Raw genomic sequence first — 57,671 nt, 5'->3', positions numbered from 1 at the left:
GGTACGTGCTGGCACCCAATTTCCAAACGCTTGGGCTCAAGCTTCTGCAATCAGCATCAGTCAGGCATTGGGGCAAATAGAGAAACAAGACCTGAAATTGTTCATCGCTAAATGCATTAAAATCGGCATGATCATATCAATTGTAATCGCCCTAATCTTTTTGATTTTGAGCCAGAATATTCAGTATATTTACCCAGATATCGAGAATGAAGTGCAAATGGCTTTATTGCTCATAGCTCCGTTGTACATGATTCTACCGATAATCAGAGCCTACAATACTGTGACGGGAAATATTCTACGAGCTTTAGGAAATAGTAATCTAGTATTAAAAATTCACTTTATCACCCAGTGGGCGATTTCGCTGCCAATATGCGCACTTTTAATTCTACATTTCGAGGTTTCAGTGTTTTGGGCATTTGCAATGATACCCATAGAAGAACTTCTTAAAGTGCTTCCGTTTTACCGTTACAAGCAATTTTATATAAAGCGTTTAATTGCCCAATAAAAAAAGCGCCAGAGGCGCTTTTTTTAGTAATACCCGATGATGTTATTTACCAATAGTAAGGTTGGAAACAACATTTCTCACATCATCAGTATTTTCAGCAATAGTAACTGCTAACTCACGCTCAGCGTTTGAATCAAGCTCTCCGGTGAGGGTTACAATACCGTCTTCAACTTCAACTTCGATATCGGTACCGCTAACTTCTGACTCAAACAGTAGGCGTGTTTTCACTACCGATTCTACTTTAGAATCTTTTAAAGATTGCATAATTTGCGCTGTGTCAGAATCTTCTTCATCAGTGATAACTGTTAGCTGGTTATCAACGTCATCTACACCGTCTAGGGATAGCATAAGTTCTTCGGCCAGGGCTTTGTCTACATCGGTGTTAACTTTACCAGTTAAGACAATAACGCCATCTTTAACGTCAGTATTAATATCGAAAGAATCTAGATTGCCATTGAACAGTAAAGTAGTTTCAGCTTTACCATCAATCCATGCATCTTTTGCTTTATCTGACCATTCGTTTTCTGCGTTAGCACTCATTGAAGCAGTTGTTAAAGCAGCGGCTATAATTAGTGAACAAGTAGTACGTTTCATATCAGTCTCTCCTTTTTGTTTAGACACTTTTACTAATGCCAATTCAATGCCAACACGTAACCACTTGATTATTATGCTAATTTTAAAAATTAAATATTAACCTCGAAAAATGTCATGTAGTTTTGAAATACTCAAATGTAATTTCTACAGCATTAAAAGAAGTAAATTTGAAGGTGTTAATGGCATTGGAAACAGCGACGTTTAGTCTAAGTAGTATGGTTTATCATAAGGTTGAATAACCTTTAAGCCGTGAGTTCGGCAAAGGTTGAGGCATCTAACTATTGCCAGTAAATTTAAAGTGAATATTACTGACGATGAATGGACTGGCGGTCTGAATGACTTAATAAATCAAAACTCCACCAATCAGTTTGGTTAGGACTGCAATGATGTAGTTTTAAGTAAGTTTTTAACTTTGAGCACACTTTTAGTGAAATCTTCTGAGTCTTGCTCGGTATATTGAACATGTTCTTTTCCTTGCTCAATTGCCACTAATTGGCGCAGGATAATCGAATGAATATCAGGTTTATCAGTTATCGAGGCAATGCGGTATAAACTCTCGACTAATCGGATACTTACCGCCACAGAACTTACAGAATACTGGCGAATCTGATCAAACGCAGAATTAGCTACCCCCTCAAAATCATAGGGATTTCGGCGTAACCTCAAAATACCATCTTGATCGTAGTATTCCCCTGAATGTAATTCTTGTTTTGATATATTGCAAAGCACTACACATAACTTATCAACGCAAGTAATCGCCGTATAGGGATCATTAACCCCAGGAGACAGAGCACGCACGGCAATTTCTACCATTTGATGTATTGCATACTCGGGATCTTGAATCGGTGTTCGATTACTGCCGATGACACAACTTTGATTTACAAGGCTAGATAATCCATCTTGGATAGGTTTTAAACTTTTCAAAGTCGCTAGTTCAGCTCCTTCATTGATCAAATGACCAGGTCGCCATTTAAACTCAATAAAAAGATCATGTTTGCTGGCAATTTCCAGCAATTTATCATTACTCAACAGCTGTAAATAACCACTTTGCTCAGCGAGTATTGTCAAAGTATAAGAAAACGTTTTTCCCACCTCTTTACCTAATTTAGGTGTAGTCTCAGCACAGAATAGAGGCTCAAGGGAATGGTTAATTTCGTCGCAAAGCTCGTTAATGACGTTATCAGCTTGAATTGAGCGTGAAACATGATGAATAAAATAGATAAGGACAAAAACACTAAATAATGTCGCTAACAGACACCAAATAATAGCCAAACCCATTTTGATGCCCTGATTTGAATCTAAGCTCATGGAATAAATTAGCACCAGACAGTATGAAAATATTGATATAAAGGTTCCCAAGACCACTTGAGTCCCTCTGTCGTCCATAAAATTACGAATTAAGCGCGGACCGAATTGAGATGAAGCTAAGGTTAAGGTAACAATTGTTATAGAAAAGGCGATACTGGTAACCGTTATCATTGAAGCGGCGATGGTGTTGAGTAAGGAAAGCAAGGTGCTTTGCTCGGTTTCGTATAAAAAGGGAAGCCAATCTAACTTTCCCCAGGCTTGAGCATGATCAATCCAGACCATTAACCAAGCTGAAAAAATGGAAGTAATAACCATTAATAGTGGAACGAACCAGAAACTAGTTTTTATTGAATCAAAAAGCTTGTCTAGACTGGCTAGGTTTTTCATTAATAGTTCCTTTTATCAAACCAATTCCACTGTATTGTGAAAGCGTCAGCCTTGCCTTTAAGCTGCAAGGAAGGCTTATACGTCAGTTTATTTTTTCGATTTTTTCTTGGCAAAAAGCAGCATACTAATGACTAGTATAATCATAAATAAGCCAAAAGAAGCTAAGAACGTATAAATTGGGCTTCCACCAGCAAGTCCCGTTGATGTTACAAAAAAACCAACACTAACTACTAAAGCGATAATTATTAATTTAAAGTCCATAAGTCACCTCGTTTAAAGTACAAAAGGGCTCTAAGAGCCCTTTTAGTTTGCTTGGATGTTATTAATCTTGAGTAGATTAACAGTCTTGATCTTCAGCTTTTACGCCTTCTTTCACATCTTCACAAGCATCCTCAAGGGCGTTACCTGCATCGGTAACCATTTCATCAACACTTTCGCCAGCGTCCTCTGCAGGACCTTGCTCACATGCAGCTAGTGCAAATACTGAACCAGCAACTAATAGTATTTGAAGGGTATGTTTAAAATTTTTCATGTGTTTCTCCGTTACTTTAATATTGTTTTAAATCTAAATAAGTGGTGTTAGCAAAGTTCGCTAGACTTTCGGACCTTTGCCACGTAGTGCATTCGCTATTAGTGAAATCACAAGTAAAACTACGAATACAAAAAAGATAATTTTCGCGATTCCGGCTGCGGTACCAGCTATTCCACCAAAACCAAATACAGCTGCGATAATTGCTATAACTAAAAATGTTAGTGCCCAGCTCAACATAATATTCTCCTTTTGTTTGTGTTCGATATTTGTAATGCGTTTTACATGCCAACTAAAAATAAAAACATAAGATACTGATATATATAGACATAATACAATTCCGGATGATTTGAGTTAAATCGCCTTCGGGGTTTATTTGCAAAAAGTACACTAGCGATAGAAACTTTTTCACATTTGTTATGTGATGAATCTGTACTTAGTTGGGTTTGACTAAAATTAGTAAAGAGGAATGTCTGATAAAGCTAAAGTTTAGAAAAGAGGTGAGTAGATATAAGCCAAGCACAATTAACGTTAACTATGCTTGGCCACGCATTTTTGTTATTCGATGTCTGTAATGTTCACTATAGGATAGTAAGCTAGGTGGGACATTAACAAAAAGTTATCTCGCCAGTATTTGTGCTGCTTGTTTGGCAAAATAAGTTAATATACCGTTTGCTCCTGCCCGTTTAAATGCCAGTAAGGATTCCATGATAACCGCTTCTTCATTTAGCCAACCGTTATCAAATGCCGCTTTATGCATGGCATACTCACCACTGACTTGATAGGCAAAAGTAGGGACTTGAAAGGTATCTTTACAGCGTCGTACGATATCTAAGTAAGGCATACCAGGTTTAACCATAACCATATCCGCACCTTCTTTTAGATCAAGGCCAATTTCATGTAAAGCTTCGTCAGAGTTGGCGGGATCCATTTGGTAACTATGCTTATTTCCGCCCTTTATGTTACCGGCAGAACCGACAGCATCACGAAACGGGCCATAGTAATTAGAAGCGTATTTTGCTGAATAAGCCATGATGCAGGTATTGATGTAGCCATGCTCTTCTAACGCTTGACGAATGATACCAATACGTCCATCCATCATATCAGAAGGAGCAACTATATCTGCGCCTGCTTCAGCGTGGGATAACGCTTGTTTAACCAATACTTCACAGGTTTCATCATTTAATACATACCCAGTTTCATCGAGTAAGCCGTCTTGCCCATGGGAAGTAAATGGGTCAAGTGCCACATCCGTCAACACTGCAATATCTGGCGCATTCTGCTTAATTGCTCTAACCGCTCGCTGCGCTAAGCCTTGTGGATTAAATGCTTCACTCGCACATTCCGTCTTTATTTCCAGGGGCGTTACCGGAAAAATAGCAATGGCTGGTATGCCAAGCTCGACTAGCTCTTTGGCTTCCTCTACCAATAAGTCTATTGATAAACGCTCAACACCAGGCATAGATGGAACAGGCACTCGTTGTTGTGTTCCCTCGACAACAAACATAGGGTAAATGAGATCCTTCACTGATAAGGTATTCTCTGCCATCATCTCACGGGTAAATTCGTGTCTGCGCATTCTTCTCATACGATTAGCAGGAAACTTTTGTTCGAACATAAAAACCTCTACCTCTTTAATTTTTCAACTTTGCAAATTTCAAACGATATCACGGGGATGTAGATGTATACTTCTGACCCTATTTCGGCCATCACGTTTGGCTTGATACAAGGCTTTATCCGCACTTTCTAGTAGACTTTTTTCATCATCTACTCCGCTTACAACAGTAGAAGCAACACCAACACTAATAGTCACTTTAAGTTGTAGACCATCAACTTCAGTGACCGTATTTTCAATGATTTCTCTGAGCTTCTCACCTAAAGATCTAGCGCCATCGAAATCTGTATTGGGCAAAATAAGAGCAAACTCTTCGCCACCGTAACGACAAGCATCATCGGTGGTACGTTTTAAGTTCTGTTTCAGCACTTTTGCCACATGTTTAATGACCTCATCACCAGCAACGTGCCCATAAGTATCATTAACATTCTTAAAATGATCGATGTCTAACATAATCAACGATAAATCTGAGCGTTCACGTCGGCATCGACGAGCTTCGGCCTGGAATTTTTTATCAAAATGTTTGCGATTGCGGATCCCTGTAAGACTATCGGTTCGTGTTTGCTGCTCTAATTCATTATTTGTTTCGGATAATTCTCGTAAAGCAATTTCCAACTCAAGTGTTCGCTCTTGCACGCTGTATTCTAAACTCTCTTGTGCTTCTTCTTTTAACTTGAGGGCTTTTTCTTGGGCTTCTCTAGCCATTCGCTCTTCAAGTAAAGCAAGCTCTTGATTTTGATACTGCTCGTCGCGTTGAATGGTATATGAGATGACTAAAACAAAGGCCAACATAAAAGTTTCAATAGCCGCGCCTAGCATCACAAAATATTGTGCGGGTATATTGATATCGAGTAAATTCGAACTTTCTAGTCCAGCTAAAAAGCCCGCCACAATTAAAACAGACCATGCGAGTAGATATAAACGAGCAAGTTTGACACCACGCCACATTAGCAATAAAGACACAATAAAAACCAAGAGGGATGAAAAACACAAGGCCACGAGGAAATACATTATGTAGTAGTAATAGGGGACAATCAGACTGGCAAGTACCGATAAGGATATCCACCAAATGGCGTATTTTAATAATCTGTCTAGATTTTGACTATGTTTATACACTTCAAGTAATTGTCGGGTACAAACGCAAGCAAACAAAATAGTCAGAGTAGCGAAAATACCTACACTGCGGCTTTGTAACCATACCCAATCAGGCCAAAGGTATTTAAATCCAACACCATGCATAGTCGCTAAGGTTAAAGCCACAGACACCACATAAAAACTATAACTTAGGAAGCTTGGGTTTCTGGTGGAAACGTAGAAGAATAAATTACTAAGGGCCATTGCAACCATAAAGCCAAAAAATAGGCCTAAAAGTAAATTTTGCTCACCAGAATAAATTAAATATTGTTTTTCATCCCACACTCGCAAGGGTACTTTCAGTGTGCCAGTGGTTTCGACTTTAACAATTACTGATATTCTTTGCTCTGATTCGGGAACTGGGAAGAGTAACTTTTCACTTTCTATCTGACGATTGCTAAACGGGTAACTGTCCCCTTCATGGTATTCGGAAATTAATTTACCACTACTAAAAAACCAAATATCCACCTTGTCGAGCATGACATAGTCTACTTCTAGAATTTTAGGGGTATCACTTAAGTTATTCGGCAGGAAAAACTTAAACCAGTAAGGATGTTTACTCATGCCATACGCTAAAACCTCTGACGTTTCTTCACTCCATTGGGAGTTCTGATAATTGCGTAATTGCTCTATGCTGAGGGAGTTAGTGGTGTCTTCGAGATAAAGCGTACCTCTATTGATTTCTAACAAATAGTCGTTGGCAGAGCCAAGTTTTGCAATCGAAAAAATACTGATTAATCCCAGCAGAATAACTAATCCAATATACCAAGTCTTATGGATGCTCTGCTGGTTATTGTTAGTTTTCAAAATTTGCGCCTACTGCAAATAAATTCATAGTATTTTGCCAACAGCTTTGCTGCAAGTCTTGAAGTTTTTGATTGCGCAAATTCGCAATATATTCAGCAATATGAGGAATATTTGCTGGTTGATTATTGCGGGACTTGGCTTTTAAGGTTTTGGGAAATAAATAAGGAGAATCCGTTTCTAGTAACATTCTATCTGATGGTAACTCCAATACGGCTTCTCTTAGGGATTCACCGCGTTTAGGATCACAAACCCAGCCGGTCACACCAATGTAAAAACCCAACTCCAAGTAGGCTTCCATTTCCTTCAGATTGCCCGTAAAGCAATGAACCACGGCTCCAGCTAACTTAGAAGAATAGGTTTTTAATAGCGCGATTTGCTCAGAGAAAGCGTCTCGTTCATGTAAATAAACAGGTAACTGTAATTCACAAGCTAATTCTAGTTGCTGCTCAAATATCCGTAATTGAGTGGCTGGAGGGGAAAAGTTACGATTGAAATCAAGCCCACATTCACCTATGGCAACAACCTTTTGATTATTTGCCAAATGACTTAATTGCTGAATAAAATCAGGTGTAGCATCTTTTGCGTAATGGGGATGTATACCCGCAGTGGAGAATAATGTTTGCGGGAATTGCTGCGCAATCGAAAGCGCATCCTGACTTTGTTGAACGTCAGTTCCAATAAGTAGCATACCCGTTACATCTGCATTTAGGGCATGCTCAACGACATCTGGCAAGAGCAAGCGCTTGTCAGGTAAATTTATCCCAATATCAAACCAATGTGCCAAACCACTATTCCTTACCCAGAATAAACATACCAATTTTTTATCGGTTTATTATACAGCTGTTAAATAGTAAGTAGTATTGAGGGAGGTGACTACAGGTTTAAATAGCCACCTACTTCATACCGAGATTAATTAATACGCTTTACTCGAATTCGGCGATTTTGGTCGTCTCTTCCTAAATGATAAGAACCTAAAGCCCCTCGCTCAATGTAGATAACATCATTGGCTTTTACTTTAAAGTTAGTGGCCTCTTGTTCACGCCAAAGGTGACCATTGTCCAATTTAAAGATAGCGCGTTTCTTGCCATCTCGGGTGACACTGACCACAGTTGCATAAATCTTATCGTCGGTGTTTTCCGGTAATTTCGCTTGTCTACCAAATTCCGCATTACGCTCGGTTTGATTTGCATTGTCAGGATTAGCATTTTGAGGTGCCGAAGGTCTGTTAGCTGGTAAAGGGGCTGGAACTTGCATCAAATCCTGCACTCCACCATAACTGTTCAATTGATTAACGATTTTGTCGTAACATACTAAACGTTTCAGGCTATTTTGAACTTGCCCACAATTTTTAAGCGCGTCACCAATGGATTCAGCTTGCACAGATATACTGGTTGCGTAAACACTGATTGATAGCACTAAGGTGATTAATTTCTTCATGATACTTCCTGGTTATTTTTTTCTTCTTCTTTTTCAACTTCGTCGTCATCATCTGCATTTGGTGTGTACAAGGCACCAATCATTATTCCAATCTCAAATAATATCCACATAGGAACGGCTAACAATGACTGAGAAATAATATCTGGGGGAGTCAATAACATGCCCACCACAAACACACCAACGATGACATAAGGGCGTTTTGCTCTTAATGAGGCTGCATCAGTAATCCCGACCCAACACATTAAGATTACGGCAATGGGAATTTCAAACGCCAGACCAAATGCGAAAAACAGTTTTAAAACAAAAGTAAGATAGCTACTAATATCAGTGGTAAATGCGACACCGCTAATTTCAATACCCGCAAAAAAGGCGAAAATAACGGGAAAAACTACAAAATAGGCAAACGCGATCCCAGCGTAAAAAAGCAAGGTACTTGATAATAGTAAGGGGGCGATTAACTTTTTCTCATTGCGGTATAAACCTGGTGCGATAAAACCCCAAACTTGATAAAGCACAAAAGGGATAGCAAGAAAGAATGACAACACTAAGGTTAATTTAAAAGGCGCAAAAAATGGTGCGCCTACGTCAGTAGCAATCATTTGGGAATTGTTAGGCATTGCGTTTAACAATGGAGTTGCCAACAAATGATATAAATCTTGGGCAAAGAAGGCCAAAGGTACAAATATCACCAATATACTTAAAACCGCCTTTAATAAGCGGCTACGCAATTCAATTAAATGAGAAATAAAACTATTTGGATCAGACATTTAAGGTTTATCTTTATCATAAGGCTTATTGACAGATTCTGCGGATGCTTTTAATTCATCAACCGTTTTTTGCAGGTCAGGAGACAAATTTTCTAGCCCCTGCTGTTCTGCTTTTTTTAGGTTTTCATGCAACTCATGAACCCGCAGTTGCTCTTCCACTTCCTGCTTAAATCCCGACGCCATTGAGCGCACGCTGCGAAATGTTTTTGCCACACTCCGCATAGCGCCTGGTAGACGTTCAGGGCCAAGCACTAACAGCGCAAGGATACCCACGACCAGTATTTCTAAGAATCCGATATCAAACATAAGCTAGTTTTTCTTTTCAACTATTCAGTTTTCTGATGTTGCTTTTCAGCTTCATTCTGTTGCTGGACATTTTGCTCTTTGGATTCAATTTTCTCTTCAGTTTTTTTTGCCGAGTCATCTTCAAAGTCAGCATCTTTATCGGATACCGCTTTCTTAAACCCTTTTACTGCGGAGCCTAAATCACCACCTAAAGAACGTAACTTTTTGGTTCCGAACAACAGTAAAACGATAACCAAAACAATCAACAATTGCGCCCAACCAATATTACCCATTTGAAAACTCCTATAAATTTAGTAAGGCTATTATACGTAGCTAAATTGAAACGTCACTGGATTTGATACATAGATAAAAAAAGAGCATGATTTATAGACCCTATTTGGAGCAGTAAGTTTGCCTAATTTTAGAATTGTTGCATTATTCTTTCTAACTTTGCATTTTAGTAAAACCGTGTCAGCCCAAGAAGAACAAGCTGTGTGGCTTGATTCCATGCATAAAAATATTTCTGAGTCTGTTTTAGATACCGCTCAATGGTTTGACAACTTTTTTGCCAATGAAAACCTCCAAGAAGACCAAAAAGCACTTGGAGAAGTCCGTCTGCGCCTTGGAATTGAACCGAGATCAAGAAGTTTAGAAGAATTTGAAGCGCGTTTGAAGGTAAGAGTTAAGCTTCCAAATCTAAAAAACCGAGTCGATTTGATCCTGACCGACTTTGATGAAGACCAAGACGATAAAATTGGGAGTAGTGGAAATAGTCAATTTAATCGGGAAGACAGTATCAATTTGGCATTACGTTATAAAGTGTCCCCCGACAGTGGCCTATCCCATAGAATTGGCTTCGGTCGTAGGTTTCAATATTACGCCAAATCAAGATACCGAGATGCATTAAGCTTAAGCAACTCATTGGAGATGCGCTACGACGCTTCAATTTACTATTATAACCGAGATAAATTTGGTACATCCCTAAGCCTGACCTTCGACTACGACTATTCCAAACACTTGTTACTGAGGTATCACAACCGCTTTGAGTATAGAGACAGAAGCAACGATTGGTTATGGCAGCATAGTTGGCAAGGGTTTAAACAAATTAATGATACAAGTGCTGTCATCTATGGTTATTACATAGAAGGGATAACGCAACCAAACTACCGCCTTGAAGAACATTTAGTCAGTGTAAAATTGCGCAAACAAACCAAAAGAAATTGGCTATTCTACGAAGTTGAACCTTTTATTTTATGGCGTCGCAATGAGCATTTTTCCGCATCCTATGGTCTTGCTTTGCGTATTGAAGGTTATTTTGGCGAGCGTTGAACACAATTTATGCATCAATGTGCGCCATTAGTGTTTTTCAGCCGTAGCAAATCTTAGCAGTCATATTGTCATCAATAACAAAGGAGGATATATGGGATTGTTAGTAGATGGAAAATGGGTTGATAAGTGGTATGACACAGAATCAAGTGGAGGAAAGTTTGAAAGACAAGCCTCCAAGTTTAGAGCACAAATATCGACTCAACCCGACGCAAAATACACGCCTGAATCAGGACGTTACCATTTATACGTTGCTCTTGCGTGTCCTTGGGCACACCGAGCCCTAATTTTCAGGAAGTTAAAAGATTTAGAATCACATATCGATGTTTCCGTTGTCGCTCCGGATATGTTGGAAAATGGTTGGGAGTTTGCTGAGTTTCCAGATGCCACTGGAGACAAGCTATTCAATTTCGATTTTATGCATCAAGTCTATACGAAGGCTCAGAAGGATATTACTAGTCGTGTAACTATTCCTGTGCTGTGGGATAAAAAAACCAACTCCATAGTAAATAACGAATCTGCTGAAATCATTCGAATTTTCAACTCTCAGTTTAATTCGCTTACCAATAATCATACAGATTACTACCCTCAGGATTTGCGCGAAGAAATTGATGAAATAAATGATCGTGTCTACAACAATATAAACAATGGTGTGTATAAAGCGGGTTTTGCAACGAATCAAATGGCTTACGAGGATGCGGTTATTCCTTTGTTTGAAACCCTTGATTGGCTGGAGCAAAGACTCGCTAAACAGCGCTATTTGGTAGGTCAACAAATTACCGAAGCAGATTGGCGGTTGTTTACGACCCTAGTAAGGTTCGATGCTGTTTATGTGGGGCATTTTAAGTGCAATATTCGCCGTATAGCTGACTATCCCCATCTATCCGGTTATTTGCGAGAGCTATATCAATACCCAAAAGTGGCTGAAACCGTTAATTTTGTCCATATTAAACGACACTACTATTTTAGCCATACCCAATACAATCCAACGCAAGTTATACCCGCAGGGCCAGTAATGGACTTGTGGGAACCCCATAATCGCCATTTATTGCCTTAAATCCCGGTAATAATCCCCCAGTACAAGTAAATTAGCTCGTACTGGGGATTAGGCTGACAAAACCGTTAATATGGCTCTAACAAACTATCATTAGTACACAGTAGTAATTGCAACCTTAACAACTATAAAGTCACCACCACTCTTCCGCGAACATTGCCCTTAAGCAACTCCTCTGCGGTGCTTACCACCTCACTCAAGGTAATATTGTTCGCAATATCATCTAAGGTTGAGGGTTCAAGTAGCTCGCCTAGACGTTGCCACGCTTCAATACGATCTGCCAGAGGACGCATTACACTGTCAATCCCCGCTAGAGTGATTCCTCGCAGGATAAAAGGTGCCACTGAGGCGGGGAAGTCCATTCCTTGAGCTAAGCCACAGGCTGCAACTGTTCCACCGTATTTAAGACCTGCGCAAATATTTGCCAAGGTATGGCTTCCTACTGAGTCAACGGCGCCTGCCCACTGTTCTTTGCCAAGGGGACGGCCAGCCTCAGATAGTGTTGCACGGTCAATGATCTCGCTAGCACCTAGCTTTTTCAAATACTCAGCTTGTTCTGGGCGACCTGTTGATGCAACAACCTGATAACCTAATTTAGCTAAAAGGCTAATGGAAAAACTTCCCACTCCACCGTTAGCACCGGTTACCAAGACGGACCCTTTGTCTGGTGTGACACCATTTTTTTCAAGGGCAATAACACACAACATGGCAGTATAACCGGCGGTACCTATGGCCATAGCTTGGCTCGCGGTAAAGGCTTCTGGCAAAGGTATTAGCCACTCACTTTTGAGGCGGGCTTTCTGCGCTAATCCACCACAATGGACTTCACCCACACCAAAACCATTGAGCAAGACTTTATCGCCTACCTTGAATTTATCAGTTTCTGAATGTTCAACGATACCCGCTAAATCAATTCCAGGTACCATGGGAAATTTTCTAACAACAGGGCTCTTGCCAGTGATAGCTAAACCATCTTTGTAGTTTAAGGTGCTGTGAGTCACTTTAATAGTCACATCTCCCTCTGGCAGAATACTGTCATCCAGCTCTTTTAATTCAACCTGATAGCCGTTGTCGTCTTTGTTAATTAATATACCTTGAAACATATTTCCTCCGAATATAGACCAGTCGTCTATAAATAGTTAAAATAAAAACCAAGCTACTATCTTGGTAATCCGTCGATAAATTGTGATAAAAAATTGTCTAGGGGTTGAGCGTCTTGAACTAATCGAGCGCGACTCACAGCACCTTCCCATCCCAGCCAAAAGAACTCTGCCAAAAGCGCACAATTTGCATCTTTTGCAATTAACTTTTGTTGTTGCGCCTCACGTAAACAGGCTTCGATTCGAGCTTGCCAATCCATAAAGATATCGAGTAACAAGCCTCGAAAGCTTTCTGGTAACACATCCACTTCTTGTCCTAGGTTGCCAACTAAGCAACCTCGCTTAAACTGATGTTTCTGCATGCCCCCTTTGGCATCTGCAACAAAATGACAAATTCGTTGAATAGGATCGAAGTCAGTATTGAGCAGGTGGACGTCTAATTTGTTAGCAAAATAACTAGCATAACTTTCAATTACTGCACGGCCAAATGCCTCTTTACTAGCAAAATAATGATAAAAGGAACCTTTAGGCACACCTACTTTTTTGAGTATTTTATCAATACCCGAAGCGAAAAACCCTTGCTCGGTTAAAAGTTCTAAACCACTGCGGATCAGCTCTGCCCGTGTATCATGATTGTCACGAGCCACTTTTGGGGGCCTACCCCGCCTAGGTGTTTGTAATTTTGTTGTGTTCATATGGATATAATAGACCGATCGTCTAGTAAAATGCAAATTATGGTTTTATTAATCTGAAATGACTAAAAATGCGGATTGATTTTATGACCGCCTCTGTGGGCGTTTTGATGTTTTATTTTGCGTTTATGATTGCACTTAGAGTACAAGGAAGTTAATGCCTAAACCAGGCATACAACCACGCTCCTAAACCGCCCCCAGCTAAGATAATACTGGGTATATAATTGCTGACGTAAAGAGGGAAAATAGCTGCCAGAATAAGTAAAGTAGAGCCAGTGAGAACATAGAATAGGTTTTTCTGTGCTCTACGTTGTTGCAATTGTTGCTGCTCAAAATGTTTCTGTTGGAGCGCCGGTAGCTGTTTGACCTGTTTTAAACTATCGTAGATTAAATCAGGTATCTCAGGCAGTTTTTCTGACCAGAAAGGTAAATTCGCATTAATTTTTTTCAACATCGCCACTACGCCGATCTGCTCTTTCATCCACTGCTCCAAAAACGGCTTTGCGGTCTGCCATAGATCTAACTGGGGATAAAGCATGCGCCCGAGGCCTTCTACATAGAGTAAGGTTTTTTGCAACAGAACCAATTGAGGCTGCACCACCATATTAAAGCGTCTGGCGGTATTGAATAGCTGCAATAACACATTACTAAAGGAAATCTCCGCCAACGGCTTCTGGAAAATCGGCTCACAAACGGTACGAATAGACACTTCAAAGGCTTCAATATCAGTATCTGCAGGTACCCAGCCAGAGTCCACGTGTAATTCCGCGACTTTGCGATAATCACGATTGAAAAAGGCAATAAAGTTCTCTGCTAAATAACGCTTATCATCTCTATTTAAGGTGCCCACAATACCAAAATCTATGGCGATATATTGAGGGTTGTCTGGATGCATTTTTGACACAAAAATATTGCCTGGATGCATGTCGGCATGGAAAAAGCTATCCCGAAATACTTGGGTAAAGAAAACTTCTACGCCCCGCTCAGCGAGCAGTTTCATATTGGTATTTTGTGCTTCTAATGCTTGGATATTGGAAATTGGAATGCCATAAATACGCTCCATAACCATCACATTGGTAGAACAATAGTCACTGTATATTTCTGGAATATAGAGTGATTCAGCGCCTTCAAAGTTTCGTTTTAACTGGATCCCATTGGCCGCTTCTCTGGCTAAATCGAGTTCTTCAACAATGGTTTTTCGGTACTCATCAACCACTTCCACAGGTCTAAGTCGTTTACCATCAGGTAATAACTTCTGCACTGCAAATGCCAAGGATTGCATTAATTCAATATCAGCATGAATTGTCCCAGCAATATCTGGGCGAATCACCTTAACAATGACTTCTTTTTGATTACTTTTTAATACGGCACTGTGAACCTGTGCAATGGATGCAGAGGCCAATGGCGTGATTTCAAATTTGGCAAACAGCTCATCCAATTCAGTGATATTCAACGCCCGCTTGATAATATCAACGGCTACCTCACTGTCGAAAGGTTCGACTTTATCCTGCAAGATTGCCAATTCATCAGCAATATCTGCAGGCAATAAATCTCTGCGAGTAGACAGCATTTGACCAAATTTAATGAAAACTGGGCCTAAGGTTTGTAAAGCTAGTCTGATTCTCTCCCCTACGGATTTATCAGGATGTTGATTGCGTAACCAAAACTGACAAGCCCGACCCAATTTGGCATACCAAGGCAACCAATGGTCAGGGATTAGCTCGTCCAAGCCATGTTGCAATAACACTTTATTAATTTTGTATAGGCGGAGGGTACGCATTGATTTAACTGCTCTGCTTGTTGGATGAGGTGCTGGATTGACTTTCTAACCGACTTATCTTTGCATCAAGGCGATCTGTGGCACTTCGCAGTTCATCTACCTGATCACAAAAATCGACTACTAAAATCGGCGGCGCAGCGATACGTTTCTCTTCAATGGCAGCATCCGCTAAAGTGACAGCTAAACGATTTGCCTGAGACTTTACATTGTGAATGAGCTTTTTACCGAACCTGAAAGTGTTGTGGGCAAGCACATCCCCGGTGTATTTCGAGAGCAACTCTTCCCAATCAATATCTAATTCAGTAATTAGCTGACTAAACTGTTGAGCAATGGCCACATCACCTTCAAGCACAAGTTCACCGTTTTGAATCAAGCGGGTGATCTGGCTGGTGTCTTTTAGTTTCTGTAATGTAGACAAGGATAACGCTAAGTGACAATCACTCTGAAGGGCTTCATCAGGCATCACCACCAACACATCTACTTGATCAGAAAAACTAAACTTCAGAGTCCAGGGTAATTCATGGATATCAACGCTGAGCTGTTTCCCAGCGAGTTTTTTTAGGAGCGAAGCTGAACTGGCATCAAGTTTTAATAATTGATTAATAATACCTTCAATACCAGATGACACGAGTTGGGCTGCTGGCATTAAAATTTGAATCCTCTATGCAGCGCTACTATGCCCCCTGTCAAATTATGATAGGTGGTTTGTTCAAACCCTACAGACTCCATCATGCCTTTCAAGGTTTCTTGATCTGGATGCATTCTAATTGACTCAGCCAAGTATTGATAACTCTCACTATCATTAGCCACTAATTTCCCCATTTTAGGCAGTAAATGGAAGGAATATAAATCATAGGCTTTACTTAGCATGTCACTTTGTGGTTTAGAAAACTCTAACACCAATAGACGACCGCCGGGCTTTAAAACACGGTACATTGACCCTAAGGCTTTATCTTTGTCGGTGACATTACGCAGTCCAAAAGCAATGGTAATGACATCGAAATAGTTATCCGGAAAGGGCAACATTTCGGCATTGGCTTGAACATACTCCAAATTGCCAACCACACCTTTGTTGCGTAGCTTGTCGCGGCCGACTTTTAACATGGCATTGTTGATATCGGCTAAAACGACCTGACCGTTTTCACCTACAATTTTAGAAAACTTAGCGGCTAAATCACCTGTTCCACCAGCTAAATCTAAGACCTTATGCCCAGCGCGTACTCCACTGCAATCAATAGTGAAACGTTTCCATAAACGATGGATCCCCATGGACATCATGTCGTTCATAATGTCATATTTTGCAGCGACCGAATGGAAAACATCCGCCACCATAGAGGCTTTCTCAGTCTTATCAACTTGTTTAAAGCCAAAGTGAGTTTGGGAATCGTCTTCTTGAGTACCTATTGAATCCTGCGGAGAGGGAGGTAGGGTCGAATTATCTGCGCCCTTGGTTTTAATTTCAGACTCGGGTACTTGGCTATTGCTCATGGTATTTCCTTTTAAACTAATCTCATCAGTTTACCGAAAATCTTCAAGCATGACTATTAAAGCTGACGTTAGAATCAGTATTCAACTTGAACGTGATTATCCCCGACACTATAGGAAATAATTTGACTGATTTCCTGCAGTGATAGATTGCTTTGTTGATGAAAATCATTAAATGCCTGTTGTATGGCGGTTAAGCTGCGTTTAGATGTTGCTGAACCGCTTATTAGGTCTCGTTGAGTGAAATAAGCCACCACATCTTGGCTAAGGATAAAAGTATCCTTGCCTATAGCACGTAATGCGTAGGGGCCGGTATTCCCACCTAAACGAGCACCATGCTTTTTGAGGTAAGCCCACAAACCAATAATATCGTGATTTGGCCACTGGGCTACAAAGTCAGCAAAACTGCCTTTTTCTTGTTGTACGGCTTGGATCATCAATGCATTTTCGCGAATCGTTTTCACTTTGTTGTAGTTACGAATAATACTCGGGTCTTGTGCTTTTTTTTCAAGCATTTCGTCTGGCATTAAAATCACTTTTTCAATTTCAAAATTGAAAAAAGCCTGCTCGAAATTAGGCCACTTATTACGTACCACTCGCCACACAAAGCCCGACTGAAAAACCTTTTTACTGAACTCCGCTAAAAAACGATCATCACCAATCTCTTTAAGCTTGTTAGGAGGCAGTGGCTTTGACAACAAAAGGGCTAAATTTTTAGGACCACCTTTTCGCTCACAAGCGCGTTGATAAAGGTGCTCAAAGGTCTCTAAAGTTGCCAAAGTTATCTACCTTAATTTCAGTTGGTTAAGCGGCAATGCCCGAGTGACGTAATAATGCATCAACCTCTGGCTCTCTGCCGCGAAACGCCACAAATAACGCCATCGGCTCTTTGCTTCCGCCCATTTCCAGCACATTATGCAAAAAGTCTGAGCCCACTTGAGGATTGAAAATACCTTCTTCTTCAAAACGACTAAAGGCATCTGAACTGAGCACTTCGGCCCATTTATAACTGTAATAACCAGCGGCGTATCCACCCGCGAAAATATGCCCAAAGCTATTTTGAAAGCGATTAAATTCTGGCGCTTTAAGTACCGACACTTTTTCGCGGACTTTCTCAATAAAGTTTTGTACATTAACCGGGTTTTCTTGCTGATATTGCTCATGCAAAGTGAAATCGAACAAACTAAATTCTAACTGACGCATCATCTGCATGGCGGATTGGAAATTACGGGCTGCTAACATTTTATCTAGCAAGTCTTTAGGCAGAGCCTCGCCCGTTTGGTAATGGCCAGAAATAAACGCTAAGGCTTCAGGTTGCCAACACCAATTTTCTAAAAATTGACTCGGTAATTCCACCGCATCCCAAGGCACCCCATTGATACCGGAAACACCAGCCACATCCACCTTAGTCAGCATATGGTGGATACCGTGACCAAATTCATGGAACAGGGTTATCACTTCATCATGGGTAAACAACGCAGGTTTGTCGCCCACAGGTCCATTGAAGTTACAGGTAAGATAGGCCACCGGATACTGTAATTGTCCGTCCACTTGGGTTCTGCGAACCTGACACTCATCCATCCAAGCGCCGCCACGTTTGCGAGGTCGTGCATACAGATCTAGATAGAAGCTGCCACGTAGTTCGCCGTTACTATCAACAATATCGTAGTATTTTACGTCTTTGTGCCACACATCAACATTTTCACGCTGCACAATATCTAGTTTGTATAAGCGGTTCACCACTTCAAAAAGCCCAGAAACCACCTGTTTTTCTGGAAAGTAAGGGCGCAATTGTTCATCTGAAATGGAATATTCTTGTTGTTTTAGTTTTTCACTGTAATAGGCCAAATCCCATGCCTTCAGTTCGCTCATTTGATGTTGAGATTTTGCGAACTCAGTGACGTCTTGCAAATCTTTTTGGGCTTGTGGTTTTGAGCGTTTTGCTAAGTCTTCTAAAAACCCAGTTACCTGCGCAGTAGACTCCGCCATTTTAGTGGCTAAGGAACGTTCTGCGTAGTTTTTGAAACCCATAAGGTTAGCTAGTTCATGACGTAGGGCTAAGGTTTCTTCAATTATCTTAGTGTTATCGAACTCCCCTCCATTGGGGCCTAATTCTGAGGCACGGGTGGTGTAGGCGCGATACATTTCTTCACGTAAAGACCGATTGTCTGCGTAAGTCATTACCGGTAAATAACTGGGAATATCTAAAGTAAACAACCAGCCTTCTAATTCTTTACTCTGGGCCAACTGCTGAGCAGCATCTAAGGCGGAGTCAGGTAACCCAGCTAACTCAGACTTGTCGGTAATATGCTTTTGCCACGCTAAGGTGGCATCCATTACGTTATTACTGAATGTAGAGGATAAATCCGAAAGTCGGCTTTTAATTTCACCGTATCGCTGCTTTTTACTGTCTTCCAAAGCCACACCTGACAAGGTGAAGTCACGGATACCGTTGTCGATGACTTTTTGCTGGGCTTCCGTTAGCGTTGCGAATTCTGCAGATTGTTTGATTTGAATATAAGCATCATAAAGGCCTTTATGTTGCCCCACCCAAGTGCCATAAGCAGACAATAGTGGTAAACATGCATCATGGGCTTCACGCAGTTCATCATTGCTCACAACAGAGTTCATATGTGAAACTGGCGACCAAAGCTTACTTAAAAGATCATCGATTTCGTCAATTGGTTGAATGACATTTTGCCAACTCACGGTCTCTTGCTCTAACACCCGATTAATAGTGTTTTTACAGTTTGTAATCGCCTCTTCGATTGAGTCTTTAATTTCCGCCGTTTTAATTTGCGTAAATTGTGGCAAAGACGTTATATCTGATTGAGAATGATGAGCGGCGATTTGATTCATAACTGTATCCAATAATATTTTAAGGGTTGGAACTGTGTAGGTGAGGCCTCATAAAGGTAATTACAAGAGATAGACGAAGTTTTTTATTACCAACATGAACTTTTTGTTTGAAATTTGTATCCACAGGCTTTGTACTTTTTGTTCATCTACAATAACCTTATGAAAACAATTAACTCCAGGATAAAACATGGCAGATTTTGATTATATATGTATCGGCGGAGGCAGTGGTGGTATTGCTTCGGCTAACCGAGCAGCAAGATATGGCAAGAAAGTAGCAATAATTGAAGCAACTGCCGTTGGCGGTACTTGTGTTAATGTGGGTTGTGTACCGAAAAAAGTGATGTGGTTTGGTGCTCATGTGGCTGAGGCCATTAACTTATACGCACCAGATTACGGATTTGATGTCACCATCAATAAGTTTGATTGGAAAACCTTAGTCGCCAGCAGAGAAGCTTATATAAAACGCATCCATGGTAGTTATAGCAGCGGTTTTGAAAAAAATGGCGTGACCCTAATTTCAGGTTTTGCCACTTTTGTAGACAAAAATACCGTTGAAGTGAATGGCAAACAATATACTGCAGACCACATTCTAATTGCCACCGGTGGTCGTCCCACTATACCTAGCATTCCTGGAGCTGAGTTTGGCATTGATTCGAACGGTTTTTTTGAATTAAACGAACAGCCTAAACGCGCGGTTGTAATTGGCGCCGGGTATATTGCCGTGGAACTTGCTGGAGTTATGCATGCTTTGGGGACAAAAACTGATTTAGCCGTGCGTAAACATGCGCCTTTGCGTAACTTTGATACCATGTTATCAGAAACTTTAGTAGAGCTAATGGCCCAAGATGGCCCCACACTTCACACCCACGCAACTCCCACTCAAGTGCTCAAAAATGCTGATGGCTCTTTAACCATTGAATTTGAAAACGGTACAAAAATTGAGACCGATTGTGTTGTTTGGGCCATTGGACGTGAACCCGCTAATGATAAAATTGGCATCGAAAACACCGGTGTTGAACTTACCGACCGTGGCTACATTAAAGTCGACAAATTCCAAAACACCAACGTAGATGGCATTTATGCTGTAGGTGATAACATTGGTTATGTTGAACTCACACCGGTTGCAGTGAAATCAGGACGTTTATTGTCTGAACGCTTATTCAATGGGCAAACCAATGCGCAGATGGATTACTCGTTGATCCCTACCGTGGTATTCAGTCACCCGCCAATTGGCACTATAGGTTTGAGTGAAGACGAAGCGAAAAAAGAATATGGCGAAGACAATATCAAGGTCTATACGTCTGGGTTTGCCGCAATGTACACCGCCGTGACTAAACATCGTCAAATGACACGTATGAAATTAGTCTGTGCTGGTGAAGAAGAAAAAGTCGTTGGCCTACATGGCATAGGCGCTGGCATGGATGAAATACTGCAAGGATTTGGTGTAGCCATGAAAATGGGTGCCACTAAAGCAGATTTTGATGCCTGTGTTGCTATTCACCCCACGTCTGGCGAAGAATACGTCACTATGTAATACGACTAATTTAGCAGTTTAAGATGTTATGCAACTGCTAACTTTGGCACACACTTAACCAAAGTTAGCAGTTGTTTTTGAGACTTTTACGCCAGGTAAAAACAATCGAAACTAGTCACTCTCTTTTAAATGCGTTTTTATAGCATCTACGAGAATCTCATATTCTTGTTCCATCTTAGGCAACAAACTATCCATAGCAGAAAAATTTCCTTTTAGTGCTTCAAGCTCTATATTGCCGAATATTTCATGTAACTTCATGGCTCCAAGGTCACCACTCACCCCTTTTAGGGAATGACTTAATTTAGTTGTTTCTTCTGCATTTCCATGTTCAATGCTTTCTCGCAGGTTTTGAATTTTTGCAACTGAGCTTTCTAGGAAGATTTTGCATATTTTATTTAGCAAAGCTTGATTATTCATTAACCGAGTTAGTGCCCCACCGCTATCCCAGGTTTCACAGTTAGAGGACGATGGTTCGGCAAGCAATTTATGCTCTTCGCTGCTATCGATGACATTAACATTTGGTTTAAACACCGATAGCACCCAACTGGTAAGTTTACTTATTAACTTTTCAGCAGAAATAGGCTTAGTCACATAATCATTCATGCCTGCATCTAAACACTTTTGCCTCTCACCTAGCATGGCATTTGCGGTCATAGCGATAATCGGTATTTGTCGATATGCTTCTCCGGCTTCACCGTTTCGAATTTGCGCTGTTGCTTCGTAGCCATTCATAATAGGCATTTGACAATCCATTAGCACACAGTGAATGACTTTCCCATTGATACCTGATGCTTGCAGCTTTTCGATTGCTTCTTGGCCATTGGCAGCACGGACAATTTCAACGGTAGTGGGTTTTAAAATACCAACAGCAACTTCGACATTTATTTCATTATCATCAACGACCAACACTCTAGCACCGGTCAACTTGCTATCTGAATAGACATCTAGATTTAATATCTTATTTCTTTGCTGCTCTCCATTGCCGCCGGATTGCTGGTGTTTCTTATCTATGTACTTTAATAAAAATTCAGAAACAGAAACGGGTTTGGTTAGGTAAATAGGCTTCAAACGCTTAAACATCGTTTTGGCGTCAACGGTGTTAAACAGCATAAGCACTTTTTCTGTGTTGTGGCTTTGTTCTTTAATGGCTTCCCAGCGATGTTCAAGTAATTGCGCTCTAGGGTCAACTTGGTCAACAATTAAGATATCTGGTAACTCTTCGGGCAATTCAGCCTTAGATTCTAAGTAACTATTAAGTTCGGTATCTGGTAGAACTGATGCACCTAATTTACCCACTAAATTACACAAAGTTTGATGTAACTGGGGGTTTTCTACCAATATTGAAACACGCTTACCAAGAAGATGTTTTTCTGGCGCTTTAAATGTCACTTTGGCGTTAGGAATTTGCACTGTGAAGGAAAAAGTACTTCCTTTACCCTTTTCCGATTCAAAGGTTACTTGCCCATTCAGCAAATGACTCAACTGTTTGCAGATTGATAATCCTAAACCTGTTCCACCATATTTTGAAGCTATCGCGCTGTCTTCCTGAGAAAATGCGCTAAATAAGCGTTTCTGATTTTCTTCGGCAATGCCAATCCCGGTATCAGATACTGAACAATGTAAAATACAGAGATCGCCCTCAACCTGTTCCGACTTAGCTTTTACGAGTATATGCCCTTGGGTAGTAAACTTAATTGCATTGTTTAAAATATTGGTGAGTATTTGAGCGTAACGATGAGGATCACTTACAATTGATTCGCACTCTATATCAATACTATCAAGTATAAACTCAACTCCTTTCTCTTGGGCTTTAACAGCCATACTTCCGCATAAACTTTCAATTAATTTACTTGGATTAAACGCTTTAAAATCGAGGTCTAATTTTCCTGCCTCTATTTTTGATAAATCTAAAATATCGTTGATCAGCACAGCAAGAGAATTCACACTGACTTCTGTCATTTCAAGGTACTGCAATTGCTGCTCACTAAGGGGCTCTTTTTTGATGAGATTTAATGTACCAATAATGCCATTCAAAGGTGTGCGCATCTCATGACTTATATTAGAAATAAATGCGCTTTTAACATTGCTCGCTTTTTCCAATTGTTGCGTCCGCTGAGCAACTTTGATCTCTAATTCTGCATGGGCTTTACGAATTTTTTCATCGACTTTTCGTAAACTAGTAACATCCCGAATAATCACCGCAACACCGCTAAATCCGGTGCCTTCTTTTAGAATGACAGACAATGATACTAATAATTTAATATTGTCATCTTGTCGCAAACTCGTTTCCAATGGTTTTTGAACCATACCTGAGGCTAACTTTTCTATGAGTCCAGCAAAATTCAAATTTGAAAATAATGATAGCTGATCAATAGATTGACCTTGTACTCTTGCAAAATCTAACCCGAATAAGGTCTTCGCAGCGCGGTTCCAGCTCGATATTCGACCGTCTGCCGTTAAGCCAAAAATAGCATCTTCTGAGCCATTAACAATTGCATCCGATTCCGCTCGAGCTTCAGCTAACTCTTGACTCTTATTTAACCCTCGTTGGAAAGCTGCCAAAACAACTGCCAGAACAGCAAGTACAATGAAAAGAATAGTGTAAACATTAGTACGTCTATCCATCGCCAATGCATTGACCACCGACTCTGGTGTCATAATATGAGACACCAAAAAGCCGTCTTTAAAATCACCACTAACAATGACCTTTTTGGCAGAAGAGTAAAAGGTACCGTTGCTGAAATACTGTAAGGAGGAAACATCGGTTTCACTGTCTAAATCTAATTTTTCATTGTAAAAATTATCCCAAGTTGCGTTTGGGTTTAGATCTTTGCTGTACATCAACTCTTGGTCTGGATGAACCAGAAAAAAGCCATTACTGTCGGTCAATGCTAGCTGGTTAGGTTGGTCAACAAGGGCTTGTATGGAATATAGCAATTCACTGGCATTGATATTCAGAATTAAAAAACCCAAACGCTCCATTTGATTATTAAAAAGTGGTATCGATAACCTGAGCATTGGACGATAAGGAAATTCGATTCTGCCAAACTCGCGATTTAATGAGATTTCCGAGAGATAAATTTGCCCCGCGGATAACTTGGTGCTCTGCTCGTAATAGTCCCTATCGCCTTTTTTTTGTAGATAAGAATTACTAACTACCTTTATCCCACCGCCAGCTCGTTCAACTCGCACCAATTCTTTGCCATCGTTATCGATACCGATAACACGCATTTGTTCGTACTCTGAGTTATTTTCAACAAAAGCGACAAATATTGTTTCTAACCTTTGTTTCCACTGTTCATACGTTGAATCATCAAACTGATTATCTTGGCCTATCGTATTCGCAAACCCCTTAATAGGGGGTGTACCAAACAAGAAGCGTAAGTCGTTGCGATATTTAGACAAAGATTGTTGTATTTGAGTATCAATTCGAATATTTGTTTGACGTTGGTTTTCTTCAACCGAAAGTAAGATTTTGTTATTAATTTGAGTTTCAAAAATAACAACAGCAATTGCGATAATTGCTACAAACAGAAAAAAAGTAGGTAAGAACAAGTTTTTCTTATCATGCCAAAGCTTTCGTTTGGACGCGCTGGATTTAGATGGCATCAATCACTCCGTTGAAAAACTGCTATTCAATATCTAAATTTTAGAATGAACTAAAATTAAGCGAATTTAAAATTTACAGCTCAAAATCTTCACTAACATGCCAAACTTTAGTTGTTTAGCAAAAACTAAGCAATTTAATAGGCTAATTGATTACGGCCTTTTTGTTTAGCTAGGTATAGAGATTTATCGGCAATTCGGATAATTTCGTTGGCTTTAGAACATTCCTCGTGAGTGCTGGAGCTGTATAAACCAATACTTAAGCTCACTACTCCAAAGGGTGAAGATTCATGTGGAATCTTCAAATCTGCGACTTTTTGCAAGATTGTTTCAGCTATATGCTGTGCGCCAAGGTTATCTGTATCTGGCAAAAGACACAAAAACTCCTCTCCGCCGTAACGGAATGACATATCGATTGGTCGATGCAAAACATCTTTTAATACTTTACTCACGGCAATCAGACATTGATCTCCGTTGATATGTCCATAACTATCGTTAAAGCGCTTAAACCAATCAATATCTAGCATAAGCAACGACAATGGCGACTTAGTCCGGTTAGACTGGAGAATAGACTTTGTCAGCACTTCTTCAAGCAAATGTCTGTTGTATAACCCAGTCAAACCATCAGTAAATGACATCGTTCTTAAAAAATCAGACTGCATCTTTAATGTTAAATGCGCCTTCACCCGGTTTAAAAGAGTAATTCCATTGACTGGTTTGCTAACAAAATCGACTCCCCCCGCTTCCCAGCATTTATTTTCATCATTTTGACTTTTAACTGAAGTAATGAAAATCACCGGAACATGTTGAAGGTTCTGATTACTTTTAATTGCACGACATGTTTCCAGCCCCGAAATTCCAGGCATCATCACATCTAGTAAAATTAAATCTGGCGTTTGCTCTCGACAAAACGCTAAAGCTTCCTCGCCAGAATGCACAACTTTTATCTGATATAAATCTGATAACAAGTCAGCGATAACCATCGCATTGATCGGTTCGTCATCGACAATTAAAACGAGTGCCTCTTGTAAGGTACCTTGCTGAACATAATGCTTTCCAATCAACTACTTTGACCTTTTGAGTTACTAAATTAATGCGATTTCTGTGTTTATTAACAGGTGAATTTTAGAGCCCATAAAAATCAAGATAACACTTCTGAGAGTGTTTCAATACCTCACCACTGAGCCAATGAGTTAACGCAGATCATCATGATTTTACTGCAAAGAATTTTACTCTCAAAAGAATATCAAAAATCAGCTAAGAATCCTTTGATTTTTGATAATTTATAACTTGTTTTTAATCTTTTGCTGGAAGCTTTTAATGACACAACCCAAGATAACTCAAAATGGCAGTTGAATTGTCCCTTCCAATGGGAGCCCATACACCAGACATTGTGGCGAAAATAAAACAATGAGCCTGAGTTTACATCACTAAAATGCGAATCAAAGTCGTACTTTTGTGATAAGTGTTGTCAACGGGTAATAACAAAAGCGATGTAGCGCTGTTAACTGTTTTACTATACTAACACCTTTAATAAAGGTTAAAAAACAGACCGACGCGAAATTAATGGGCAAATGAGTTACCCAAGCTTCGGTGATTGTTAATTAATCAAACTGGGGGAAACATAACAAAATTTGGTAAAAAATTTCTAATATCGTCTGTGAAGCGGTTGCAACGGGTTTAAAATTCCACTAAGTTTTAGCATTCTGATCTGCGCTTTCAATCAATCGATAGTAGATCAATAATTCGATTGTTCTGTCAGTAGTAGGAGTGCATGTTTGAGATGATTACGTCTGAGTATCTGGTGGACAGAATTGCCTCTGGCGAAACTCGAGCAGAACAACAATTGGTTGATAAATATTGGAAGAGCCTTTTTTTTATTTTGAAAAAGCAATCTGATGATGATGAGTTGGCCAATGATATCTCCCAAGATACTTTTCTTATTGTTATCGACAACATTCGCAACGGTAAAATCGAAAATCGTTCAGCCATAGGCGCTTATATTCGTCAGACTGGAATTAACTTATTGATTGCTCACTTCCGCAAAGAGTCTCGCCGGAAAACCGAAGCTTCTGACGTCATCGACGTTGAGTATCCTGACAGCTCACAATCCTTAAGCAATTCGCTACATTCTGAAAAACTAGTACAAATTGTGCGACAAGTAATTAAAGAATTACCCGCTCCACGAGACCGAGATATTTTGTATCGATATTTTGTATATGGGCAAACTAAAAAGGTAATATGCGACGAGTTCGATTTGAGTCCCGAACACTTTGACAGGGTATTATTTAGAGCGCGCAGTAGGTTGAAGCAAGTTGTTCAACTTAAATTAGATATCGATTTAGATAAAAACAATTTGATCTCATTATTAGCTCTTGGTCTAGCACTTCAGTATTCAGTTTCTGAGCACACTCCTGCACTTGACACATCTGCACTTGAACCTTCATTCCTTAATCCACCTTCTATTAATAATTTATTTCTCACTAAGGTGAGAGAAATTCTAAGCCCACAACACTTAATCATTAAGACCAACAAGGAAGATTAATTCGGCCAGTTGGCAACTAAACAAATTTAAGTTGTTGGCTAGAGAAAATAAGAGGTGTTAATGAAACCAATGGATCGGGATTATATTGAAAGTAACGATATTGCTAATCGTTATATGCAAGGCAAACTTTGTGCTGAAGAATGTGAAGAATTTGAAGTTTATTTAATGGAGAACTCCGAAATTGTCGAGCAATTGGAGCTCGATTCAATGTTGATTAAAGCTCTACCTTTTATCCATGAAGCACCAAAGGCAAAAACCACGTTTTGGCAATCCTTGTATCAAACTCCAGTTCGAGCAAGTTTAACAACCTTTTGTAGTTGTCTTTTTGTGTTTTCGCTAATCTTTAATTTTGACCTTTTTTCCTCGTCTGAAAATACGCTTAGTTCACCATCAATGATTTACGTATCTTCAGTAAGAGGCAACACGACGAGTGTTGATGCCAGCTTTTCTCTTGATGAAATATCCTCATCGGTTTCTTTGGTCCTGCAAGACGAGTTTGATATCAAGCAGGCATATCAAGTCGATATATATGCAAATACAGACTCCAAACCTTTACACACGGGCACTTATACCCCCAATACCGAAAGAGAAGTAATTATTTCTCTGTATAAAGAAATGTTGCAGCCTGGTTTGATGGAAATTAAATACACCCTTGATGAATCAAAAAGCAAAGATAAAAAAGTACTGGTAGTAGTAGTAAGAGATTAGTTATGTTGGATTTTAGTTTCACCCACAAACTTAAAAAAATGTGGAACAACGATTATTTAAGCGATCCGGTTTTACTGCAAATTGCAGAAAAGCTAATGGAAAATAACAATACTGTACCTTCAAGTAATTTAGATGCGGGAATGACCTATTTTGGCCAAATGATCGCACACGACATTGCTCCTCATACCACGGCTCCTGAACATCCAGTGAGAACTATCAGTAATGAACTGTTACTAGATAGCCTGTATGGGCACAATCATAGAATAGTAAACGACAGGTTTGAAATGCGTCCTATTCAGTGGCAAGGTGTCAAAGGTTTCGATGTTGCACGAGACGAGAATGGGACAGCGTTAATTCCAGATCACCGCAATGATATAAACGATATTGTTTGCCAACTGCACTGTTTTTGGCAGAATTTTCACAATCAGCTCATTGAAGCACCTTATCATTTCGATTTCGAAAATGCGAAGTGCCATACCATTCTCAGCTTCCAATTCGTAACCATAGAATATTTTTTAAAAAACCTGTTAGATCCGCACATTTTTGACGTGTATTTCAATCAACAGCAAAAACCTGAGTTGCCATTCAAACCAGAACAGCGTTTAGACTACTTTCACAATAGTGCATTTCGTTTTGGTCATAGTATGGTAAGGAATAGTTACGCTTTGAGGCGCTTTCAACCTGAAGTGCCATTAACGTCACTATTCACGTCTTCGCAAAATATAAAAGACAAACATGTGATTCAATGGCACCGATTCTTCGGTGACAATCAAAAAGCCAATAAGATTGATCTATCTTTATCCGATGCAATGTCTAGAATTCGCTTTCCATCAGACAATTCAGAAATGATCCGCATAATCTTTAAAAATCTATTGGCTGGACTCAATAAGCAGATCCCCTCTGGATATAACATCGTCAAAAAAATCAATTCAGATACAAAACTTAATGAATTGTTTCAACTTAGTCCTGTTAGCCAACTTCCTGCGGAATTCGAAGGTATAGAAGAGCTAAATATTCAGAATTTGCCACTTTGGACATACATACTGCATGAAGCCGCTACCACTCAAAATGGAGAAAGGCTGGGAAAACTAGGAAGTATTCTTATTGCGGATGTTCTGCATGACGCCATAAATACTGAAGCCTTATCCATATTCAAAAATGGCACTTACGATAAACGCCATGCGTTGAATGTTTTAAGTGAAGTAAAAGATAAGTTGCTCGATGAACACAACAATGTAGACTTGCAAAAGCTTTTTACTGTGAACTGAGGAAACTGCATGTCTGAACAAATCATACGAGAGATCAAAGCGTTAGGTATAGAGGCTGTTGATCAAACCGAGACTACTAAATCATTAGAGCAAATGGTTTCGCAAATTAGTCCGTGGTTTTTTGTTCCTCAACGAAGATACTTTATTGAGATCAGTAAAAAGAAAATAGGTGATTTACTTTACGTGCAGGAAACCGCTGTAAATCAAGATGGTTCAACTGCAAACGAATGGCCTGAGCTTTTTAGGCTTGCTTCAGATAATACCGTCTTTGTTCTCAATGAAGATAAAACGCAACTCGTCAATATCAATGATGGTATCTCAACTATTATGTTTGACGATTTAGAGGGTTGGCATATAACAGAATGGACCAACTACCTACCTGCAGATAACAACCCTGATAGTGAAATTGTTGCCCATGTAACTTGGCAAGATAAACATGGAAATATGGCCAAATCTAAGCACAGTTGGATAGTATACCTCCTCGATTAACTTCAGATTATCCTTGGCAGTGTCATTTGTTAAAGATGACGCTTGTTTCAAGTTTCTTATCGCAAACATAGTTTATAGGTTACAATGCTTCAATCATTGTTATTTTAAGACGTGTTTTGCTGAGTATGTTCCGTTTTCTGCCGTACTGTCTAATGTTGTTCTGTGCCAGTTTTGTTTGCGGTGCAACGGAGTCTACAACCTCATCCGCAACCCAAGTTAGTCCCTATGCACTGCTAAAATTGAGCAATGCTAATCAACCCCTAGAAATCGAAATTTTCGCAAATAATCAATCCGTTCAAAGAGAAAAATTAGATAGCCAAGATAGTCCGTATTTTTCCCTAATTCAGTTACCGCAAAACAATACTGAATCCTATTCACTCAGAGTGATTGTAAACTATGAAAAAGATACACCCAGCATAGAATTAATAACGTTAGATAAAGAGCAGTTCTCTGCCCACCAAAACGCCATGGCGCTTATCAACAAGCCATTAGCCAGCGAAAAGAGTAAACCCTATACATTGGTTTCTAGCATAACCAATTCGAGCTTGGAAGCGGACTTCTCTAATTGGGCTATGTATCGCCTTTTAAATAGCGCGAATAAAGCTCAACTAGGCCAGCTTAGCTTTTTAGTTAATTTAAATTTAAATAAGTTTAGAGCCGAAGATATTGTTGAACAGTGCAAGGCGTGGACTTCGTATACAAACCAAAACCAGAAATTAAGTACTCCCGTAGAAGCTCAGTTTGCTGCACAACTAGCAGCTACGCTTTATGTTTACTCGAAACACAACGGTACAATTGTTGATGCCCCAAGTAGCCTTTTAAACAAAACCAAATTTTTGCACAACTGTGGAAGCTTGTTTGCAGATATGCCCAACACTCAACAAGCAAGTATAGACCTTGATGTATATGCTAAAAACCTATATGAACGTGTTCTGCAAACGTTAACGAAGCGCCCTAGTTGGTTAACGGCTGATATTCTTCATCACTTATGGTTTTATTATAATTTTGAAAACAAACACGAATTGGCCTTAGAAACCGTTAAAAACGCCATTGTTAAAGCAGAAGGTAAACCGCAATATCATTTTTTAATGACAGAGTTTTATAGCAATGCCTTTTTGTCGTCTTATCGTGAAGGCGCATTTGCTCAAGCCCATAATTATTTAAATAAGGGCCTAAACATAACTGCCGATTCCAACGCAACAAATATTGCCCCATTATTATTCAGCAAAGGCTTTTTACTTTATCAAACCGGTGAATTTACCACAGGTTCAGGTTATTTTACCGATACAATAAAACAAGTACAAAGCACCTCAACGGGTCAACAATGGGAACTTGCTAGCTGTTTAAGCTCTGGTCCTCAAGACTTAATGATCGCTAGGGCGGCGGTAATGATAGGAGCGACAAGCCGAGAGCAGGGTAATTTTGAAGTGGCAAATCAATGGCTTCAGTGTGCCGAGCACTTATTTGAAAATCAGCACGACTATTATCAAATAGTATTGCAGGTAGAACTTGCAAAAACTGCCATAAAGCAGAAAAAGTTTAGCCAAGCCAAAATACACTTAGATAAGGTGTTCAAGGATCCACGAACCCTCGACACAACCCAAATTGATGCCAAAATTCTGCAGTTTAAAATAGATAATGTACATTTAGGCAAACCGAGTAACCGTGAAGAGCTAGATAAATTAGCCGCTCTGCTAGGTTATAAAAGTTTTTATAACGACAATGTTAGTGAAGTAGACGCCAGTACTTATCCAATTAAGCAGATTGAAGTATTTACCCTGTTGGTGCAAATCAGTCAGCAAGAAAAATCATTTAAATGGATTGATGTTTTCGCAGACAAAGCCATGTCATTAATAGAAAAAAGTCGCCTGACCGTAGCCAACCCTCAAGCTTGGGATGCTGCAAGGTTTAGCTTTATTAACACCTACATTAGCTCGTTACTCGACGCAAAACGTTTTAAAGGTCAGCCAGATGAGCATTATCGGAAATTATTTGAAGTTCTGGAAAAGTTTTACTCAGTAGATCCAAAACAAGAGAAAAACCTATTTTCCATCGATGAAGTGGCTAAAGATAACGAAGAGCAAATTCAACTTTTTTATAATATCTGGTTGGCAGAAGAAAAGCGGATGTTGTTAACTGATTCAGCAAACGAGAAATTACGCTTTTATGAAGCAAGAGATGACTATTTTGCGCAAGTACTAAACCAACAAAACAATCACGCCGAAATTTCTCATATTGCATTAGATACATTTCAACAATTATTGCCCTCGGATCAGATGTTGGTTAGATATTTTTCTGATGGACAGACAATGTATTCACTTTTTATCACCCGAGATAGCATTTCTGTACAAGAAATCGCAGAAATGACGGTTCTCGCAAAAATGGTAGATAATTATGTGGCCGGCACAGCAGCTTCGAGTCGACCTTGGCTAAACGCTGATTTTCAAGATATTGCTTTATTACCAATAGATATCATTGAACAACAACAGATCGATAAAATTTTAATTATTCCAGATGAAAGTCTACACAAAATGCCATTTTCTATGTGGAATACGAATACTCAAGGTGGACGCTATAAACCGTTGGTCGAAACCTCGCAATCTGTATTTATCACATCTGCCACTTCATATTTCGAACATTTACATGCTTCTGACTCTGAAGAATTTGAAATATCTATTTTTGCCAACCCAGATTTTAGTGGCCCCGAGAGTCAATCCCTAGGTGGCTCCTTATCTGAACGACTATCGTTAGCATCTCTTCCTGGAACACTTAAAGAAGCTGAGTTTGTCGCGAATTTGTTTTCTGAACATCAAATAAATAGAGGCTTTGCAGAAAACGCCACTAGCCAGTTTTTGATGTCTAATAAAGTACGAAATTCCAAAATATTACACATTGGAACCCATGGATATTTTGACAAGAAGTCACCCGATATTGTTGGTGTTCTAACTGCAGGGGAAACGGTTTCTGGTAATATCACACCCGGATTTTTGAGTTTGAGCCAACTATTAAGTAAGCCAGTATCCGCCGATTTGGTGTTTGTCAGTGGTTGCGAAACCATGGTTGGTAAGAATTATAAAGGATCAGGAATGCGCAGTATTACCAGAGGGTTTTTAGCTCAAGGGGCAAAAACTGTGGTAGGTACTATTTGGGCAATTCAAGATAGGCCCACCTCAGAATTCGTTAAGCAATTTTATGCCAATTTAGTGGAATCAAACGGAGATGCGCCTAAAGCACTGCAATTAACCCAGTATAAATTCCACGCTTCAGGTAAATATAGACATCCTAAATACTGGGCAGGATTCGTCTTAACCTCATCAAATCAGGGTGATAGTCAAATTTTCAGCCCTACGCTGGCGAATAATTCACAGCAAGACTAAAGGGTATGATTTTTACCCAAAAAGATTCCATAATATCTAAATTCCGACTAACCTATATAAACGATGTGCCCAAGGCACTCCCTTTGTGATGGATTAGTTTGGCTGGATTTTTATGAATGAACGGTTTTTATTCGCTGAAGATTTACCTGAAGAAGCAGACCCCCTTGATAACAAATGGAAGATTTTGGTTATTGATGATGAGCCCGAAGTTCACAACATCACCAAAATAGTTTTGAGCGATCTGATCTTTGATAACGGAGGATTAAGCATACACAGCGCTTACTCTGCAAAGGAAGCAAAACAACTAATTTTAAACAGTTCTGAGGACTTTGCAGTCGCCATTGTCGATGTGGTAATGGAAACCGTCCATGCGGGTTTAGACTTTGTTAAATGGGTCAGAGAAGATTTAGGTAATCACAAAATCCGTCTGTTTTTACGCACCGGGCAACCCGGAGAAGCACCAGAAGAAAGTGTGATCCGTGACTACGACATTAACGATTATAAAAATAAGACCGAATTAACGGCCCTTAAATTAAAAACCTCTGTTTACTCTGCATTACGTAGTTTTAGAGATATATTGACCATTGAAAAGCATAGAGTTGGTTTAGAAAAAATTATCGCAGCCTCTTCAGAATTTATCGAATGTGAAACCCTTCCCCAATTTGGTTCTGCAATTTTAAAACAAGTCGCCGTCGTATTAGGGATTAATGAAGAAACGGTTATTTGTTGCGCAGTAGCGAAAGACGCAAGTAACCATTTCAGTGATGTGCATATACTTGCTATGAACCAACCTCAAGTAGAGACAAGATTACCGTTAAATAAAGAGATTGAAGGGCGTATTAAACGCGCCTTAGCGCTTAAACAATCCATTTACGAAGAAGATTATTTTATTGGTTATTTTACCACTAAACACAATACTGAAAATGTACTTTATGTAGCCCAAAACCATCAGCTAGAACCCATGCAACATAGCTTGTTAGAGTTTTTTGCGAACAATATAGCTGTGGTTCATGAAAATTTAAAACTGCGTGATGTGATCAAAGAGTCACAAAAAGAATTATCCTACATTATTGGTGAAGCCGTTGAAATGCGCAGTAAAGAAACTGGCAGCCACGTCAAACGCGTTGCACAAACCAGTTACATGCTTGCAAAACTATACGGATTAGATGAATTTACATCGGAAATGATCAAGCTAGCTTCGCCCCTTCACGATGTAGGAAAAGTAGGTATTCCTGATTATGTGTTGAATAAACCCGACAAACTAGATAGCGATGAATGGCAAGTAATGCAAACACATGCCCAAATCGGTTATGAAATGTTAACTAGAACGGATAATCCCATTTTGCAGTTAGGCGCAACTATCGCCAGACAACACCATGAGAAGTGGGATGGTACTGGTTATCCTCAAGGTTTAAAAGGGGAAGAAATCCACGTAGCCGGTCGTATATCAGCACTTATGGATGTGTATGATGCCTTAGGGAGCAAACGTTGTTATAAAAATCCGTGGGATAATCAACAAATAGTCGATTTTATAAGTGAGCAAAAGGGCAAAGCATTTGAACCTAAGTTAGTTGAATTGTTGTTAGCCAATATAAGTGAATTTAATCAAGTAAGAGAACATTTTCCTGATCAAACTTAGCGCTTCTTTTACATTGCCTAACAGCGATCAGTAAACATAAAAAAACGCATTAAAAAATGCGTTTTTTTCAGCTTAATTCAGACTAAACCTTTATAAGATAAAGCGACTTAAATCTTCATTATCCACGAACTTATCTAGGTGGTCATTGACGTATTTAGCGTCTACCAACACGGATTCGTTTTCCATTTCAGATGCATCAAACGAAATGTCTTCCATTAGACGCTCCATTACAGTGTGCAAGCGTCGCGCACCAATATTCTCAGTACGCTCATTCACCTGCCAAGCCGCTTCAGCAATGCGTCGGATGCCATCTTCAGTGAAACTTACCGTTACACCTTCAGTTGCCAAAAGGGCGCTATACTGTTCAGTTAATGAAGCATTGGGTTCTGTTAATATGCGAACAAAATCTTCAACACTCAACGCTGAAAGCTCAACACGAATAGGTAAACGACCTTGTAATTCAGGGATTAGGTCTGACGGTTTGCTCATCTGGAAAGCACCCGATGCAACAAACAAGATATGGTCGGTCTTAATCATCCCATGCTTAGTTGAAACGGTTGAACCTTCAACTAAAGGTAATAAATCCCGTTGTACACCTTCACGAGAAACATCCGCACTACCTGTGCCTTCACGTTTACAAATCTTATCTATTTCATCAATAAAGACTATGCCGTTTTGCTCAGCATTAAATAACGCTTTTTCTTTTAACTCTTCTTGGTTAACTAATCGCGCAGCTTCTTCTTCCACTAAAAGTTTAAAAGCTTCTTTAATTTTTAGTTTCTTTTTCTTTTTTTGCGAACCAGATAGGTTTTGAAACATACCTTGAAGCTGGTTAGTCATTTCTTCCATACCTGGAGGTGCCATAATTTCAACACCGACCTGAGGTAAGGCAACGTCAATTTCGATTTCTTTGTCATCTAATTGACCTTCACGTAATTTCTTACGGAAAGTTTGACGAGTCCCTTTATCTTCAACTTTTTCTTTTTCGCCCCAAGCATTTTCTGGTGGCGGTAAAAGTGCATCAAGAATTCGATCTTCCGCTGCTTCTTCAGCTCTGTACTTCACTTTTTCAGTTTCTTGTTCTTTGGTCATTTTGATAGAAATATCCGCAAGATCACGAATAATACTTTCTACTTCTTTGCCAACATATCCCACTTCAGTGAATTTGGTCGCTTCAACTTTAATAAAAGGAGCATTTGCCAATTTAGCTAATCGACGAGCTATTTCTGTTTTACCAACACCCGTTGGACCAATCATCAAGATGTTTTTAGGGGTAACTTCCTGACGTAATTCCGCATCTAACTGCATACGTCGCCAGCGATTTCGCAATGCGATGGACACTGCTCTTTTGGCATCTTGTTGACCAATTATGTGACTGTCCAACTCGTGGACAATTTCTCTTGGAGTCATCTCAGACATAAAAAACCTTTAAAAATGTATCGCACTGAAAACATTTAATCAGTGCTATTAAAATTAGTAATCTAACGTTTCTATAGTTTGACTATGGTTGGTAAACACACAAATATCACCGGCAATAGTTAGACTTTTCTCGGCAATTTCTTTTGCACTTAAATCTGTATTTGCTAATAATGCGGTGGCAGCTGATTGGGCATAGGGGCCACCTGAACCAATAGCAATAAGATCTTGTTCGGGTTGCACAACGTCACCATTACCAGTGATGATAAAAGAGGCCGTATGGTCAGCCACAGCGAGCAAGGCTTCTAACTTTCGTAGCATCCTATCTGTTCGCCAATCTTTCGCCAATTCGACAGCGGCTTTGGTTAAATGCCCTTGATGCATTTCCAGTTTAGTTTCAAAACGTTCAAATAAGGTAAAAGCGTCCGCAGTGCCTCCGGCAAAACCAGCGATAACTTTATCGTTGTATAGTCTGCGCACTTTTCGCGCATTACCTTTCATTACGGTGTTTCCTAACGAAACCTGACCGTCACCTGCGATGACGACTTGATTGTTGCGGCGTACGGATACTATGGTAGTCACGTCTGCTCCTTGTTTAGCTCAACTTTCGACTCACTGCACATGCGAGTCACGATTTATGCAGTATATGTGGGGAGCGGTAAGGAATTTTCAAGCGCTAAGGCCCAAGTATCTTAAAAAATGAAGACGATATAGGTGGATCTGCTATGAATTTCAGGTTTTGGCCTAAAGGCCATGCTACAAAATGTAAAACAAACTGTAGGCGGGTGCTTTAGCCCAGCAATGAAAATAATAAATCCCATGGCCTGAAGACCATGCTACAGTCCCGAGGAAAATGATAAACCTTATGGCCTGAAGGCCATACTACAAAATGTAAAACAACCTGTAGGCGGGTGCTTTAGCCCCGCGGGAAGAAAATGATAAATCCCATCGGTTGAAGGCCATGCTACAAAATGCAAAACAACTTGTAGGCGGGTGCTTTAGCCCTGCAAGGAAAATGATAAATCCCATGGCCTAAAGGCCATGCTACAGTCCCGAGGAAGATTTTAAACCCCATGGCCTGAAGGCCATGCTACAAAATGCAAAACAACCTGTAGGCGGCTTTAGCCCCGTGGGAAGAACATGATAACCCCATGGCCTAAAGGCCATGCTACAAAAGCAAAACAACCTGTAGGCGGGTGCTTTAGCCCAGTAAAGACAATGATAAACCCTATGGCCTGAAGGCCATGCTACAGTACCGTGGAAGATTTAAAGGTCCCAATACCAAATTTGGCAAGAACCAATACCGATACGTTGGATAACATGTCGGTCTGTCTCTGCATCTCTTTTATAATCATAAGGACCTAAAATCACTCGGTACCATAGGCCATTTTTGCCTTCACTGGCTTTTACTAAAGATTCTAATCCTTGCAACGCTAACTGAGCCCGCATCTTTTCGGCTTGTTGTTTCTGTCTAAATGAACCACATTGCATCAAATACGGACGTTCTGATTTTTCTTGTTCTTTGCGGTCGATCTCTACGCTGCCATGTTCCAATTCTTCAGGATAAATATATTCTTCTTTTGGCATTTCAGGCAACGAATCTTGCTCTTGGGCCTTTACTTCGACCTTGGGCTTTTGAGTGCTTTTTTGCTTGTCTTGTTGTGCTTCTTGTTGAGATTGTTCTGCAACAACCTCGTCGGAATCAGAGGAGCGACTTATAGCCCACAAACCATAAGCGAAGCCACCTACTAAAATTAATGTGATAAATAGTAGGATCCAAGGACGCTTCGGCTGTTGCGCTTTTTTAACTGGTTTCTTTTTAGGTGCTTGACCCCGTTTTACAAAATCTTTGTGTGCCATATTATTAATTATTTTTATTAATGAGAGTCTGATTTCTAAGGTAATGAACTAATGAAAATGCAATTGAAATAGCTGAATTGGATATCTCAGAAGATGCATATTACCTCTGAGTAAAACCAAATAGTATCGTGAACAGCTAGATAAAACCAACATTAAAAACATGATTTACATGAAATCTTGGGGATCAATATCAATTGACCAACGAATTTTTCGAGCCATAGGTAAGGCCTCGATTTCTGCTGCAAAATGACCGATAACCTTGTTGATCAGCCCTCGACTTTGACTCTGTACTAAAAGCTGCATGCGATATTTGCCTTGACGTTTTTCCATGATTGCTGGAATAGGCCCAACCAAATGAACCTGAGGATGTTGTAGCATTTGCGACACATGAGATAGGAACTCAAATCCATCTTGTGCTTTTAAAGATTCCGTGCGAAATAAGGCATGAAAACTAAAAGGAGGTAAATTGGCTAACTTTCTTTCGCTAAGTGCAAATCGGGCAAAATGACCGTAACCATTATGAATTAAATCTTGTAGAAGTGGGTGTCCAGGTTGATGGGTTTGCAACCACATTTCGCCTGGTTTCTCGGCTCTTCCTGCTCTGCCAGAGAGTTGAGTGATAAGCTGGGCAAGGTGTTCAGACGCTCTGAAATCGGCACTAAACAAAGCGCCGTCGGCATCTAAAATCACCACCAAAGTGACATTAGGAAAATGATGACCTTTAGATAAAATTTGGGTGCCAATTAAAATTTGATGAGCGCCACCATTAATTTCAGTCAGTAAGTTATCTAATTTAGCTTTCCCCCTGACACTATCACTGTCAATGCGAACAGCACTGTATTGGGGAAATTCTTGTTCCAAGTACATGGTTAATTGTTCTGTGCCCACACCTTGGGTGATTAACTCATGATGACCGCATTCTCTGCATTGCTTTGGCAATGGCTTAGCTGCACCACAGTGATGACATTGCATTTTGTGTAACGACTTATGCACTGTGTAGGGTTTATTGCAGCGCCGACATTCTTCAACATGCCCACACTGGTGACACAATAGTGCCGGTGCAAAACCCCGTCGATTAACAAATAACATCACTTGATTGCCGGCTTTTAAGTGCTGCTCAACGCGCGTCAACATGCCCGCAGCCAACCCAGCAGTGAGGGGTTGATTGGTAATATCTAAAACACTTTGTTTCGCTTGTTGAGCATTACCAGCTCTTTGATGTAGTTGTAGTAATTGATAGCGCCCCGTTAACGCATTATTAAGGGACTCTAAACTCGGTGTTGCTGAACCTAGGATCAGTGGTATTTTATGTTCCTTGGCACGGATAACCGCTAAATCACGAGCGCTGTATTTAAGCCCATCTTGTTGTTTATAGGACGCATCATGCTCTTCATCTACAATGATCATTCCAGGCCGTGCCATAGGCGTGAAAATAGACGAGCGAGTACCAATAATAATCCCTAGCTTTCCTGAGCGGCTTTTTTGCCAAACGGCTAAACGTTCGTTGTCAGTAAGATTAGAATGCAGAATCCCTACTTCAATCTCGAAGCGCTTTTCAAATCGTTTGACCGTTTGCGGAGTTAAACCTATTTCAGGAACCAGTATCAATACTTGTTGATGATTTTTAAGCACCTCTTCGATACTTTGCAAATACACTTCAGTTTTACCACTGCCGGTAATACCTTCTAACAAGAAGCACCTGTATTTAGCTAACGATTGAGTGATTGCAGTGATGGCTAAGGCCTGTTCAACATTGGGCTGAGGCTTTTCAATCGCTTCTGGAAGGGTAAATTCGGTGGCCTCATTTTGTTCATCAACAGACTCGATTTTGGCAATACGCTTTTCCACTAAGCCTTTGATCACTGTGTCGGTGTAGGTTTGTTTAAGTGAACTCACAGGGATTGCTCGCTCTAACAACTCAATATACAACTCACGTTGTTTTTTTGCGCGATTGAGCTGTTCGGGAATGACAGTCTGATTACCCTCAATTAAGCTCAACACTTGAATGGGTTTTGGCTTATCAGACTCCCCTTTACGCAGTGCTACAGGCAGAACCGTGTGCATCACCTCACCTATTGGGTGATGGTAATAACCAGCCAACCAATTACACAATGACAATAAGGTTTTATCGATAACAGGTTGCTGGTCAATAACCTGGGTAATGGGTTTCAATTTGTTTAAGAATGGCGAGTCTTCGGTGGTAGTGATGATGATACCAATGAGTTCTCTTGGCCCGAATGGCACTCGAACACGACAACCGGGTTGCAGACCAGTATGTTCATACAAATAATCGAACAATTGTCGCTTGGGTAACGGCAGTGCAACTTGATAAATGGGCATGGGCGAAATTCGATAATCCTAGACGATTTAGTGCTATTAAAGACACGATATGGTTAACAAACAGTCAAAAAACAACTTGATCAATACAATCCTTTACATTAATATGCGCGCCTCTTTGCGGCAAGCCGCTATTTAATTTAATTTGCGTATGGTGTGCAACTTCGGGTTGTATAGCGATACGGCCCAGAAATGAGGTAATCCATATGAAACAAGATATTCATCCAGAATACACTGAAATGACAGCAACTTGCTCTTGTGGCAACAAAATTGTTGTTCGTTCAACCCTTGGAAGAGACATGAACCTAGACGTATGTTCTGCATGTCACCCTTTCTACACTGGTAAGCAACGTAACGTTGACACTGGTGGTCGTGTTGATAAGTTCAAGAAACGTTTCGGTGCATTGGGCAAAAAATAAGCCTAACTGCTACGAATTCGAAAAGGCGCTTAAAGCGCCTTTTTTTGTGCCTGTTATTTTTAAATCCCTTATTGGATTACTCCGCAATTAAATCATGAATATATCGAAGTGACGGCAGCTTTCTCTCGGACTGATAAAATAAACGATTTAACCGACCCAATAAATTAATTGAGCGACTGGGATCTTTTGGCTTGCGGCGATGAGAGCTTGCTGTCTGTAAAAACTCCCAAGGTTTTAAGTTCATACTCGCTATCTGTTCGCTGCTAATTCCTTGGGCACGAATAGTAGATAAAATACGTTCTGTTTTGCTTTCTTGGATCGGGATGACCTGTTCAGCGTAGACCTGAGCAATAGGGTCGCCAATTGCAGATAGGCTATTATTAATCGCCTGCCAAACAACATCATGGTCAAATGGATGATTATTAGGCGCGTAATATCCCATAATTTCCCACTCTAATTCCACGTTACTTACAGCAATAGAACTCTGCAACTCGTGGGAAAAAGACAAATCTGGCCGAGCTCCAATGTTGTATACATCCACCGAAAAGCCCAGACAGATGACTAAATCTCCAGTAACCTGAGGATCGTGATATAAAGCTTCAAATGCCGCCCGCTTTACCCCCATCCAACCATGCACTATGGGTGTTTTAGTAGCAAAATCCCGCACATCATCGGGTAAATCTTCGCCATACTTATCAATAAATAACGGAAGGGGATCTTGTTGTAGCTGATCGTCCGGTACCCATATTTCATACTCCTGACGATTGTCTCCTTTACCACGACTTTTAATCCCATATGACAAGTTTGTGGGTCGACAAATATTGCGATCTTCACCAACTCGATGAAAGTATTCTGAGCGAAAACGTTTAATAAAAGGGGCATCAAAGCCTGCAAGTGCGGCGGTTGGGTAACGGAAACCCAAATCGCTTTTCGCCACAAGAGATAGCCCAGGTAAAATCTCGGTTAGAATTGTTTTTACCCCCTTTAAAGTAGACAAATTAGGTAAAACAATACTGCGCTCAGGCTCTATGCATTGCCTTTGACCATCAGGGCTAATAAATTTTGGCGTTTTGTGATAACCATATTCGCCAAAACCAAGTTGTGCGGCATGGGCATTTCTAATTAATGCTAAATCAGTGAATAACGCATCATGATTTTTTATGTGCTTGATTAACGGTCGATTATCAGTCATAGGCTAAGAATGAATGGATCAGTATTTTTTAAATTAGGTACTCAAGTTATAAAGTGATACGGGCTTTAACACAAGCGAAAGATTTAGAGTAAGTCCTAATGAAAAAGTATATAAACAATACAAACTTTCACCACTTAACAGGATAGAATATCAGTCAGTATGTTGTTAGTCGCAAACATATATCATATTCATGAATAGTATTCATAGTCTCATCTGATATGTGCTTTTGTTTGAGCTATGTTACATTCGATCAACTGGTAGCAGCCGCTTAACATATCTTTAAAGATATTTAACCGCACTAAAATAAAAATAATAAGCTGGTACTGATTAATAACCCTTAACCAAACACTCCGTTAATGACCAAAAAATCGATTAACGGATGTACCCTACAAAGTAAGGACCAAGACAGTTATGTCTGATTTTCGACAAAAAGCATTGGATTATCATTCCAAACCTGTTCCGGGAAAAATTAGCGTTGAACTAACCAAGCCGGCTGAAAGTGTTACCGATTTAGCTTTGGCCTACAGCCCTGGTGTGGCTGAGCCTGTAAGAGAAATAGCCGCAGATCCAAATGCAGCCTATTTATATACTGGCAAAGGTAATACTGTGGCGGTCATTACTAACGGCACCGCTATTTTAGGCCTGGGTAATTTAGGCCCTCTTGCTTCAAAACCGGTAATGGAAGGCAAAGCTTTGTTGTTTAAACGTTTTGCCGGTCTAGATTCAATAGATATTGAGGTTACTCACCGCACTACCGAAGAGTTCATCAATACCGTAGCCAGTATTGCAGATACCTTTGGTGGGATTAATCTAGAAGATATTAAAGCCCCCGAATGTTTTGAAATTGAGCAAGAATTAATAAAACGTTGTTCGGTGCCAGTATTTCATGATGATCAGCATGGTACAGCCATAGTCACTGCTGCCGGTATGTTAAATGCCTTGGAGATTCAGGGAAAAAATGTTGGCGAGGTTAATATTGTATGTATGGGAGCTGGCGCTGCAGCAGTCGCATGCATGGAGCTATTAATTAAATGTGGTGCTCAACGAGAGCGAATTTACATGCTAGATACCAAAGGCGTGATCCACACTCGTCGTGACGACCTAACCCCTCATAAACTAATGTTCGCTAACAATACTGACAAGCGCACATTGGAAGATGTGATGGACGGTGCTGATGTGTTTGTAGGTGTATCTGGCCCTGATGTACTGCCTGCCGAAGCCCTTAAATTAATGGCTGATAATCCGGTTATTTTTGCTTGTTCAAACCCTGACCCAGAAATTAAGCCAGAATTAGCCCATAAAACCCGTGATGACCTAATTATGGCTACGGGCCGCTCCGATTATCCTAACCAAGTTAACAACGTGCTTTGTTTTCCATTTATCTTCCGTGGCGCATTGGATGTTAGAGCGTCCAAAATAAATGACGAAATGAAGATTGCGGCAGTTAATGCTATTCGCAGTATTGCTAAAGAACCAGTTCCCCAGCAAGTACTGGACGCCAGTGACATGGATTCTTTAGAGTTTGGTCGTCAATACATCATCCCTAAACCTATGGATCCGCGCTTGTGTAAACGAGTGGCAACAGCCGTAGCTCAAGCGGCTATTGATTCAGGTGTCGCAGCAATATCAGAGATACCGGACAATTATTTGGATTGATAAATAAGGCGCATCGCGCCTTTTTTATTTTAGCGGGCTACAAATATCAGGCGTGCTAAGTTTCGGTTACTTATTTATACAAAATTGCGGTCACCTCTTGCTGAGGTGACCGGTCAAATTTACAGTAATCTATTCTGAAGTTAATTAGTCTCTGTTACGACCAAACTTATCGTGACTACTTACCCAATGGCCACCAATAACAGCACATGCTAGGGAAATATCCCCAGCCAGCACTGTCGCAGCCACTATCTCTGCAAACTTATTAGCTTTACCCGTTCCATAACAGTCCATTAGTTGCAAACACTCTTTTTGGGTAGGTAATCCAGTACCTCCACCATAGGTTGCTACGATTAAGGACGGCAAAGTAACAGAAAGATAAAAATCACCGTTTTCTAATAACTCATGAGAAAGTAGACCTGCATGGGACTCAACTACGTTGGCTTCATCTTGACCTGTGGCGATAAATAACGAGGCTATTCCATTAGCGGAATGAGGACCGTTATAGGCCGCACCAGCCATCAATGCACCGGTATTGGCTAAAACAGTAGCCCGCGCCAACATTTTCGTATCAACTTTCATAATCTTTTTGAGCACGTCTTTTTTCAAGACGATTTCGGCGATGACACGTTTACCACGAGAATGTAGCATATTTAAGTGAGAGTGCTTTTTATCCGTATCCATATTACCGGATAGCAAGTATTCACATTTTTCAGGATAGTTGGCGACAATCCACTCACAAGCTGCAAGGGTGGCTTTGCCCACCATATTCTGTCCTGCCGCATCGCCAGTGGTATAGTTGAAACGTAAATAGCGAGTCTTTGAAACAGACCACTGCATGATATGTTCAAGCTTACCAATAGTGGTGGTGGTTTCAGCTGCAGCTTTAATCTCTAGAAAATGTTCATCAACCCATTTTCCAAACTCACGAGCTTCTCTGGCATTGGCAAAGATAAATGCTGGAGCTCGCTGCATATATTGTTCAACAACTGTGGTGTGAACCCCACCACACTCGTTTATTACGCGCATACCTCGACTATAACTAGCAACGAGAGTACCTTCGGTCGTCGCTAGAGGAACGTGAAATAATCCCTCTGCATATTCACCATTTACTTGAACCGGTCCAGCGATGCCTACTGGCATCTGTACTACACCGATGAAATTTTCGATATTACCTGGGAGCGCCTCAGGGTCGATAGAAAAATGCCCTGTGTGTGGCAGTTCCGTGCCCGTTTGCTCAGTAAGGTATTCACGACGCTTTTGGGCCCACTCGAGACTATGATCATTCATTGTATTGCGCGGGATACGTGGTGTTTTTACCATGTTGGCTTGTCCTCAATTGGCGATATTTATATGACTATCTATTCATGCCGTTAGTTATTAATAAAACAACAAAGGCTTTTCTCAATACGATTTACTTGAATGCAATCTACTTGCCATAACAAGACTACTGTATAAAGATGAATAAATCATGAAACTCACTCGAATCTTGACTATTTTTGCACCAATGTTGGGATTTTACAATTGGGTATTGATGCAAATACAACATAGCTTAATTACTGATCCTTTAATACTAACTTAGTCATCCACTTCTTTAACTTCAAGCCCCATGGCTTCCATTAATTCTCTAGCTTCTTTGGGAATACGATTTGGATTATCTTTGCGCAGATCATCATCATCAGGAAGCGGCTGACCTGTAAAGGCGTGCAGGAACGCCTCACACAACAATTCTGAATTAGTTGCGTGCCTTAGGTTATTCACTTGTCGACGGGTGCGTTCATCCGTAAGGACTTTTAGTACCTTTAATGGAATTGACACTGTCACTTTTTTTACGAGTTCACTTTTTTTACCGTGTTCAGCGTAGGGATGTATGTATTTTCCGTTCCACTTTGCCATACTGTTGCTCTTTTATCTTTCTTATAAGATGAAAGTCTAACCTCAAGTCTATTAGATGTCTAAACATCTTGACGGCTTATCATTCTCAGTTTAGTTTAGACGTCTAAACGGCTAATGTCAGTTTACCTTTAAACGTACTGACAAATTAAGCTGATATTATTATTATTTTTACCTATTGGAGTACAGCATGGTCTCTTACGCACAAGGTATTGAGTCACTCAATCAGTCGCTGTCTGAATTAAGTGATATCAATGTTTCTTTTGAATTTTTCCCGCCAAGAACGGAACAAATGGAACAAACACTTTGGAAATCAGTAGAGCGTCTTGCGCCGTTAAAACCTGCCTATATGTCAGTGACCTATGGTGCCAACAGTGGCGAGAGAGATCGCACCCATGATGTGGTTAAACGTATTCAAAGTGAAACGGGTATAGCTGCTGTCCCACATTTAACCTGTGTAGATGCAGGCAAAAAAGAATTAATTCAAATTGCTAAAGATTATTGGCAGTCAGGCATTAGACGAATAGTAGCCCTACGCGGAGATCTTCCCGCAGGTACTGAAAAGACAGAGATGTATGCATCAGATCTAGTAGCTTTATTAAAGGATGTCGCCGATTTTGATATCTCTGTTGCTGCATATCCAGAAAAGCACCCAGAAGCACCTAATGCTCAGTTTGACTTGCTCAATTTGAAACGTAAAGCGGAAGCAGGTGCCACCCAAGCCATTAGCCAATTCTTCTTCGATGCAGAAGTGTTTTTACGCTTCAGAGACCGTGCAGCTGCCGCAGGTATCGATTTAGATATTGTTCCGGGCATTTTACCAGTAACAAATTATCAAACACTAAAGCGCTTTGCAGGCTTTACTAACGTCCACGTACCTAGCTGGTTACATAAAATGTACGATGGTTTAGAGAAAGATGATCAAACCACTCGAAACCTTTTGGGGGCCAGTATTGCAATGGATACGGTTAAAGTATTAGCAAAAGAAGGGATCCGTGACTTCCATTTTTACACCCTAAACAGAAGTGAGTTAAGTTACGCCATTTGTCATTTATTAGGCGTTCGAGCACAAAACGGATAAACTAATGGGGCGATAAATTCATTTTGAGAGTGGTATGACACAGCAAAACTGGTTTGCACAAATTAAAGCCTTTTTAGGGCACGTGTTTATAATCGTGCGCAATGTGCTACACCACTGTCAAAAAGATAATATTGGCGTATCCGCAGGTCACCTTGCTTATGTTTCCCTGCTATCTCTAGTGCCCTTTATTGTGGTATTTTTTAGTATCCTTTCCGCGTTTCCGGCTTTTTCAGAAGTACGAACTCATTTAGAAGAGTTTGTGTTCAATAATTTCATTCCCACGTCGGGGGATGTTTTACAAAAACATATGACAGAGTTCGTCGACAACGCCTCGAAGATGGGAGCCTTGAGCATTGCGTTTTTGGTGGTAGTGGCTTTAACTCTTATTTCTAATGTTGATAAAACCCTGAATAGGATTTGGCAGGCCAAAAGTGAACGCCCTGCCATCTACACTTTTGCCATTTACTGGATGGTTCTCACTTTAGCGCCGCTGTTGATTGGGGTAAGTGTGCTGGTCAGTTCATATTTGGTTGGTCTGGCTAACTACGCTGACGAATATACCCCAGGTTTTAGTACAGTACTGCTCAAAGTTGTGCCCTTTGTTACCTCAGTGTTCGCCTTTTTTATTCTCTATATGGTGGTACCAAACAAACAAATTAGCTACAAACACGCCTTGTCTGGCGCAATATTGGCTGCAGGTCTGTTTGAGTTATCCAAAAAAATGTTTGCTATGTATGTGGAAAACTTTCCGTCTTACCAAGTGATTTATGGCGCGATTGCAGTCATTCCTATTTTGTTTGTATGGGTATATTTAAGTTGGATATTAGTGCTGGTGGGCGCTGAATTTACCAGAGCACTGGAGCGAATCATGCCAGAAGAAGATACCGGTGAAGAACGCAATTTAATGCCTAATGACGAAAACTCAGATTAGCAGAGTGATTTTTTAGCACAACTTAGAAGCACAGAGTTGACTAAGTCATCATAGATTTAAAAAAGGGGCAAAAGCCCCTTTTTTCATGATTGAATGCTGGTGATAAATTCATTGCTTTGAGAAATAGCGGAATTCATTTCTTCAATCAACAGATCAATATCTTTTTTGATGAGATTAAATTCACCTTGCAACGCGCCAACTGCGTTAGCATTTAGATTATGTTTTAAATACAGAACATTATCCTGCAACGCTGAAAGTACAGGTGGCATTTTAGACTCTGCTTTACGCATGGCGGATATCAACGAATTATAGCGTCGCTGTGTTTCGCGCAATTGTTTTTCACTGTCGCGCTTCAACTTAGCGTTAGAATACTTTTCAAGTTCTTCAGCCCATTCATCAAAAAGCGCTTCAGCAACACTCTCAACCTTATCAATTCGGTTACTTACGTTATCAGCGGCACTTTTACTCGCTTCATATTGACCACTAAGATCGTCATAAACGTCTTGTAACTCACCACCGTCATAATTAATTAACTGACTGAACTCGTCCAAGGCAGAAGCAAATTGCTCTTGTGCATCTTCTTGAGAATCTTTTGCGTCCTCTACGCGATCAACTAAGATATCGCGCTTTTCAACACCGAGTTTTTCCCATGCTGCATAATATGCACTTTGACAACCAAACATCACCAAACTAAAGAATACGATTACTAGATTTTTCATGTTTATGGGCCTTTGTATTTTGCAGCATCAATGATAGCCCAAATATAAGCTATCCCCGCTATGACACCTGGAACGATAAAGAACCAAAGGGCTGCGCCACCAAAAAAGACAATAGCGAAAATAAGCGCAGCTAAAATTCTGCCCTGTACTAACTGTCCTAATCCTGGAAAAAAGATATTACATATTGCAGCAATCACATTGCCGCCAGATCCTTGTCCCGCCATTTTTGCCTCCAAAATCGCGTTATTATTAAATAGAAAACTTATATTTTATCAATTAAGTGCTAAATTAAAGCAAATGGATTCAATAAACAAACAAAAGCGGAATTTATGAGCCATATATATCCACCGATAAAAACCTATCATAGCGAAATGTTAGACGTAGGTGATGGGCATCAAATTTATCTGGAACAATCTGGTAACCCCGAAGGCCTGCCTGTTTTGTATCTACATGGTGGCCCTGGTGCAGGCCTGTCTCCCATGTATCGAAGTTTTTTTAATCCAGAAGTATACCGAATTATTGGCTTTGATCAGCGAGGTTGCGGTCAATCACTTCCCTTTGCAAAACTAGAGCACAATACTACAGAACACTTACTCGCAGACATTGAGTTTATTCGTAAACATCTAGGTATTAAAAAATGGATGCTTTGTGGCGGCTCTTGGGGCACAACGCTGGCCTTACTGAGTGCTATTGCCAAGCCAGAAGCCGTTTCCGCGATTATTTTACGTGGCGTATTTTTAGGTCGAAAACAAGATTTTGAATGGTTTATTGAACAAAGTGGCGGGGCAGCTCAACTCTTTCCCGAATATTATGACGAATTCGTGGAAATGGTTAAAAATGGCGCGAAAGATCTATCGGTAACTGATCGCTTTTATCAGATATTCTTACATGGAGATGAACTCAGCCGGGTGCATGCCGCGAAATCTTGGTGCATGTGGGAGGAGCGTATATCGGTGTTAAATAGCTCCGTAAAAGAACACGATTTCCACCAGAACTTGAGTCGCGCTGCCAGTTTGGCTTTACTCGAGTGCCACTACATCAAAAATAACTGCTTCATTACTGAAAACCAGATTTTACAGAATATTCATAAAATTGATTCTATTCCCGGTACCATAATCCACGGTCGTTTTGATATCGTATGCAAAATGGAAAATGCTTACACTTTGAGTAAAGCTTGGCGCGAAGGCCAGTTATTGGTGGTTCCAGAAGCCGGACACAGTGCATCTGATCCAAGAATAAGCGATGCAATTTGTCACGCAACCGATAGAATGGCTAAATTTTTGAAAGAGAAACAATCTTGATAGCACTAATTCAACGGGTAACCCATGCCCATGTAGAAATTGACAATAATATTGTTGGCCAAATAGATAAAGGCATGATGTTGTTGTTAGGGGTCGAAAAAACCGATAGTGAAGAGACAGTTAAAAAGCTGGCTAACAAACTAATGAAATTAAGAATATTTAGTGATGCTGATGGCAAAATGAACCTTAATATTCAACAGTTTGGTGGAGCTATGTTAATTGTTTCGCAATTTACTTTGGTGGCAGATACTAGCAAGGGAAATAGACCTGGATTTTCTGATGCAGCTCCCCCTGAACAAGGTAAATATCTGTATCAGCAATTCGTTGAATACTGCCAACAACAGGGCGTGGAATGTCAGACAGGCGAGTTCGGTGCTGATATGCAAGTATCCCTTACGAACGATGGCCCCGTGACATTTCACCTGCAAATAAATTAATCTGTCTATTGTGCGTCGTCTGCGATTGCGTTTTAATGATGAACATTTTTCGCGGGCTAACATGTATATCAAATAAGGTTTTTACTGAGTTATTTTTAAAAGTACCTTTCTTGAACTGACCTGTAATAAAAGAGACGACCTATTATATGTATAGAATAGAAACACCAAAAACGGAGCAACAACTTGAAGCGTATTTCCATTTCCGTTGGGAAATGTTGAGAGAACCTTGGAATCATCCCTTAGGTTCAGAAAAAGATGAATACGAACAAGTTGGTGAACACCGAATGGTGGTTGATGGAAACGGCAAAGTCGTTGCCGTAGGGCGAGTACATTTAAATATGTCTGAGGAAGCGCAGATTAGACATATTGCGGTTGCTAAAGAATGCCAAGGTAAAGGCTTAGGCAAGTTAATCTATTCAGCTTTAGAGGAAGTGGCGCGTCAACAAGGTGCAACCCGATTAGTTACCAATAGTCGTCAAATTTCCATCGAGTTCTTTGAAGCCTGTGGGTTTGTAGTTGAAAAAGAAGCTCCAACTGAAATGGGAAAGTTGAAACGCACCCAAATGATTAAAAAGCTTTCCGATGTAAACCAAGTCATGCTCCACCCTAAATGGTGTCAGGAGTTGCAAAATACTTGGCATGAAACCATTCCTATTAGTGAGCAAATGGGAATTCAGCTCTATCAATACAGCGGTAAGACTTTAGAAGTTCGAGCGTCATTAAATAAAAATATTAATTTGCATGGCACTATGTTCGCTGGCAGTATTTTTTCGTTGGCTACCTTAACCGGCTGGGGCATGATCCATTTAAAGCTAAAAGAAAAAGGCTTGGGTGGCGAAATTGTATTAGGAGATGGTGATATCCATTACCACAAACCTATTACCATGCAACCTAGGGCTTTGTGCAACATTGAGTCTTTAGAAGGCAAGCTTGAATTGCTGGAAAGAAATAAAAAAGTAGCAGTGAAACTCCAAGTCGATATTTTAGATGGTGAATCGCCAGTAGCTGAGTTTAAAGGTGTTTTTTGGGTATTGCCAAGTAAAGGTGAGCAGCTAGAACAGCCAAACTAATTAATCTGACGAGATTATTTAGACAGGAAAAACAGCTATAAAAAAAGCGCGATTAAATCGCGCTTTTTAATGAAATCATATTGAATGATTAAACTGCGTTTTTATGCTGCCATTGCAGACTGCAACTTCTTCATCGCATTCTTTTCAATCTGACGAACTCGCTCAGCTGAAACTTCATATTTATCAGCTAAATCTTGAAGTGTTAATTTGTCATCAGACAACCAACGAGTTTGGATAATATGCTGACTGCGTTCATCTAAAGTTTTAATCGCTGAATGTAAACGTTTAGAAGCATTTGTATCCCAATCGGAGTTAATTACTTCATTTTCCACATCAGTGGTTTTATCTTCTAAAAACTGTACAGGCGCAAAACTACCACTTTCATCATCATCAGCAGACAAATCGAAGGCTTGGTCTTGGCTACTCATGCGAGCTTCCATCTGCAACACTTCTTTTGTGCTAACACCTAGCTCTTGAGCAACTTTTTGCACTTCATCATGGGTAAACCAACCTAAACGCTTTTTATTTTTACGTAGGTTAAAAAACAATTTACGCTGTGCTTTCGTTGTTGCTACCTTAACGATGCGCCAGTTTTTCAGTACGAACTCATGAATTTCCGCTTTTATCCAATGTACAGCGAAAGACACTAGTCTTACACCTACCGTTGGGTCAAAACGTTTGACGGCCTTCATAAGACCAATATTACCTTCTTGAATAAGGTCAGCTTGGGGTAATCCATATCCTGAGTAGGATTTAGCAATGTGTACAACAAAACGTAAATGGGACATAACCAGCTTTCGTGCAGCTTCAATGTCTTCATCTCGCTGCAAACGTTCTGCTAGCTGTCGCTCTTCTTCCACAGTGAGCATATTAATGCTGCTAACAGCTTGAATATAAGATTCAATGCTACCACTGTGAGGAACGCTTAATGCCATAGCTTGCATATTTGTGCTCATGTTCACCTCGTTATTCGTTACAGCCCAGTATTCTAGCAATACAAATGGGCAAAGCCAATTATCTATTACGTATATAGACCGGAAAAGGTCATAAATAATTCACTCAAACTGAAAAAATTTGTCTATATAGAAGACATTAAAGATATATGGGGACGAAGAATCATATTTAAAGGTTTAATTTTAAATTAAAATAGATCAATATACTCGTCTAAAATTCAATCAAGAAGAACAAGTATTAGGCAAGGATAAATGTTTTCATACATTGCACGGCAAGCTATCTTTGACAAACAGATGCATGTATTTGCTTATGAACTACTTTTTCGTGATGGTGAAGATAACACCCTACCCGACATTGAGTCTAACGAAAAAACGGCCAAGCTAATTACACATAGCCATTTCAGCGTTGGAATTGAAGAAGTCGCAGACGGTAAAGCGGCTTTGATTAATTTTCAAACGGATACTTTACTCTATCGATTTCCCACCTTATTAGAACCGCACAGTGTTATTGTCGGTATAGAAAATAATATCGAAGTATCCAAAAAACTTTTAGAAGCCTTAAAGCATATCAAGGGCTTAGGATACAAATTAGCGTTAAACGACTATGATTTTGACCCTAAATGGGATCCCATACTTACAATTGTCAGCTACATAAAAATCGACGTTTCGACAACTAATGCACAATTAATCAAAGACAATAAAGCACGTTTTCAGCAGACCAAAATTAAACTTATTGCAACTGAAATTGAAAGCACCACTTTGTTCGCTCAATGCTGTGAACTTGGCTTCGATTATTTCCAAGGTTATTTTTTCTTTCAACCTGAAATCCAAAAGCAAAAAAGCATCCCAAGTTCGAAGCTTAATTTGTTAGATTTAATGCGTGAAAGCGCAAATCCACAATTGGACTTTAATAAAATACGGCAGATATTAGAAAAAGATGTAGGCCTTTCTTATATGCTGATGCGCTTCATAAACAACCCAATTATGAATAAGCGAAATAAAATTCAGTCCTTGAGTCATGCTTTAAATTACATGGGCGAGGTGGAAATCAAAAAGTTTATCGCCTTAGTCGCTATCGCCAACTTGAGTGATGAAAAGCCAACCGAATTAATTCGTTTATCTTTGGTACGCGCAAAATTGTGTGAATTCATATCAATGGCTAAACAAGATGCTGATAATCCTCCTAAAGGCTTCTTAGTGGGTTTATTTTCACTGTTAGATGCGTTGTTAGATCAAAAAATGTCGACTTTATTGAAGAAATTACCCCTGAGTAACGATTTAAACGATGCGCTAAATGGTATACATGGGCAACTTAGAGAATATTTAGTCATTGCTCGCGCATTTGAATATGGCGATTGGAAAGGGGTCTCGCATCATTCAACTAAACTTGAACTTGATCAAGACATGTTGCATAGTTTTTACCATGAATCGATAAAATGGGCGTCAGCAATAGCGAGCTCAATTCATCGGAAATAAAATAATTAGAAATGACAAATTAATTTTTGTGTAAATGGAATAATAGGGGTTTTGATGTTCGCTTTTGTGGCTCGGCAACCAATTTTAGACAGGGATAAAGAAGTATTTGCCTATGAATTATTCTTTAGAGACGGCAAAAATAATTGTTTCCCTGACAAACTAGTTGAGCCTTCCCAACCTCAACCCCAAAATCAATCAAACCTCAAATTGGCATTAGATGATATTTCCTGCCAGAAAACGTCTTTCATTAATTTTACCAATGAAACCATTTTAAAAGGGCTACCCAATAGCTTAGATCCCAATACAGTAGTAGTCGAAGTGTCGGAAAATGCCGATGGTGAAGACTCCATAATTGAGGCCTGTCAGAATATACGTGACATGGGCTTTCAAATAGCCTTAAACGAACCCAAGTTGACCACCAGTAGTGAGTTATTAAGCTTAGTGGATATCGTTAAAATTGATACGTTTCAGCATGCATTTCCAAATATCGCGAAACAAATGCCGCGCTTTTCTAATGCCAACGTAAAAATGGTAGCAGACAACGTAGACACCCTACAAAATTTCATATCCTTCAATGATTTAGGCTTTGATTATTTCCAAGGTTATTTCTTTTCTAAGCCAGTTAATTTTAATCAAGCTCCACTACCTGTGAACAAATTGTCGTTGGTTGAATTAATCGGTGAAACCGCTAATGAAAGTTTTGGCATAGAACGTATAAATGAAATTATTGAAAGAGATGTTGGTTTGTCATACATGTTGTTGAGATTCATCAACAACCCAATGATCAATAAACGGTTTAAAATCACTTCTTTAAAACACGCTCTGAACTACATGGGCGAAGTTGAAATCAAAAAATTCATCGCCCTACTCGCCTTGGCCAATCTAGCTGATGACAAGCCAATGGAACTATTACATATGTCTTTAGTGCGAGCCAAATTCTGTGACTTATTGGCGAAACACCGAAAAGTTGGAGATAACCCTCCAACGGGATTCATGACTGGATTATTTTCTTTACTCGACGCCTTGTTAGATCAAGACATGCAAGAGCTGGTGACTAAAATGCCCATTGTAGATGAAGTGAAATTTGCATTATGTGGTGGAAAGAACGACTTTTATCTCTACATTTTGTTGGCCAGAGCGTTTGAGAGTGCCACTTGGATGAAAGTGAGAAAAATCTCAGAAGTACTGGAAATTGAACAAAAACATTTACACCACATGTTCAATCAAGCGGTCTTGTGGGGCAATACTATCCGCCAATCAATCTCTCCACACTACCCGAAAGCAATTGCTTAGTTAGTTGAGAAGGAGCCATCTACCCCGATTTAGCTTGAAATAGTCGTTAACGTCTATTTCGGTTCAATGCTTCTAACGTGTTTTTGCACTGAGATCATTGAACCTGCCAGCCCCAAAAAGATAGACACACCAAGCATCACTAGTAGTGACGTCAAGTCTAAGCCAGTTAGATCAAAGTTTTTATCATACTGAGCAGTCAATGCATCAATACTGCCCCCCATCCACCAAAGTAACAGTATAACCGCAAACCAGGCCATTAAACCTCCTAGTAAGCCGTACCACATACCTGTGTACATAAACGGACGGTGAATAAACCCATCGGTGGCACCGACCAATTTCATGACCAAGATTTCATCTCGCCGACTTAAGATATTGAGGCGGATCGTGTTGCCAATAATTAACACTACAGCAAGAAATAACAGCAGGGCAACTGCGTAGATAAGTTCTTTAGCAATAGATAGAAAGCCGTGTAAACGCTCTAACCACTTTATGTCGAGTTTACCGACTTCCACATGACGTTCCCGATTGAGTTTCTCTAGCAGCTGCTTAGCCGCCGATGGAGTAGTATTTTGAGAAGTTGGATTCACTAAAATAACGTCGGGTAAAGGATTTTCATCTAAGTAGTTTAAAGCTTCTCCCAAACCACTTTGTTGTTGAAATTCAATCAACCCTTGGTCAGCAGGAATGTAAGTCACTGAATCGATTTCTGACCATAGTCCCAATCGCGTAACAAGTTGGTTAGCATCTTTGGATTGTGTGCCTTTTCGCAGGAACAAGGTTATTTCGGAGGCTTGTTGCCAATTTTCAGCGACGGATTCGGCATTTTTAACTAAAATATAGAAAGTGCTAGGCAGTGTAATACTCAGTCCAAGTACCCCTACTGTCATCAGAGACGCCAAAGGTGCCCGCCATAATTCGCCTAAACTACCTAGCGCTTGTCTGACGTGACTGACAAAAAACATGTGTATACGTTGAAACATGCCAATTTTTGAAGAGTACGCACCTTGAGGACGACCTTTAAATAGAAGACTCATTAAAAATCGTACTCCTTGGGCTCTTCAGTATCCCACTCTTCGCTTAAACCATCGGTGATCATTTGCCCTTGCTTTAAGGTCAATGAGCGATATTTCATGCGCGCAATTAAGCCTAAATCATGAGTGGCAATAAACACAGAAACACCCGCTTGGTTGAAATCTTCGAATAAACGAATAATTTCCATGGATAACTTAGGATCTAAATTCCCAGTGGGCTCATCGGCCAATAATAAGGGGGGTTTATTGACTACGGCTCTGGCAATACCAACTCGCTGCTGTTCCCCTCCAGAAAGCATTAATGGGAAACTTCTAATTTTGTCCCGCAATCCCACCATTTCTAATGCTGCGTGCACCCGCTTAGTGGTTTCTTTATGGGAATATCCTTCAATTACTAGGGGCAAAGCAACATTATCAAAGACGGTTTTATCCAACAGTAATTGATGACTTTGGAAGATCATGCCGATATCTCGACGAATAAACGCAATTTGTCGTCGTTGAATAGTATTTAAATCGTGACCGTTTATTAGCACCCGTCCTACAGTTGGACGCTCCATGATGCTAATGAGTTTTAACAGGGTACTTTTACCTGCACCAGAGTGACCGGTCAAAAATGCCATTTCACCAGGTTCAATATGGAAACTCACTTTTCGTAAAGCTTGCTGTCCGCCTGGATAAGTTTTACTAACCTGTTCAAACTTAATCACGATATTACCTACACTTAACTTTCGTTATCTTGAAATAGCGCTTCTACAAACTGTTGGCTATCAAATGGACGCAGGTCATCAATTCCTTCGCCGACACCAATGTAACGAATAGGGACGTCGAACTTGTCAGCGATTGCGAATATAACACCACCTTTCGCCGTGCCGTCTAACTTAGTTAAGGTTATGCCACTCAAACCAACAGCTTCATCAAAGAGTTTAGTTTGGCTAATGGCATTTTGTCCGGTACCGGCATCAATGGTTAACATAATTTCATGAGGTGCTTGTGGGTTTATCTTTTTCATTACCCGCACAACTTTCTTAAGTTCTTCCATTAAATGGTCTTTATTTTGTAATCGGCCAGCGGTATCCGCTATCAAAATATCAACATTTTTCGCTTTAGCTGATTGGAACGCATCAAAGATGACTGAAGCACTGTCAGAACCCGTTTGTTGTGCAACCACGGGAATATCGTTTCGTTCGCCCCAAACTTGGAGTTGCTCAACAGCGGCGGCGCGGAAAGTATCCCCTGCTGCCAACATGACTTTTTTGCCTTGTTGTTGGAATTGTTTTGCCAATTTACCAATGGTGGTGGTTTTTCCCACACCATTTACACCCACCATTAGAATTACAAAAGGCCCATCAGTGCCTTCGAATTTAAGGGGTTCGCTAGATTTGCCTAAAATCTCTGACATTTGTTGTTTCAACAGTTGATATAAGGCTTCTCCATCTTTCAACTGAGAACGGTTGGCGCTTTCGGTCAACTCTTTAATTATTTTACTGGTGGTATCCATCCCTAAGTCGGCGACTAACAACTGGGTTTCCAGTTCCTCGAACAAATCGTCATCGATGGTTTTGCCTTTGAACAAACTAACAAAACCACTTCCCAAATTTTGTTTGGTGCGCGACAGCCCACGTTTCAGTTTGCTGAAGAAGCCTTCTGGCTCTGGCTCTGGCTCTGGCTCTGGCTCTGGCTCTGGCTCTGGCTCTGGCTCTGGCTCTGGCTCTGGCTCTGGCTCTGGCTCTGGCTCTGGCTCTGGCTCTGGCTCTGGCTCTGGCTCTGGCTCTGGCTCTG

The 57,671-nt window shown here is 40.2% G+C and carries 53 protein-coding genes (1 of these 53 running past the window's edge); 19 read left to right on the top strand and 34 right to left on the bottom strand.

Features of this window, described 5'->3' with window-relative positions; all coding sequences use genetic code 11:
* Positions 1–505 carry the 3' portion of an MATE family efflux transporter gene (locus ABJV04_RS09415; RefSeq protein ID WP_348491270.1) on the top strand. 797 nt of this gene lie to the left of the window's left edge, so 505 of the gene's 1,302 nt are visible here — the last part of the coding sequence; its start codon lies off the left edge, out of view; the stop codon is at positions 503–505.
* A 42-nt stretch (positions 506–547) separates the two neighbouring features.
* On the opposite strand, the gene ABJV04_RS09410 is transcribed toward ABJV04_RS09415, so the two are convergent.
* The 12 genes from ABJV04_RS09410 to tatA all read right to left on the bottom strand — a co-directional run bounded on the left by ABJV04_RS09410 (position 548) and on the right by tatA (position 9,661).
* Entirely contained in the window at positions 548–1,099 is a 552-nt protein-coding gene (locus ABJV04_RS09410) for a BON domain-containing protein (protein ID WP_348491269.1), read from the bottom strand.
* A 372-nt stretch (positions 1,100–1,471) separates the two neighbouring features.
* Entirely contained in the window at positions 1,472–2,794 is a 1,323-nt protein-coding gene (locus tag ABJV04_RS09405) for a DUF2254 domain-containing protein (protein WP_348491268.1), read from the bottom strand.
* A gap of 87 nt (positions 2,795–2,881) precedes the next feature.
* Entirely contained in the window at positions 2,882–3,055 is a 174-nt protein-coding gene (locus ABJV04_RS09400; protein WP_348491267.1) for a hypothetical protein, read from the bottom strand.
* A gap of 76 nt (positions 3,056–3,131) precedes the next feature.
* Entirely contained in the window at positions 3,132–3,326 is a 195-nt protein-coding gene (locus tag ABJV04_RS09395; RefSeq protein WP_348491266.1) for a hypothetical protein, read from the bottom strand.
* A gap of 60 nt (positions 3,327–3,386) precedes the next feature.
* A complete protein-coding gene (locus tag ABJV04_RS09390) occupies positions 3,387–3,563 on the bottom strand; it encodes a DUF1328 domain-containing protein (protein ID WP_303471529.1) in 177 nt (58 codons plus the stop codon).
* Between the two features lie 379 nt (positions 3,564–3,942).
* Positions 3,943–4,941 carry a porphobilinogen synthase gene (gene hemB, locus ABJV04_RS09385; protein ID WP_348491265.1) on the bottom strand — a complete coding sequence of 333 codons (999 nt, stop codon included), beginning with the start codon at positions 4,939–4,941 and terminating at the stop codon, positions 3,943–3,945.
* 39 nt (positions 4,942–4,980) lie between these two features.
* Positions 4,981–6,879, bottom strand: coding sequence for a diguanylate cyclase (locus tag ABJV04_RS09380; protein WP_348491264.1), 1,899 nt, complete (start codon positions 6,877–6,879; stop codon positions 4,981–4,983).
* On the bottom strand, positions 6,869–7,663 hold the full coding sequence (locus tag ABJV04_RS09375; RefSeq protein ID WP_348491263.1) for a TatD family hydrolase: 795 nt from the start codon (positions 7,661–7,663) through the stop codon (positions 6,869–6,871). The genes ABJV04_RS09380 and ABJV04_RS09375 overlap by 11 nt, the downstream gene beginning before the upstream one ends.
* Positions 7,664–7,788: 125 nt before the next feature.
* Positions 7,789–8,316 carry a hypothetical protein gene (locus ABJV04_RS09370; protein WP_348491262.1) on the bottom strand — a complete coding sequence of 176 codons (528 nt, stop codon included), beginning with the start codon at positions 8,314–8,316 and terminating at the stop codon, positions 7,789–7,791.
* Entirely contained in the window at positions 8,313–9,083 is a 771-nt protein-coding gene (gene tatC, locus ABJV04_RS09365) for a twin-arginine translocase subunit TatC (protein ID WP_348491261.1), read from the bottom strand. The genes ABJV04_RS09370 and tatC overlap by 4 nt, the downstream gene beginning before the upstream one ends.
* Entirely contained in the window at positions 9,084–9,389 is a 306-nt protein-coding gene (gene tatB / locus ABJV04_RS09360) for a Sec-independent protein translocase protein TatB (protein ID WP_348491260.1), read from the bottom strand.
* Positions 9,390–9,409: 20 nt separating this feature from the next.
* Positions 9,410–9,661 carry a twin-arginine translocase TatA/TatE family subunit gene (gene tatA, locus ABJV04_RS09355; protein ID WP_348491259.1) on the bottom strand — a complete coding sequence of 84 codons (252 nt, stop codon included), beginning with the start codon at positions 9,659–9,661 and terminating at the stop codon, positions 9,410–9,412.
* Between the two features lie 118 nt (positions 9,662–9,779).
* Between tatA and ABJV04_RS09350 the strand changes: the two genes are divergently transcribed.
* Positions 9,780–10,697, top strand: a complete 918-nt coding sequence (locus ABJV04_RS09350; RefSeq protein WP_348491258.1) for a hypothetical protein — start codon at positions 9,780–9,782, stop codon at positions 10,695–10,697.
* A 91-nt stretch (positions 10,698–10,788) separates the two neighbouring features.
* Positions 10,789–11,751: a glutathione S-transferase family protein gene (locus ABJV04_RS09345; protein ID WP_348491257.1), complete on the top strand. Its 963-nt coding sequence runs from the start codon at positions 10,789–10,791 to the stop codon at positions 11,749–11,751.
* A gap of 122 nt (positions 11,752–11,873) precedes the next feature.
* Here the strand turns inward: ABJV04_RS09345 and ABJV04_RS09340 are convergent, their stop codons facing one another.
* The 7 genes from ABJV04_RS09340 to prlC all read right to left on the bottom strand — a co-directional run bounded on the left by ABJV04_RS09340 (position 11,874) and on the right by prlC (position 19,664).
* Entirely contained in the window at positions 11,874–12,851 is a 978-nt protein-coding gene (locus ABJV04_RS09340) for an MDR family oxidoreductase (RefSeq protein WP_348491256.1), read from the bottom strand.
* A gap of 56 nt (positions 12,852–12,907) precedes the next feature.
* Positions 12,908–13,543 (bottom strand): TetR/AcrR family transcriptional regulator, encoded by a 636-nt coding sequence (locus ABJV04_RS09335; protein WP_348491255.1) that lies wholly within the window; start codon positions 13,541–13,543, stop codon positions 12,908–12,910.
* Positions 13,544–13,694: 151 nt separating this feature from the next.
* Positions 13,695–15,320: a ubiquinone biosynthesis regulatory protein kinase UbiB gene (gene ubiB, locus ABJV04_RS09330; protein ID WP_348491254.1), complete on the bottom strand. Its 1,626-nt coding sequence runs from the start codon at positions 15,318–15,320 to the stop codon at positions 13,695–13,697.
* A 4-nt stretch (positions 15,321–15,324) separates the two neighbouring features.
* Positions 15,325–15,966 (bottom strand): SCP2 sterol-binding domain-containing protein, encoded by a 642-nt coding sequence (locus ABJV04_RS09325; protein WP_348491253.1) that lies wholly within the window; start codon positions 15,964–15,966, stop codon positions 15,325–15,327.
* Positions 15,966–16,808: a bifunctional demethylmenaquinone methyltransferase/2-methoxy-6-polyprenyl-1,4-benzoquinol methylase UbiE gene (gene ubiE / locus ABJV04_RS09320; RefSeq protein WP_348491252.1), complete on the bottom strand. Its 843-nt coding sequence runs from the start codon at positions 16,806–16,808 to the stop codon at positions 15,966–15,968. Before ubiE ends, ABJV04_RS09325 begins: the two co-directional genes overlap by 1 nt.
* A 74-nt stretch (positions 16,809–16,882) precedes the next feature.
* Entirely contained in the window at positions 16,883–17,584 is a 702-nt protein-coding gene (locus ABJV04_RS09315) for a DNA-3-methyladenine glycosylase I (protein ID WP_348491251.1), read from the bottom strand.
* 25 nt (positions 17,585–17,609) lie between these two features.
* Positions 17,610–19,664, bottom strand: a complete 2,055-nt coding sequence (gene prlC, locus ABJV04_RS09310) for an oligopeptidase A (protein ID WP_348491250.1) — start codon at positions 19,662–19,664, stop codon at positions 17,610–17,612.
* A gap of 187 nt (positions 19,665–19,851) precedes the next feature.
* On the opposite strand from prlC, the gene gorA reads away from it, so the two are divergent.
* The gene (gene gorA / locus ABJV04_RS09305) at positions 19,852–21,198 is read left to right on the top strand and encodes a glutathione-disulfide reductase (protein WP_348491249.1); all 1,347 of its coding nucleotides are present in this window, start codon (positions 19,852–19,854) and stop codon (positions 21,196–21,198) included.
* 111 nt (positions 21,199–21,309) lie between these two features.
* Here the strand turns inward: gorA and ABJV04_RS09300 are convergent, their stop codons facing one another.
* Together ABJV04_RS09300 and ABJV04_RS09295 are read right to left on the bottom strand one after the other, a co-directional pair.
* Complete coding sequence (locus ABJV04_RS09300; protein WP_348491248.1) at positions 21,310–24,807, bottom strand: ATP-binding protein; 3,498 nt, start codon at positions 24,805–24,807, stop codon at positions 21,310–21,312.
* 134 nt (positions 24,808–24,941) lie between these two features.
* Positions 24,942–25,868 carry a diguanylate cyclase gene (locus ABJV04_RS09295; RefSeq protein ID WP_348491247.1) on the bottom strand — a complete coding sequence of 309 codons (927 nt, stop codon included), beginning with the start codon at positions 25,866–25,868 and terminating at the stop codon, positions 24,942–24,944.
* 710 nt (positions 25,869–26,578) lie between these two features.
* On the opposite strand from ABJV04_RS09295, the gene ABJV04_RS09290 reads away from it, so the two are divergent.
* The 6 genes from ABJV04_RS09290 to ABJV04_RS09265 all read left to right on the top strand — a co-directional run bounded on the left by ABJV04_RS09290 (position 26,579) and on the right by ABJV04_RS09265 (position 34,830).
* Positions 26,579–27,349 (top strand): sigma-70 family RNA polymerase sigma factor, encoded by a 771-nt coding sequence (locus ABJV04_RS09290; protein ID WP_348491246.1) that lies wholly within the window; start codon positions 26,579–26,581, stop codon positions 27,347–27,349.
* A 60-nt stretch (positions 27,350–27,409) separates the two neighbouring features.
* Positions 27,410–28,057, top strand: a complete 648-nt coding sequence (locus ABJV04_RS09285; RefSeq protein WP_348491245.1) for a hypothetical protein — start codon at positions 27,410–27,412, stop codon at positions 28,055–28,057.
* Positions 28,058–28,059: 2 nt separating this feature from the next.
* On the top strand, positions 28,060–29,325 hold the full coding sequence (locus ABJV04_RS09280) for a hypothetical protein (RefSeq protein ID WP_348491244.1): 1,266 nt from the start codon (positions 28,060–28,062) through the stop codon (positions 29,323–29,325).
* Positions 29,326–29,334: 9 nt separating this feature from the next.
* Positions 29,335–29,814 carry a hypothetical protein gene (locus tag ABJV04_RS09275; protein ID WP_348491243.1) on the top strand — a complete coding sequence of 160 codons (480 nt, stop codon included), beginning with the start codon at positions 29,335–29,337 and terminating at the stop codon, positions 29,812–29,814.
* Positions 29,815–29,939: 125 nt separating this feature from the next.
* Positions 29,940–33,191, top strand: coding sequence for a CHAT domain-containing protein (locus tag ABJV04_RS09270; protein ID WP_348491242.1), 3,252 nt, complete (start codon positions 29,940–29,942; stop codon positions 33,189–33,191).
* Between the two features lie 112 nt (positions 33,192–33,303).
* Positions 33,304–34,830 (top strand): DUF3369 domain-containing protein, encoded by a 1,527-nt coding sequence (locus ABJV04_RS09265; protein ID WP_348491241.1) that lies wholly within the window; start codon positions 33,304–33,306, stop codon positions 34,828–34,830.
* 90 nt (positions 34,831–34,920) lie between these two features.
* On the opposite strand, the gene hslU is transcribed toward ABJV04_RS09265, so the two are convergent.
* The 4 genes from hslU to priA all read right to left on the bottom strand — a co-directional run bounded on the left by hslU (position 34,921) and on the right by priA (position 40,446).
* A complete protein-coding gene (hslU, locus tag ABJV04_RS09260; protein WP_348491240.1) occupies positions 34,921–36,249 on the bottom strand; it encodes an HslU--HslV peptidase ATPase subunit in 1,329 nt (442 codons plus the stop codon).
* A 54-nt stretch (positions 36,250–36,303) separates the two neighbouring features.
* Positions 36,304–36,828 (bottom strand): ATP-dependent protease subunit HslV, encoded by a 525-nt coding sequence (gene hslV / locus ABJV04_RS09255; RefSeq protein ID WP_348491239.1) that lies wholly within the window; start codon positions 36,826–36,828, stop codon positions 36,304–36,306.
* A 684-nt stretch (positions 36,829–37,512) separates the two neighbouring features.
* Positions 37,513–38,106 carry an SPOR domain-containing protein gene (locus ABJV04_RS09250; RefSeq protein WP_348491238.1) on the bottom strand — a complete coding sequence of 198 codons (594 nt, stop codon included), beginning with the start codon at positions 38,104–38,106 and terminating at the stop codon, positions 37,513–37,515.
* 165 nt (positions 38,107–38,271) lie between these two features.
* Positions 38,272–40,446, bottom strand: a complete 2,175-nt coding sequence (gene priA / locus ABJV04_RS09245) for a primosomal protein N' (protein WP_348491237.1) — start codon at positions 40,444–40,446, stop codon at positions 38,272–38,274.
* 203 nt (positions 40,447–40,649) lie between these two features.
* Here priA and rpmE point away from each other — a divergent pair, with 203 nt between their 5' ends.
* Positions 40,650–40,862, top strand: coding sequence for a 50S ribosomal protein L31 (gene rpmE, locus ABJV04_RS09240; RefSeq protein ID WP_216049138.1), 213 nt, complete (start codon positions 40,650–40,652; stop codon positions 40,860–40,862).
* A gap of 76 nt (positions 40,863–40,938) precedes the next feature.
* Here rpmE and ABJV04_RS09235 read toward each other — a convergent pair whose 3' ends face one another.
* Positions 40,939–42,054, bottom strand: coding sequence for a hypothetical protein (locus tag ABJV04_RS09235; RefSeq protein ID WP_348491236.1), 1,116 nt, complete (start codon positions 42,052–42,054; stop codon positions 40,939–40,941).
* 411 nt (positions 42,055–42,465) lie between these two features.
* On the opposite strand from ABJV04_RS09235, the gene ABJV04_RS09230 reads away from it, so the two are divergent.
* On the top strand, positions 42,466–43,710 hold the full coding sequence (locus ABJV04_RS09230; RefSeq protein WP_348491235.1) for a malic enzyme-like NAD(P)-binding protein: 1,245 nt from the start codon (positions 42,466–42,468) through the stop codon (positions 43,708–43,710).
* 144 nt (positions 43,711–43,854) lie between these two features.
* On the opposite strand, the gene ABJV04_RS09225 is transcribed toward ABJV04_RS09230, so the two are convergent.
* Together ABJV04_RS09225 and metJ are read right to left on the bottom strand one after the other, a co-directional pair.
* The gene (locus ABJV04_RS09225) at positions 43,855–45,030 is read right to left on the bottom strand and encodes a hydroxymethylglutaryl-CoA reductase (protein ID WP_348491234.1); all 1,176 of its coding nucleotides are present in this window, start codon (positions 45,028–45,030) and stop codon (positions 43,855–43,857) included.
* A gap of 255 nt (positions 45,031–45,285) precedes the next feature.
* A complete protein-coding gene (metJ, locus tag ABJV04_RS09220; protein WP_303471594.1) occupies positions 45,286–45,603 on the bottom strand; it encodes a met regulon transcriptional regulator MetJ in 318 nt (105 codons plus the stop codon).
* 187 nt (positions 45,604–45,790) lie between these two features.
* On the opposite strand from metJ, the gene metF reads away from it, so the two are divergent.
* Positions 45,791–46,681, top strand: coding sequence for a methylenetetrahydrofolate reductase (metF, locus tag ABJV04_RS09215; RefSeq protein WP_348491233.1), 891 nt, complete (start codon positions 45,791–45,793; stop codon positions 46,679–46,681).
* A gap of 34 nt (positions 46,682–46,715) precedes the next feature.
* Positions 46,716–47,612 carry a virulence factor BrkB family protein gene (locus ABJV04_RS09210; protein WP_348491232.1) on the top strand — a complete coding sequence of 299 codons (897 nt, stop codon included), beginning with the start codon at positions 46,716–46,718 and terminating at the stop codon, positions 47,610–47,612.
* Between the two features lie 83 nt (positions 47,613–47,695).
* On the opposite strand, the gene ABJV04_RS09205 is transcribed toward ABJV04_RS09210, so the two are convergent.
* Positions 47,696–48,331 (bottom strand): DUF2959 domain-containing protein, encoded by a 636-nt coding sequence (locus tag ABJV04_RS09205; RefSeq protein WP_348491231.1) that lies wholly within the window; start codon positions 48,329–48,331, stop codon positions 47,696–47,698.
* A 2-nt stretch (positions 48,332–48,333) separates the two neighbouring features.
* The gene (locus ABJV04_RS09200) at positions 48,334–48,555 is read right to left on the bottom strand and encodes a hypothetical protein (RefSeq protein ID WP_348491230.1); all 222 of its coding nucleotides are present in this window, start codon (positions 48,553–48,555) and stop codon (positions 48,334–48,336) included.
* Between the two features lie 105 nt (positions 48,556–48,660).
* Here ABJV04_RS09200 and pip point away from each other — a divergent pair, with 105 nt between their 5' ends.
* From pip to ABJV04_RS09185, 3 genes are all read left to right on the top strand, one after another.
* Entirely contained in the window at positions 48,661–49,632 is a 972-nt protein-coding gene (gene pip / locus ABJV04_RS09195) for a prolyl aminopeptidase (protein WP_348491229.1), read from the top strand.
* Positions 49,629–50,069, top strand: a complete 441-nt coding sequence (gene dtd, locus ABJV04_RS09190) for a D-aminoacyl-tRNA deacylase (protein WP_348491228.1) — start codon at positions 49,629–49,631, stop codon at positions 50,067–50,069. The genes pip and dtd overlap by 4 nt, the downstream gene beginning before the upstream one ends.
* A gap of 146 nt (positions 50,070–50,215) precedes the next feature.
* Complete coding sequence (locus ABJV04_RS09185; protein ID WP_348491227.1) at positions 50,216–51,139, top strand: bifunctional GNAT family N-acetyltransferase/hotdog fold thioesterase; 924 nt, start codon at positions 50,216–50,218, stop codon at positions 51,137–51,139.
* 101 nt (positions 51,140–51,240) lie between these two features.
* Here ABJV04_RS09185 and rpoH read toward each other — a convergent pair whose 3' ends face one another.
* Positions 51,241–52,095, bottom strand: coding sequence for an RNA polymerase sigma factor RpoH (rpoH, locus tag ABJV04_RS09180; protein WP_348491226.1), 855 nt, complete (start codon positions 52,093–52,095; stop codon positions 51,241–51,243).
* A 249-nt stretch (positions 52,096–52,344) separates the two neighbouring features.
* Between rpoH and ABJV04_RS09175 the strand changes: the two genes are divergently transcribed.
* Together ABJV04_RS09175 and ABJV04_RS09170 are read left to right on the top strand one after the other, a co-directional pair.
* On the top strand, positions 52,345–53,568 hold the full coding sequence (locus ABJV04_RS09175) for an HDOD domain-containing protein (protein ID WP_348491225.1): 1,224 nt from the start codon (positions 52,345–52,347) through the stop codon (positions 53,566–53,568).
* Between the two features lie 54 nt (positions 53,569–53,622).
* Positions 53,623–54,861: an HDOD domain-containing protein gene (locus ABJV04_RS09170; RefSeq protein WP_348491224.1), complete on the top strand. Its 1,239-nt coding sequence runs from the start codon at positions 53,623–53,625 to the stop codon at positions 54,859–54,861.
* 53 nt (positions 54,862–54,914) lie between these two features.
* Here the strand turns inward: ABJV04_RS09170 and ftsX are convergent, their stop codons facing one another.
* The 3 genes from ftsX to ftsY form a co-directional block, all read right to left on the bottom strand.
* A complete protein-coding gene (ftsX, locus tag ABJV04_RS09165) occupies positions 54,915–55,895 on the bottom strand; it encodes a permease-like cell division protein FtsX (protein WP_348491223.1) in 981 nt (326 codons plus the stop codon).
* On the bottom strand, positions 55,895–56,599 hold the full coding sequence (ftsE, locus tag ABJV04_RS09160) for a cell division ATP-binding protein FtsE (protein ID WP_348491222.1): 705 nt from the start codon (positions 56,597–56,599) through the stop codon (positions 55,895–55,897). The genes ftsX and ftsE overlap by 1 nt, the downstream gene beginning before the upstream one ends.
* Positions 56,600–56,613: 14 nt before the next feature.
* Positions 56,614–57,671 (bottom strand): signal recognition particle-docking protein FtsY (ftsY, locus tag ABJV04_RS09155; RefSeq protein WP_348491221.1); only part of this gene is annotated, 1,058 nt, incomplete at its 5' end.

This window comes from Aliiglaciecola sp. (assembly GCF_039982535.1).
In the GTDB taxonomy this organism is placed as follows: Bacteria; Pseudomonadota; Gammaproteobacteria; order Enterobacterales; family Alteromonadaceae; genus Aliiglaciecola.
This window is presented reverse-complemented; position numbering and strand designations above follow the sequence as displayed.

Bases quoted from the DNA above. Each gene is read 5' to 3' on its own strand.
- priA (WP_348491237.1), bottom strand. From the start codon at position 40,446: ATGCCCATTTATCAAGTTGCACTGCCGTTACCCAAGCGACAATTGTTC.
- hemB (WP_348491265.1), bottom strand. From the start codon at position 4,941: ATGTTCGAACAAAAGTTTCCTGCTAATCGTATGAGAAGAATGCGCAGA.
- ABJV04_RS09230 (WP_348491235.1), top strand. From the start codon at position 42,466: ATGTCTGATTTTCGACAAAAAGCATTGGATTATCATTCCAAACCTGTT.
- gorA (WP_348491249.1), top strand. From the start codon at position 19,852: ATGGCAGATTTTGATTATATATGTATCGGCGGAGGCAGTGGTGGTATT.
- ABJV04_RS09210 (WP_348491232.1), top strand. From the start codon at position 46,716: ATGACACAGCAAAACTGGTTTGCACAAATTAAAGCCTTTTTAGGGCAC.
- pip (WP_348491229.1), top strand. From the start codon at position 48,661: ATGAGCCATATATATCCACCGATAAAAACCTATCATAGCGAAATGTTA.
- ABJV04_RS09235 (WP_348491236.1), bottom strand. From the start codon at position 42,054: ATGACTGATAATCGACCGTTAATCAAGCACATAAAAAATCATGATGCG.
- ABJV04_RS09280 (WP_348491244.1), top strand. From the start codon at position 28,060: ATGTTGGATTTTAGTTTCACCCACAAACTTAAAAAAATGTGGAACAAC.
- ABJV04_RS09335 (WP_348491255.1), bottom strand. From the start codon at position 13,543: ATGAACACAACAAAATTACAAACACCTAGGCGGGGTAGGCCCCCAAAA.
- ABJV04_RS09285 (WP_348491245.1), top strand. From the start codon at position 27,410: ATGAAACCAATGGATCGGGATTATATTGAAAGTAACGATATTGCTAAT.
- ABJV04_RS09395 (WP_348491266.1), bottom strand. From the start codon at position 3,326: ATGAAAAATTTTAAACATACCCTTCAAATACTATTAGTTGCTGGTTCA.
- hslU (WP_348491240.1), bottom strand. From the start codon at position 36,249: ATGTCTGAGATGACTCCAAGAGAAATTGTCCACGAGTTGGACAGTCAC.
- ABJV04_RS09290 (WP_348491246.1), top strand. From the start codon at position 26,579: ATGTTTGAGATGATTACGTCTGAGTATCTGGTGGACAGAATTGCCTCT.
- ABJV04_RS09390 (WP_303471529.1), bottom strand. From the start codon at position 3,563: ATGTTGAGCTGGGCACTAACATTTTTAGTTATAGCAATTATCGCAGCT.
- ABJV04_RS09325 (WP_348491253.1), bottom strand. From the start codon at position 15,966: ATGCCAGCAGCCCAACTCGTGTCATCTGGTATTGAAGGTATTATTAAT.
- ABJV04_RS09170 (WP_348491224.1), top strand. From the start codon at position 53,623: ATGTTCGCTTTTGTGGCTCGGCAACCAATTTTAGACAGGGATAAAGAA.
- ubiB (WP_348491254.1), bottom strand. From the start codon at position 15,320: ATGCGTACCCTCCGCCTATACAAAATTAATAAAGTGTTATTGCAACAT.
- ABJV04_RS09300 (WP_348491248.1), bottom strand. From the start codon at position 24,807: ATGCCATCTAAATCCAGCGCGTCCAAACGAAAGCTTTGGCATGATAAG.
- ABJV04_RS09405 (WP_348491268.1), bottom strand. From the start codon at position 2,794: ATGAAAAACCTAGCCAGTCTAGACAAGCTTTTTGATTCAATAAAAACT.
- ABJV04_RS09200 (WP_348491230.1), bottom strand. From the start codon at position 48,555: ATGGCGGGACAAGGATCTGGCGGCAATGTGATTGCTGCAATATGTAAT.
- rpmE (WP_216049138.1), top strand. From the start codon at position 40,650: ATGAAACAAGATATTCATCCAGAATACACTGAAATGACAGCAACTTGC.
- rpoH (WP_348491226.1), bottom strand. From the start codon at position 52,095: ATGAGCACAAATATGCAAGCTATGGCATTAAGCGTTCCTCACAGTGGT.
- ABJV04_RS09400 (WP_348491267.1), bottom strand. From the start codon at position 3,055: ATGGACTTTAAATTAATAATTATCGCTTTAGTAGTTAGTGTTGGTTTT.
- ubiE (WP_348491252.1), bottom strand. From the start codon at position 16,808: ATGAGCAATAGCCAAGTACCCGAGTCTGAAATTAAAACCAAGGGCGCA.
- ABJV04_RS09205 (WP_348491231.1), bottom strand. From the start codon at position 48,331: ATGAAAAATCTAGTAATCGTATTCTTTAGTTTGGTGATGTTTGGTTGT.
- ABJV04_RS09410 (WP_348491269.1), bottom strand. From the start codon at position 1,099: ATGAAACGTACTACTTGTTCACTAATTATAGCCGCTGCTTTAACAACT.
- ABJV04_RS09250 (WP_348491238.1), bottom strand. From the start codon at position 38,106: ATGGCACACAAAGATTTTGTAAAACGGGGTCAAGCACCTAAAAAGAAA.
- tatB (WP_348491260.1), bottom strand. From the start codon at position 9,389: ATGTTTGATATCGGATTCTTAGAAATACTGGTCGTGGGTATCCTTGCG.
- prlC (WP_348491250.1), bottom strand. From the start codon at position 19,664: ATGAATCAAATCGCCGCTCATCATTCTCAATCAGATATAACGTCTTTG.
- ABJV04_RS09265 (WP_348491241.1), top strand. From the start codon at position 33,304: ATGAATGAACGGTTTTTATTCGCTGAAGATTTACCTGAAGAAGCAGAC.
- ABJV04_RS09275 (WP_348491243.1), top strand. From the start codon at position 29,335: ATGTCTGAACAAATCATACGAGAGATCAAAGCGTTAGGTATAGAGGCT.
- ABJV04_RS09370 (WP_348491262.1), bottom strand. From the start codon at position 8,316: ATGAAGAAATTAATCACCTTAGTGCTATCAATCAGTGTTTACGCAACC.
- tatC (WP_348491261.1), bottom strand. From the start codon at position 9,083: ATGTCTGATCCAAATAGTTTTATTTCTCATTTAATTGAATTGCGTAGC.
- ABJV04_RS09225 (WP_348491234.1), bottom strand. From the start codon at position 45,030: ATGGTAAAAACACCACGTATCCCGCGCAATACAATGAATGATCATAGT.
- ABJV04_RS09185 (WP_348491227.1), top strand. From the start codon at position 50,216: ATGTATAGAATAGAAACACCAAAAACGGAGCAACAACTTGAAGCGTAT.
- metF (WP_348491233.1), top strand. From the start codon at position 45,791: ATGGTCTCTTACGCACAAGGTATTGAGTCACTCAATCAGTCGCTGTCT.
- metJ (WP_303471594.1), bottom strand. From the start codon at position 45,603: ATGGCAAAGTGGAACGGAAAATACATACATCCCTACGCTGAACACGGT.
- ABJV04_RS09270 (WP_348491242.1), top strand. From the start codon at position 29,940: ATGTTCCGTTTTCTGCCGTACTGTCTAATGTTGTTCTGTGCCAGTTTT.
- ABJV04_RS09345 (WP_348491257.1), top strand. From the start codon at position 10,789: ATGGGATTGTTAGTAGATGGAAAATGGGTTGATAAGTGGTATGACACA.
- ABJV04_RS09175 (WP_348491225.1), top strand. From the start codon at position 52,345: ATGTTTTCATACATTGCACGGCAAGCTATCTTTGACAAACAGATGCAT.
- tatA (WP_348491259.1), bottom strand. From the start codon at position 9,661: ATGGGTAATATTGGTTGGGCGCAATTGTTGATTGTTTTGGTTATCGTT.
- ABJV04_RS09340 (WP_348491256.1), bottom strand. From the start codon at position 12,851: ATGTTTCAAGGTATATTAATTAACAAAGACGACAACGGCTATCAGGTT.
- ftsX (WP_348491223.1), bottom strand. From the start codon at position 55,895: ATGAGTCTTCTATTTAAAGGTCGTCCTCAAGGTGCGTACTCTTCAAAA.